44 protein-coding genes, 1 riboswitch and 1 other annotated feature (2 of these 46 cut by a window edge) are annotated in these 57,671 nt (G+C 49.9%); of the genes, 35 read left to right on the forward strand and 9 right to left on the reverse strand.

Translation table 11 applies throughout. The features are described 5' to 3' along the window. Positions 1-572, reverse strand: the 5' portion of a protein-coding gene (locus ICC18_RS05200; RefSeq protein ID WP_188173327.1) for a helix-turn-helix transcriptional regulator. Its footprint begins 313 nt before the window's first position; 572 of the gene's 885 nt are visible here — the first part of the coding sequence; the start codon lies at positions 570-572; the stop codon falls past the left edge of the window. Positions 573-736: 164 nt separating this feature from the next. Between ICC18_RS05200 and ICC18_RS05205 the strand changes: the two genes are divergently transcribed. After that, on the forward strand, positions 737-2,125 hold the full coding sequence (locus tag ICC18_RS05205) for an MATE family efflux transporter (RefSeq protein ID WP_188173328.1): 1,389 nt from the start codon (positions 737-739) through the stop codon (positions 2,123-2,125). A gap of 63 nt (positions 2,126-2,188) precedes the next feature. Here ICC18_RS05205 and ICC18_RS05210 read toward each other — a convergent pair whose 3' ends face one another. The 4 genes from ICC18_RS05210 to ICC18_RS05225 all read right to left on the reverse strand — a co-directional run bounded on the left by ICC18_RS05210 (position 2,189) and on the right by ICC18_RS05225 (position 5,518). Further along, positions 2,189-2,638: a DUF2269 family protein gene (locus tag ICC18_RS05210; protein ID WP_188173329.1), complete on the reverse strand. Its 450-nt coding sequence runs from the start codon at positions 2,636-2,638 to the stop codon at positions 2,189-2,191. A 12-nt stretch (positions 2,639-2,650) separates the two neighbouring features. Beyond that, complete coding sequence (locus ICC18_RS34455) at positions 2,651-3,703, reverse strand: helix-turn-helix domain-containing protein (RefSeq protein ID WP_282559197.1); 1,053 nt, start codon at positions 3,701-3,703, stop codon at positions 2,651-2,653. A gap of 35 nt (positions 3,704-3,738) precedes the next feature. Beyond that, positions 3,739-4,704: an AAA family ATPase gene (locus ICC18_RS05220; protein ID WP_188173330.1), complete on the reverse strand. Its 966-nt coding sequence runs from the start codon at positions 4,702-4,704 to the stop codon at positions 3,739-3,741. Positions 4,705-4,768: 64 nt separating this feature from the next. Further along, entirely contained in the window at positions 4,769-5,518 is a 750-nt protein-coding gene (locus tag ICC18_RS05225) for an SDR family oxidoreductase (RefSeq protein WP_188173331.1), read from the reverse strand. Positions 5,519-5,842: 324 nt separating this feature from the next. Between ICC18_RS05225 and ICC18_RS05230 the strand changes: the two genes are divergently transcribed. From ICC18_RS05230 to ileS, 12 genes are all read left to right on the forward strand, one after another. Continuing rightward, positions 5,843-7,414 carry a glycoside hydrolase family 43 protein gene (locus tag ICC18_RS05230; protein ID WP_188173332.1) on the forward strand — a complete coding sequence of 524 codons (1,572 nt, stop codon included), beginning with the start codon at positions 5,843-5,845 and terminating at the stop codon, positions 7,412-7,414. A gap of 69 nt (positions 7,415-7,483) precedes the next feature. Further along, entirely contained in the window at positions 7,484-9,772 is a 2,289-nt protein-coding gene (locus ICC18_RS05235) for an AraC family transcriptional regulator (RefSeq protein ID WP_188173333.1), read from the forward strand. A gap of 485 nt (positions 9,773-10,257) precedes the next feature. Beyond that, positions 10,258-11,190, forward strand: coding sequence for an ABC transporter permease (locus ICC18_RS05240; protein ID WP_223192402.1), 933 nt, complete (start codon positions 10,258-10,260; stop codon positions 11,188-11,190). 29 nt (positions 11,191-11,219) lie between these two features. Beyond that, the gene (locus ICC18_RS05245) at positions 11,220-12,092 is read left to right on the forward strand and encodes a carbohydrate ABC transporter permease (protein WP_188173335.1); all 873 of its coding nucleotides are present in this window, start codon (positions 11,220-11,222) and stop codon (positions 12,090-12,092) included. 10 nt (positions 12,093-12,102) lie between these two features. Further along, positions 12,103-13,674, forward strand: a complete 1,572-nt coding sequence (locus ICC18_RS05250) for a glycoside hydrolase family 43 protein (protein WP_188173336.1) — start codon at positions 12,103-12,105, stop codon at positions 13,672-13,674. Positions 13,675-13,751: 77 nt separating this feature from the next. After that, a complete protein-coding gene (locus tag ICC18_RS05255) occupies positions 13,752-15,278 on the forward strand; it encodes an extracellular solute-binding protein (RefSeq protein ID WP_188173337.1) in 1,527 nt (508 codons plus the stop codon). 363 nt (positions 15,279-15,641) lie between these two features. Then, positions 15,642-18,935 carry an ATP-binding protein gene (locus tag ICC18_RS05260; protein ID WP_188173338.1) on the forward strand — a complete coding sequence of 1,098 codons (3,294 nt, stop codon included), beginning with the start codon at positions 15,642-15,644 and terminating at the stop codon, positions 18,933-18,935. Positions 18,936-19,083: 148 nt separating this feature from the next. Then, on the forward strand, positions 19,084-19,785 hold the full coding sequence (locus tag ICC18_RS33575; RefSeq protein ID WP_223192350.1) for a hypothetical protein: 702 nt from the start codon (positions 19,084-19,086) through the stop codon (positions 19,783-19,785). Positions 19,786-19,809: 24 nt separating this feature from the next. Then, on the forward strand, positions 19,810-20,304 hold the full coding sequence (locus ICC18_RS05270; RefSeq protein WP_188173339.1) for a quercetin 2,3-dioxygenase: 495 nt from the start codon (positions 19,810-19,812) through the stop codon (positions 20,302-20,304). Positions 20,305-20,530: 226 nt separating this feature from the next. Next, positions 20,531-21,421, forward strand: coding sequence for a hypothetical protein (locus ICC18_RS05275; RefSeq protein ID WP_188173340.1), 891 nt, complete (start codon positions 20,531-20,533; stop codon positions 21,419-21,421). Between the two features lie 149 nt (positions 21,422-21,570). Continuing rightward, on the forward strand, positions 21,571-22,836 hold the full coding sequence (locus ICC18_RS05280; RefSeq protein WP_188173341.1) for a phytoene desaturase family protein: 1,266 nt from the start codon (positions 21,571-21,573) through the stop codon (positions 22,834-22,836). Positions 22,837-22,882: 46 nt separating this feature from the next. Further along, positions 22,883-23,138, forward strand: a binding site (T-box leader). Between the two features lie 50 nt (positions 23,139-23,188). Beyond that, positions 23,189-26,269: an isoleucine--tRNA ligase gene (gene ileS / locus ICC18_RS05285; protein WP_188173342.1), complete on the forward strand. Its 3,081-nt coding sequence runs from the start codon at positions 23,189-23,191 to the stop codon at positions 26,267-26,269. Between the two features lie 306 nt (positions 26,270-26,575). Here the strand turns inward: ileS and ICC18_RS05290 are convergent, their stop codons facing one another. Then, positions 26,576-27,058 carry a hypothetical protein gene (locus ICC18_RS05290; protein WP_188173343.1) on the reverse strand — a complete coding sequence of 161 codons (483 nt, stop codon included), beginning with the start codon at positions 27,056-27,058 and terminating at the stop codon, positions 26,576-26,578. A 162-nt stretch (positions 27,059-27,220) separates the two neighbouring features. Here ICC18_RS05290 and ICC18_RS05295 point away from each other — a divergent pair, with 162 nt between their 5' ends. Further along, positions 27,221-28,801 carry a glycoside hydrolase family 28 protein gene (locus tag ICC18_RS05295; protein WP_188173344.1) on the forward strand — a complete coding sequence of 527 codons (1,581 nt, stop codon included), beginning with the start codon at positions 27,221-27,223 and terminating at the stop codon, positions 28,799-28,801. A gap of 10 nt (positions 28,802-28,811) precedes the next feature. On the opposite strand, the gene ICC18_RS05300 is transcribed toward ICC18_RS05295, so the two are convergent. Next, entirely contained in the window at positions 28,812-29,660 is an 849-nt protein-coding gene (locus ICC18_RS05300; protein WP_188173345.1) for an AraC family transcriptional regulator, read from the reverse strand. A 78-nt stretch (positions 29,661-29,738) separates the two neighbouring features. Here ICC18_RS05300 and ICC18_RS05305 point away from each other — a divergent pair, with 78 nt between their 5' ends. From ICC18_RS05305 to ICC18_RS05320, 4 genes are read left to right on the forward strand one after another with little or no spacing between them, the layout of a single operon-like run. Then, positions 29,739-30,386, forward strand: a complete 648-nt coding sequence (locus tag ICC18_RS05305) for a rhamnogalacturonan acetylesterase (protein WP_223192403.1) — start codon at positions 29,739-29,741, stop codon at positions 30,384-30,386. Between the two features lie 8 nt (positions 30,387-30,394). Next, positions 30,395-30,967, forward strand: coding sequence for a DJ-1/PfpI family protein (locus ICC18_RS05310; protein ID WP_188173347.1), 573 nt, complete (start codon positions 30,395-30,397; stop codon positions 30,965-30,967). A gap of 15 nt (positions 30,968-30,982) precedes the next feature. Further along, positions 30,983-32,101, forward strand: coding sequence for a glycoside hydrolase family 88/105 protein (locus ICC18_RS05315; protein WP_188173348.1), 1,119 nt, complete (start codon positions 30,983-30,985; stop codon positions 32,099-32,101). Positions 32,102-32,135: 34 nt separating this feature from the next. Beyond that, positions 32,136-33,044: a pectinesterase family protein gene (locus ICC18_RS05320; RefSeq protein WP_188173349.1), complete on the forward strand. Its 909-nt coding sequence runs from the start codon at positions 32,136-32,138 to the stop codon at positions 33,042-33,044. Between the two features lie 164 nt (positions 33,045-33,208). Here the strand turns inward: ICC18_RS05320 and ICC18_RS05325 are convergent, their stop codons facing one another. Then, positions 33,209-34,114 (reverse strand): ArsR/SmtB family transcription factor, encoded by a 906-nt coding sequence (locus tag ICC18_RS05325; protein ID WP_188173350.1) that lies wholly within the window; start codon positions 34,112-34,114, stop codon positions 33,209-33,211. 170 nt (positions 34,115-34,284) lie between these two features. Here ICC18_RS05325 and arfA point away from each other — a divergent pair, with 170 nt between their 5' ends. Further along, entirely contained in the window at positions 34,285-35,799 is a 1,515-nt protein-coding gene (arfA, locus tag ICC18_RS05330) for an arabinosylfuranosidase ArfA (RefSeq protein ID WP_188173351.1), read from the forward strand. Positions 35,800-36,161: 362 nt separating this feature from the next. Here arfA and ICC18_RS05335 read toward each other — a convergent pair whose 3' ends face one another. Then, positions 36,162-38,441 (reverse strand): pectate lyase family protein, encoded by a 2,280-nt coding sequence (locus ICC18_RS05335; RefSeq protein ID WP_376745608.1) that lies wholly within the window; start codon positions 38,439-38,441, stop codon positions 36,162-36,164. A 195-nt stretch (positions 38,442-38,636) separates the two neighbouring features. Further along, positions 38,637-38,726, reverse strand: a riboswitch (cyclic di-GMP riboswitch). Between the two features lie 198 nt (positions 38,727-38,924). On the opposite strand from ICC18_RS05335, the gene ICC18_RS33580 reads away from it, so the two are divergent. From ICC18_RS33580 to ICC18_RS05415, 16 genes are all read left to right on the forward strand, one after another. Next, entirely contained in the window at positions 38,925-39,245 is a 321-nt protein-coding gene (locus ICC18_RS33580) for a c-type cytochrome (RefSeq protein WP_188173352.1), read from the forward strand. A 207-nt stretch (positions 39,246-39,452) separates the two neighbouring features. Next, complete coding sequence (locus tag ICC18_RS05345) at positions 39,453-41,453, forward strand: LTA synthase family protein (RefSeq protein WP_188173353.1); 2,001 nt, start codon at positions 39,453-39,455, stop codon at positions 41,451-41,453. Positions 41,454-41,964: 511 nt separating this feature from the next. Then, the gene (locus tag ICC18_RS05350) at positions 41,965-42,741 is read left to right on the forward strand and encodes an ABC transporter permease (protein ID WP_188173354.1); all 777 of its coding nucleotides are present in this window, start codon (positions 41,965-41,967) and stop codon (positions 42,739-42,741) included. Continuing rightward, positions 42,738-43,529 carry an ABC transporter permease gene (locus tag ICC18_RS05355; protein ID WP_188173355.1) on the forward strand — a complete coding sequence of 264 codons (792 nt, stop codon included), beginning with the start codon at positions 42,738-42,740 and terminating at the stop codon, positions 43,527-43,529. The genes ICC18_RS05350 and ICC18_RS05355 overlap by 4 nt, the downstream gene beginning before the upstream one ends. Positions 43,530-43,569: 40 nt before the next feature. Beyond that, on the forward strand, positions 43,570-44,541 hold the full coding sequence (locus ICC18_RS05360; protein ID WP_188173356.1) for an ABC transporter ATP-binding protein: 972 nt from the start codon (positions 43,570-43,572) through the stop codon (positions 44,539-44,541). 40 nt (positions 44,542-44,581) lie between these two features. Further along, a complete protein-coding gene (helD, locus tag ICC18_RS05365; protein ID WP_188173357.1) occupies positions 44,582-46,894 on the forward strand; it encodes an RNA polymerase recycling motor HelD in 2,313 nt (770 codons plus the stop codon). Positions 46,895-47,227: 333 nt separating this feature from the next. Continuing rightward, on the forward strand, positions 47,228-48,319 hold the full coding sequence (locus tag ICC18_RS05370; protein WP_188173358.1) for an endospore germination permease: 1,092 nt from the start codon (positions 47,228-47,230) through the stop codon (positions 48,317-48,319). Beyond that, a complete protein-coding gene (locus tag ICC18_RS05375) occupies positions 48,320-49,777 on the forward strand; it encodes a spore germination protein (RefSeq protein WP_188173359.1) in 1,458 nt (485 codons plus the stop codon). It begins immediately after the preceding gene. Continuing rightward, on the forward strand, positions 49,774-50,934 hold the full coding sequence (locus tag ICC18_RS05380) for a Ger(x)C family spore germination protein (protein ID WP_188173360.1): 1,161 nt from the start codon (positions 49,774-49,776) through the stop codon (positions 50,932-50,934). Before ICC18_RS05375 ends, ICC18_RS05380 begins: the two co-directional genes overlap by 4 nt. A 324-nt stretch (positions 50,935-51,258) precedes the next feature. After that, positions 51,259-52,191, forward strand: a complete 933-nt coding sequence (locus ICC18_RS05385) for a hypothetical protein (protein ID WP_188173361.1) — start codon at positions 51,259-51,261, stop codon at positions 52,189-52,191. Between the two features lie 199 nt (positions 52,192-52,390). Continuing rightward, positions 52,391-53,128, forward strand: a complete 738-nt coding sequence (locus ICC18_RS05390; protein ID WP_188173362.1) for an ABC transporter ATP-binding protein — start codon at positions 52,391-52,393, stop codon at positions 53,126-53,128. Continuing rightward, positions 53,121-53,870 (forward strand): DUF2705 family protein, encoded by a 750-nt coding sequence (locus ICC18_RS05395; RefSeq protein ID WP_188173363.1) that lies wholly within the window; start codon positions 53,121-53,123, stop codon positions 53,868-53,870. Before ICC18_RS05390 ends, ICC18_RS05395 begins: the two co-directional genes overlap by 8 nt. Positions 53,871-53,875: 5 nt before the next feature. Continuing rightward, complete coding sequence (locus ICC18_RS05400) at positions 53,876-55,375, forward strand: sensor histidine kinase (protein ID WP_188173364.1); 1,500 nt, start codon at positions 53,876-53,878, stop codon at positions 55,373-55,375. Further along, positions 55,353-56,042, forward strand: a complete 690-nt coding sequence (locus tag ICC18_RS05405; protein WP_188173365.1) for a response regulator transcription factor — start codon at positions 55,353-55,355, stop codon at positions 56,040-56,042. The genes ICC18_RS05400 and ICC18_RS05405 overlap by 23 nt, the downstream gene beginning before the upstream one ends. Positions 56,043-56,620: 578 nt before the next feature. Continuing rightward, complete coding sequence (locus ICC18_RS05410; protein ID WP_188173366.1) at positions 56,621-57,094, forward strand: MarR family winged helix-turn-helix transcriptional regulator; 474 nt, start codon at positions 56,621-56,623, stop codon at positions 57,092-57,094. Positions 57,095-57,142: 48 nt separating this feature from the next. Next, positions 57,143-57,671: the 5' end (the start) of an ArsA family ATPase gene (locus ICC18_RS05415; protein ID WP_188173367.1), read on the forward strand. The gene runs 641 nt beyond the window's last position; the window shows 529 of its 1,170 coding nt (coding positions 1-529); it begins with the start codon at positions 57,143-57,145; its stop codon lies beyond the right edge, outside the window.

The raw sequence follows: 57,671 nt of genomic DNA on the forward strand, positions 1-57,671 counted from the left end.
GCGCAAGCAGCCCACGGCGACGGGCTTTCAGCTTCGAAAGAGGCCGAAAGGTGGCGCAGCAGCTCTTGAAATAACTGCTGCTGGGTCCAACGGATGCCGTTCACATGCGCCCGCGGATGCAGCTGATGGAGCTGATTCAGCAGGTCATACGTTTTTTCCGGCTGAAGGAGCCTCGTGAATTGGGGGATACGGATCGTGAAAGGCTCAACGGCAAAAAGCTCAATCGGTTTAGGCGTCAAGACTGTTTCCTCATCCCTATGGGTTAATGTGGTTTCGTCGACCATCGTCCAAGGGCCTCCCGCATGGAAATGCAGCCAATGTGTTTCGGTATCTTCAGAGCATGCTCGTGTGGCGAAATGATAGCGGTCCGGCAGCAAAATAACCGCGTGTCCCGCCGATACTTCAAAACGGGAGTCTTCTTCGCCGATGTAGAAGCAGCCGCTTGTCGATATGACCAGATCGAATACTTGAATATTGCGACGGCTCAAATGCTTGCCGCCTTTGGGTATCGTATGAAAGCCGCTGATCATGTAATGAGGAAGTGGGGGGACTGTAATTTCGATAACCGCCATCGTACAGCTCATCCTTACTTGATCCAATATTTGGAAGTTGGAATTTTGAAAGTTTTCGTTGCTTTCATGTTACATGAGATCAAGTATAGCATCTATAATTTGAGCAGACTACTAAGTTTCATTTATACAAAACGAGACGGATGCTTGGATGGTGAAGAGAGTATATGAAGACAGAAAAAAACAAATTTTCGCTCTGGTTGCTGGCGTGGCCGATTTTCATTGAATTGCTGTTGCAGCTGATGCTCGGAGCTGTAGATACGCTGATGGTGAGCCGAGTGTCTGACGATGCTGTGGCAGTGGTCGGTCTGGCCAATCAGCTGTTTCAAGCTGTAACAACCTTGTTCATGACGGTCGCCAGCGGTGCAGGGATATTGATTGCACAGAAGTTAGGGGCCAAACAGAACGAGGCTGCTCGTACGGTAGCTATCATGGCGGTGACCATAAGCACGCTTATCGGCCTCCTTCTCAGTACAATTCTTTATTTTCAAGCACGGCCGTTGGCTCAGCTGTTTCATTTGGAAGACCGATTGCTGCCGCTTGCGGAAACCTACATTTCCATTGTCGGCGGGGGAATGGTATTAACTGCGCTATCGGCTGCGCTTAGCACGGTCATTCGAAATACGGGCAATACGAAGGGACCGATGATTACAGCGATCGGCATGAATGTGATCCATATTGTTTTTAACTATGGCTTCATTTATGGGGAGTTGGGTTTCCCGCAGTTAGGTCTTACAGGGGTTGCCATCTCGACGCTGGTCAGCCGGTTGCTGGCAGTCATGCTGCTGCTTTTCATGTTTCTTACGGCCTTTGAGCGGAGGATGGAATGGCGGGATCTTTTAATTTTTAACCGGAAGTTGTTTGGGGAAGTATTGAAAATCGGTTGGCCGCTCGGCGTAAATATGTCATCCTGGGTATTCACGCAGCTGACGATTTACACGTTTCTGGCCATGATGGGGGCTAAGGAATTGGCCGCGAGGACGTATATGAATACGCTCGAGTCGATCTGCTTTATGCTGGGCTATTCCATCGCCTTGGCCGTGCAAATTCAAATCGCTCACCTTTACGGGGCAGGGAAGCTCCAGGAAGCTTATCGGAGCGGTTATCGGGGAACCTGGTTAGGGCTGGCGCTTGTGGGTTTTAATTGCGCCATTCTTGTGCTGATCGGCCGAGTCTTCCTCGGGCTCTTTACCTCAGATCCGGAGATTATCCAGCTCGGCCTATCCTGCATTGCGCTAACGGTCATCCTGCAGCCGGGGCGCATGGTGAATATGGGAATGGGCAACTCGCTGAATGCGATCGGGGACACCCGATTTAATATGATCATCTCGCTCGTTTCCATGTGGGCCGTTGCCGCCGGACTTTCGTATGTGCTGGGGATCCACATGGGTTGGGGATTGGCGGGCATCTATGTCGCAAGCATATGCGACGAATATCTGCGAGGCTTGCTCGTCGTCATCAGATGGCGCCGGCAAAAGTATTTGCGGCGGGCGGAGCGGCAGAGGCAGATTGAGGTCGTTCCAGCCGGCGGTAGCGAAGCGGGCATTCATGCTTAGGCTGATAATTAGCGAGAAAAAGCGCCTAATGGGCGCTTTTTTTAACGAATACTTGGTTATGAATTAAGGTTTGATAATCATTAAAATAAATAAAATGACTCCCAATGCAGAAGCGGTATAGTACAATCCGTTGGCCTTCGCCAATAAAAGGATCGATTCCCGGGGAATCTCCTGTTCGGTGCTCAATTTTGGGCTGTTCAGCTCCTTTTGGAGTTTGGCTGTAATCGGCCCGAGCAACCCTACCGCTACAACCTGGATTGCAATGTAAAGTATCAGGGAAGCAATAATCCAAAATGTTACAAACGACCATCCGCCCAGCCAGACTAGCAGGAGACCTGACAGGACGGCTATTGTGCCTCCGATTTTTGGGAAAAAGTTAAGAATTTGAAAAAGTTCCAACGATCTGCGCAGCTCGCCAACCTGCTGCCTTTTACGAAACAGAATATGTCCGAAATAAGTAGGGCCGATGCCTATAATTGACGACATGATATGAATTAACACTAGCCACTTCACGCTTAAATCCTCCTATTTGGTAATTTTAATGTACTTATTGATCAACTGGGTTCTGTTCTTAACATCCAACTTACGGAAAATATTGCTTAGATGCTTCTTTACGGTTATTTCGCTAATATAAAGGCTTCCTGCTATTTCTAAGTTGGTATACCCTTTTACAAGCAGTTCTACGACTTCTTTCTCCCGATCCGACAAAGCAATCAGTCCCTCATCTTCATGCTTATCTTCTTCCAGAAGGCCGAAGGAGGCGATCATTTTATTTAGAAAATGTTTCAGCTTGTTTCCTCTCGTATCAATCACATACAGCGGCGTTGGGGTTGTGCCGTCGTAATCAAAGTGGATGCCTTCCTTGGCAGTTTCACAGCCGAGCCGGAGGTGAATGTCTTCGAACATAGGGTTTGCCGGAGGCGCCGCGATACAAAACCCGGGGGACAGCATATGGTTGATAAAGGTGATACCCGCCGCTTCCCGCATGGTAAGATTACTGAAATCGGGTACATCAATCGTTTTTACGAAATATCCGGCTTTCGTATCTTTAGGCACTCTGAATTCTTTGAGCCTTACTTCAGGGAGTTTGGAAAAAAATGCAGATGATAAGGGCTTAGACTTCAAATAATCAAGCGTGTGGGCATTGATCGGAATAATGACCGATAATCCGGACAACGTTCCTTGCGAGTCGCGGATCAGCTTCACGATACTGGGATCCAAGTCATAGAGCTCACGCAGTTCGATATGCTTTAACGTATAAAGACTTTCTTCGGCAGTTATCAAATAGTTGTAACATTCATTCGACTCGGGATCACTATAAGTGATTCGAGTATCTTTCGCGTGCAAACGCCGGTTTTCGATATACTTCTCCGCTTCTGCCCAGTTGTCAGCATTTAACGGTTCCCAGTAGTATGAAGCGGATTTTTGGTAAAAAAACCCGCAAATCCACTGATCCCCTACATAGTAAACCCACTCTTCGCATTCCCAATCTACCGATTTTTTCTTCGCCGAATCTTTTATTTTGTGATAGTAATGCATAATGCATCGTTTACGAAGCTTCTCATAGTGATCGGGCATACGGTGGCGAAGCTCAAAACAAATGGCGTCCCGCATTAAATCGTGCAGCAGCCAGCCGCGATCAACGCGGCGAATAAAGGAGAACCGACCAACTTCAAAAATTGTTCCGTCGGCACCGCCTTTTCTAATACATACGCCAGTAATTCCTGATTAAAATGCCGCAGCACAGCAGCCGTTTCTACCAATTCCCGTAAATGCTCGTTGGGTACTTCTTTCAGCCACGTATGGACCACATGGGCAAATACTTCGTTGCTGTCCGAGGCGGAAACTTTTTGAAAATCGTGCGCCAGCGTCGTGGAGACGAGAAGCGATAAAGTTAACGGATGCCCCTTGGTTTTGTTCCAAATGAGATGCATGGTTTCTTCTTGCGTAATTCCCATTCTCTCTAGGTAAGCCCTGACAGAAAAATAATCCAGATCAGCGATCGGCAAACGGAAAATAAGCTGGCGCCAAGCAGGGGAGGACGCCCATGTTCCTTGCAGGGGGTATCTGCCGGAGATAATAATTAACGTATCTTTGGGGAGATTGGGGAGAAATTCCTCTCGAAGCCAGTATTCCATTTCTCCCAATTCTTCAAAGGTATCGAATGCAAGTACGATTCTTCCATGGCTCGCACGTTCTCTTATTGTGTCCAAGCAGAGGTCGATAATTTGGCTTGGTTCAGCGGGGATATCTGATTTCTGCAGCGTATAGCGAAGTATTCGCAGCACATGCAGGCAAAAATCTTGAGGATTTCGGACAAAATCGCGGCTGTCAAGCAATAAAAACTTGGCCTGATAGTTAGCGGAAAGCCTGCGGAATTCGTCCAAAAGGTAGCTTTTGCCGACGCCGCCCGTACCGTATAGATTGAGGATGCTTCCCTTCTGGGAAGAAGCGGTTAGCCGATCAAGGAAAAATCGAACTTCCTTTTCCCGGCCTACCAAATATTGTCGTTCCACCAGATCAATCTCGTTTCCTATTCTTTCTTGGTTGTCTATGCTAGGAAAATATTCTTCAGTCATGGTAGAGTAAGCACCTTTCATCCATATTAGACAATCTATTTCTTCCGGGCAGCCATTTCGGCCGTTAGTTCATCAGAAAACCGCCGTTGACATTCGTGCAAGTTCCTGTCAAGAAACGGCTTTCTTCACTTGCCAGGAAGGCGATCGCCCCGGAAATATCATCGGGAACAGCCACCCTCTGGAGCGGTGTTGCCGAGGCAATTTGTTGTTTAATGACTTCAGGTGTATATCTTGAGGCATCTGTTTGCACGAGTCCTGGCGATACAATATTTGCAGTAATACCATAGGGACCCAATTCCTGTGCAATATATTTTACAAAGGAATTAAGCGCCGCCTTGGCTGACCCGTGAGCTGCAAAATAAGGTGTGGGAAGATCCGAAGCGGAGCTGGAAATATAGATCATTCTTCCATATTTGCGATCTATCATAGCAGGTGAGACAGCTTGCGTCAAAGTAAAAGCGGCTTTCATTTCATCGTTCAGCTTCTGGGAGAACTCTCCCCATTCCATCTGAAGAAAAGGCTTCATCACGAAGGCCATATTGGCATTGTTCACCATAATGTCCACCACACCGAATGCACCTTCCGTTTGGGCAATCATCCGATTCACCTGCTCCGGATCGCGGACATCCGCCCGGATGGCAATGGCTTGACCGCCATCGCCTTGAATTTGACGGACTACAGCTTGTGCAGCCTCTTCCTGCTCCGCATAGTTGACAACGACTTTCGCCCCCCGTTTCGCCAATAATAACGCCGCTGCCGCCCCGATTCCCCTTGCTCCTCCTGAAACCAGAGCTACATTACCTAGTAAGTTCATGTTTTACACTCCATTCTTAGAATCATCATATCGTTCTTGATTAAAAGCATAACACCGGCAATAACCATTAATCTATTACACGAAAGTAGTAAACAAACGGGTTAAAGTATAACTTTTGCTGCAATATGCAGTAGATAACCAATGTGCCGCAGATAACTTGTTTAACTTGAGAAATCGTTCTCAAAACGCCGGAGTCCTTGTGCGGCAAGCATTTGAAACATCGACCGGAAATTGGTTGTCTGAAATGTATAGCAGTCAATGTAAACATCATTAATAATTAGTAATGATAATATGCTGGCCGCAGGCACAGAGAGGAGTCCTGAAATGATGAACCTGAATCAAAACAAAACCCAACCGGTATGGTATGCTGACCTAGGCAACGGACAATACCGTAATCCAATTCTTTATGCGGATTACTCGGACCCGGACGTTGCTCGTGTCGGAGAAGATTTCTATATGACGGCTTCCAGCTTCAATAGTTCCCCCGGACTTCCCATTCTTCATTCGAAGGATTTGGTGAATTGGAGCCTGATCGCTTATGCCGTGGATCGGCTTCCTGGCGGGTATGATGACCGCGTACGGCATGGGGAAGGGGTATGGGCCCCCAGCATTCGTTATCATGACGGAAAGTTCTGGATCTTCTTCAGCGCTCCGGATGAGGGGATCTATATGACGACGAGTGTGAATCCGGCGGGTCCTTGGTCGCCTTTGCATTTGGTTAAGGAGGTTAAAGGATGGATCGATCCTTGTCCGCTATGGGATGAAGACGGGAACGCTTATCTGGTGCATGCCTTTGCCAAAAGCCGCACAGGCATTAAGAGCAAATTGAAAATATGCCCGATGCAGCCCGACGGCAAGGCACTATTAAACGACGGGGAAATCGTGTTCGACGGTACTGAACACCATCCGACGCTTGAAGGTCCGAAGCTGTACAAAAGAAACGGGTATTATTACATATTCGCGCCTGCAGGAGGCGTTCCGACGGGGTGGCAAACGGTTCTCCGCTCCAGACACATCATGGGTCCTTATGAGGACAAGATTGTGATGCATCAAGGTGATACCGATGTGAACGGCCCCCATCAAGGCGGTTATGTCGAGCTGGATTCCGGAGAAGCGTGGTTTCTTCATTTTCAGGACCGCGAAGCCTATGGAAGGATCGTGCATTTGCAGCCTATGGGCTGGGACAACGATTGGCCAGTTATGGGGATCGACTCGAATGGAGACGGCATCGGCGAGCCTGTAAGCGTGCATCGGAAACCCGATGTAGGCAGGGAATTCCCAATCGCCGTGCCTTGTACGAGCGACGAGTTCGACAAGCCGGACTTAGGGCTGCAGTGGCAGTGGCAGGCGAACTATCGGCCGGAGTGGTATTCGCTAAGCGCGAATCCAGGCCATTTGCGGCTTTACGCGCACAAGCTTCCCATAGGAGCGACAACCCTGTATGAAGCGCCGAATGTGCTTTGTCAGAAGCTGCCGGCGCCAACGTTCACAGCAACAGCTAAGCTCGCAATCGTCCCCAATCAACTTGGCGCTTTGACAGGCTTGACGGTGTTCGGACATGCGTATCGTTATGTTGCGCTGCAATCCGCAGAAGCAGGATATCGGCTTGTCTTTGTTGAAGGTAGGGGAGATAAGGAAGCTTCAAGCGAAGAGATTACGGCGAGTGTTTCCATACCGGACACATACGGTTCGATTTATTTGCGCGTCAGTATAGAGCCGGAAGCATCCTGTATATTCTCTTATAGTTTCGATCATACCGCCTATCACCCGATCGGCGATGTTTTCGAAGCCGTGCCTGGTGGGTGGGTCGGCGCTAAGCTGGGCTTGTTTTGTTTGCAGCATAATGAAGCCCTCAGCCATGCTTATGCGGATATTGAATGGTTTCACATCGAATAAGTTGACCGGTTGAGGCATCGGGGGTACCGCTTCCCGGTCTTCATTAACTAGCAGAAGGGGAATCGTGACATGCATAAATATTTGCTTCGATTACTCGGTTTCACCCTGATCCTCGGTGCGCTTCCAACCTTTTTGGTCGGTATTGCCTCTTATTACATTGCCACGCAGGACATTGAAGAAAAAGTCAATGAGGGCAACATGCAGCTTTTGCAGCAAACGCAAATGCGAGTTGAACAGACATTAAGATCACTTGAAATGTCTTCCCTTCAGTTCGTTAATTCTTCACTCGTGAAAGGGGTCATGAATGAATCGTTGACCGGTGAAGATTTCGTTCAGGTCCGTGAGCTGACGACAGAGTTAACGAACTTGCAGTCCAAAGCAGTAGTGAACCAGGCCTATCTGATCAATCTTGATAAAGATTGGGCCGTTTCGCTGACCGGGCTGAAGCAAGTGGGCAGTATGGACGCTAAAGATCAGTTTCTTGCCTATGCCAAGAAGCCGGAAAGTATTTTTTGGAATACGAATTCTACCGAAGATGCGGCAATAGATCTCGTTTCTGAGCCTACGGAAACCATCAGTTTGATATACAAAATTCCGCTCGTTCCCAAAACAACAGCGCCCAAAGGGATTTTGGTCGTTCAAATATCCACCTCCGAAATTCGGGGAGGGCTGACAACGAACAACAAGCTGGGGGACAATTATGTGCTGGATAAGACGGGTGCTGCGTTTTTATCCTCTGCGCAAGATAAGGAAACATATAGTGAAATTAACCGGATGATCATGGAGCGGGTGAGCAATCCGTCGCAGAAGCAGGGTTTTTTTAAAGCCAAGATCGGGGATAGCAAGTTGGGAGTTACTTACCGGTCATCCGGATACAACGGCTGGACCTTCGTCTCGGTCGTCTCGATTGCGGAGATTACGAAGGGAAGCAAGAAGATCGGGTTGTTCACGGCGGGAGTTTGCGCGCTCATTCTGCTTTTGGTGCTGATCTTTGCTTTCTACGGAAGCCGGCGCATGTATTCCCCGATCCGAAGCCTGCTCGAATTTACAAGAAAAATGGGTGCCTCTCAAGAACGCGTCGGTACCGACGAATGGACGTACCTCCAAGATAGCTTGCAATCCTTGTTCGTTTCACGGAGCCGGCTTGAGAAGCAGATGCAAGGTCAGGCGACTCATCTGAAAGAGTTTTTTATATTGAAGCTGTTTACGGGCCAAATCTCCGAAAGCGATTTTCTGTATCGTTCAAGAATGTACGGTTTTCCGATGGAATGGAAGCGCCTAGGGGTTCTGACCCTACAGATCGATAACCTGCAGGAAACCCGTTATCAAGAGCAGGATCGGGATTTGCTGCTGTTCGCGATCAATAACATTGTCGGAGAGCTGCTCCCTCTGCAAGTCCGTTTCAGCCCTATATTATTGAATGAATCACAGGTAACGCTGCTTGCCGTGGATCTCGAGCAGCCGCAAGAGCTGAAAGCTTATTTCTACCACACCGCCGAACGGATTAAATCAAGCATAGAGCAATATCTTCAGCTCCAAGTGAGCATTGGCATCAGCAGGCCGTTCGATAAACTTTCATATACGGTAACGGCTTATGGAGAAAGCTTAGCCGCGCTCAAATCCCGAATCAGCCTCGGCCCCGACATTATCGTCCATTATGAGGACATCGAACAAAACGGGAACTCGGAAACAGCCGTGTACGCCCATTTGAAAGTCGTCGAGGATCAACTCATTCAAGCTCTCAAGGACATGCAGATGACGAAGGCTGTGGACATTTTCCACCAATACTTATCGTCGGTGCTGCATAAGGACGGCTATCTTCACGAGCATCACATATTATTCATGCAGCTAATGTCCCGAATTCTGCTCATCGTGCAGGATCAGGGCGTCTCAGTGACCAAGGTGTTGGACGGCGAGAACGCGATCGAGCGCTTCCTCAAGCTGCAGACCCGGGAAGAAATCTCGATATGGTTCCAATCCCGGCTGTTCGCGCCGATTGTGCGTATCCTCACGGAAAAAGCGGACACACAGTTCTTGAATATTGCGGATCGGCTCGTGCGCATGATTCATGATCAATATGACCAGGATTTGACGCTGGAATCTTGTGCGACTGCGCTTAATTTTCATCCCGTTTACTTAAGTCGTGTGTTTAAGAAAGAAATGGGCGTGCCGTTCAGCGACTATTTATCCGAATATCGGATGAATATGGCGAAGGAGATGCTGGAGACGACGAATCTCAAAATATCGGAAATCGGCGAAAAGCTGCAATATAAGAACATCAGCGCGTTTATCCGGACTTTCCGCAAAACGTTCGGCATGACGCCGGGCAACTACAGGGAGCTTTTGGAAAACAAATAAGTTCAAAAATAGTGGATTATACAAGAGCCCGAGGCGCAGCCTCGGGTTCTTCTTTTAGGTAGAAATTGTTTGTTTTAAAAGGAACAGCATGCAGCGGTAACATGAAGATATCGAAATATTCATTTGAAATAAGGAAATATAAGGGGACAAGCCCCTCGGTTCGTTAAGTCATCAGAAGCAAACAGCCGTGGACTCGGCAGATGGCACGGGACTGATTATTTTACGGAGGTCAAGAGGATCCTCTGCTAGGTTTTTCTCATTTAACCGGCCTGTTCATGCCTTGGCCGGAGTTGCCTGAGGCGTATGCCAAGTTATGTATGAGCTATTATTTGCGAACGCTCGGCAACCAGACAAGCGGACGCAGCAACAAGTTGCATGCGAGGTATTTTCTTACATACGGGGGGAGCGCATAATCGGGTCATATCGGAACGATAGCAGGAGGGAAGGATGACATGAAGCTGGACACGGCCTTGGAAACGGCTCCGATGAATCAAACGGAAGCCAAGCGTCGCAAGCATACGTGGTTGAAAGATTTGATCCGGGACAAATGGCTGTACTACATGCTGCTGCCGGGAATCGCCTATTTCGTAATTTTCAAATACATTCCGATGTACGGCATTCTGATGGCCTTTCAAGACTATAAGCCGCATTTGGGGTATTCGGGAAGCCCCTGGGTAGGCTTCAAGCATTTTGAACGATTTTTTAGCGAGCCTCTATTTTGGGGGTTGTTCCGCAACACAGTGCTATTGGCGCTTTATAACATCGTCTTTTTCTTCCCGATGCCCATTATACTCGCCCTGATGATGAACGAGGTTCGCAGGGAGAAGTTCAAGCGCTTCGTACAAACCTTGGTCTATATTCCGCACTTCGTCTCGTGGGTGGTCGTCGTCGGGATCTTCTATATTTTACTCACCACGGAGAATGGTGTTCTCAATGAACTATTATTCAGGCTGACGGGCGAAAAGATCGCCTTCCTCATGGAGCCGGAATGGTTCCGGACGATGATCGTCACCCAATCCATCTGGAAGGAAGTCGGCTGGGGAACGATCATTTTCCTTGCAGCGCTGGCCGGCGTCGATTTGCAACTGTATGAGGCGGCAAGAATGGACGGAGCCGGCAGGTGGCGGCAGCTCTGGCACATTACGCTTCCGGCCATCAGCAGCACAATCGTCATCTTGTTTATACTTCGTCTCGGCAACTTCCTCGATGCCGGCTTCGAGCATATTTTTCTCATGCTGGCGCCAACCAACCGCGAGGTGGGGGAAGTGTTCGATACGTACGTGTACATGAAAGGTCTGGAGCAAGGCCAGTACAGCTACAGCGCAGCTGTCGGACTGTTTAAATCCACGGTAGGTCTCCTGCTCGTCCTTGGCTCCAATTGGCTAGCTAAAAGGTTCGGTCAAGAAGGCGTTTACTGATACCTGGATGTGAAAGGAGGAAAGAGAGTATGAATTATGATAAAACATTCGGAAACCGCATGTTTGATGCCGTTAACTATACGCTATTGCTGATTATCGCGGTCGTCTGCGTTCTGCCTTTTGTCTACGTGCTGGCGATTTCATTTACAAGTCCTTCGGAGGTGGCCAAGGGCGGCCTCATCTTATTTCCAAAAGAGTGGTCGCTGTCCGCTTACAAATACATTTTTTCCACAGACACCTTAATGAGAAGTATGCTGGTATCCATTTATATTACCGTCGTCGGAACGTTCATCAACCTGCTGTTTACGGCGCTCATGGCCTATCCGCTTGCCAAAAAGCAGCTGAGAGGGCGTCAAACGATTCTGCTCGCGGTGCTGTTCACGATGCTGTTCAGCGGGGGCATGATTCCGACCTATTTTGTCGTCAAAGGCTTGCATCTGACGAATACGTTATGGTCGCTAATGATTCCAAGCGCAATCAGCGCATTCAATCTGATCGTGCTAAAAAACTTTTTTCAGGAAATCCCTGACGGACTGGAAGACTCGGCCAAAATCGACGGTTGCACGGACCTCGGCGTGCTGTTCCGTATCGTGCTGCCGCTTTCGCTGCCGGCGATGGCGACCTTCGGCCTCTTCTATGCCGTAGCGCATTGGAATCAATTCTTTAACGCCATTATTTATATTAACGATAATGCCAAATGGCCCATTCAGGTGCTGCTGCGGGAAATCATTATGCTGGCGCAGAGCCGGATCGGCGATACCGGTTTTGATGAAGCGGAGATTCAACCGCTGACGATCCGCATGGCTGTCATTGTATTTGCGACTTTGCCGATCTTGATCGTGTATCCGTTCCTGCAAAAGCATTTTACCAAAGGAGTTCTGCTGGGCTCCGTTAAGGGTTAGGAGAAAACGCATGAAAACGACGTTTCGCAATCCCATTTTACCCGGATTTTATCCCGATCCCTCGATCTGCAGGGTGGGGGAAGACTATTACATGGTGACGTCCACGTTCGAGTATTATCCGGGCGTCCCGTTGTTTCACAGCAAGGATTTGGTTCATTGGCGGCAGCTTGGCCATGTGCTGGACCGGCCGTCACAATTGAATTTGGACGGAACGCCATGTTCCCGTGGCATTTACGCGCCGACGATCCGTTATTCGAACGGTACGTTTTACATGATCACAACGTTCGTGGAGAGCGCGACGGGTGAGCGCCGCAATTTTTTTGTTACGGCGAACGATCCAGCCGGTTCGTGGTCGGATCCGTACTGGCTGAAGGGCGCTCCCGGTATTGATCCTTCCTTGTTCTTTGATGACGACGGGAAGGCGTATTACGCGGGGAACAGGGTGCCGCCGGCCGGACAGCAGTATCCGAAGCATATGGAAATCTGGCTGCAGGAGCTCGATCTGGGGAGCAAGCAGCTTGTCGGTCCAACCTTCAGCCTATGGGATGGGGCGCTGAAGCAGATTCATGCTCAAGAAGGCCCGCACCTGTACAAAATCAACGGCTATTACTACTTGCTCATCGCAGAAGGAGGAACGGGCCACACGCATTCCGTGACGATAGCTCGAAGCGAGACACTGACGGGATCCTATGAGGTGTGCAAAACGAATCCGATCCTGACGCATCGTCATCTTGGCAGAGACTATGGCATCGTCAACGTTGGGCATGCCGACATCGTGGAAACGCAAAATGGCGAGTGGTGGATGGTTTGTTTGGCCTCCAGACCGTATGGAGGCTACTACCGTAACATGGGGCGGGAAACGTTCCTGGTTCCGCTCGTCTGGGAGGATGGCTGGCCGGTCGTCAATCCCGGCAAAGGCATCATTGAATGGGAGACGCGCTGTCCGGATTTGCCGCAGCACCGCTGGCCTTCCAAACCGGCCTGCGATCATTTCGACGCGCCTGTGCTGGATGACCGGTGGAACTTCATCCGCACGCCGCGAGGGGATTTCTGGAGCCTGGCGGAGCGGCCCGGCCATCTGAGGCTGCGGTTGAAGCCGGATTCGATCACGAAGCCGGAGAATCCGAGCTTCATCGGCAGGCGCCAGCAGCATCCGTCTTTTGCGGTAAGATTGGCGGTGGAGTTCACGCCGGAGAGTCCGAATGAAACAGCAGGCATGGCGCTGCTGCAGAATAGCGACTACCAGTTCAGGCTGGAGATCGGCATGAATGACAGAGCAGAGACGATCCTTCGACTCGTAAGAAGGGAGTCCGGCATCGAGACCGATCTTGCTTCCCGTGTGATTGGCGCCGGCAAACGATATCTGAAAGTCGAAGCCATCGGCCAATGTCTGCGTTTTGACTACGCGAAGGTTGCGGAAAGGTGGGAGCTGCTCATCGATAACGTTGACGCAACCCTACTCAGCAGCGATAAAGCGGGCGGATTTGTGGGCGCTTACATCGGATTGTTTGCGGAAAGCGGCGGAGTATCGAGCGCGAATCATGCGGATTTTGACTTTTTTGAGTATACGGAATTAGTTTGATTGCTATCTGATCTTAAGCCGTCAGGTAACGGCTGAGATTCATATAGGGTATAATCATAATTGGAGGGGTTAACACAATGAAAAGAAAACAGGTTGCGCTTCTGATAGGTACTGCTTTGTTGGCAACTACAGTGTTATCGGCATGCGGCAATAATACGGATACAGGAGGGCAGGGGGCCGCTTCGGAGACGAAGGAACCGGACAACACCCCTTATCCGATCACGCTGGTCGTGAATCAGGTCGGTGAAGTGCCGGCTAAAGACAATGACCTGGAGAAAGCGATTAAAGCCTACACCAAAACGGATCTTCAGATTCAATGGATTCCTCTGGCCGCCTACGATGAGAAGGTTAATGTGATGATCGCTTCCAGCGAGCTGCCGAAGCTGATCAAACTGAATTATAACAACCCGAGCATCATTAGCTCCGTCAAGTCGGATTTGTTCTGGGAAATCGGACCGTATCTCAAGGACTATAAAAATTTGTCCGCGCAAAACCAGCAGTTCTATGACAACATTGCGGTTAGCGGTAAAATTTACGGCGTTCCCCTATTCCGCGATTTAGGACGTTCCGTCGTCCATTATCGCAAGGACTGGATGGATGCATTGGGGCTTAAATCTCCGAAGACGCTGGATGATTGGTATGCCGTTATCAAAGGTATGACACAAGGGGATCCCGATAAGAACGGCAAGCAAGATACGTATGGACTCATTTTATCGAAAAAATATAATCAGGAAGCGGACTCCATGCTGACACGCTTCTCCGTTTCCCAAGGCGGGCCGAACAAATGGAAGGTGGATAACGGCAACTTTATCCCCGAGTTCATGACGGAGCCGTTCTTTGAGACGATGAAGCTGTTCAAACGGCTCTATGAGGAAAAACTGATCAATCAGGATTTTGCCGTCGTCGATGTAACGGAAGTCAATAAATTGTACGAATCGGGCCGTGGCGGCATTAATATTAGCGGAGGCAACGCCCAGTCCTGGCAGGATAAAGTGGTCAAAGTCGTACCTTCGGCTGTGATCGACGCTGCGCCTCTGGAAGGTCCGAACGGCATTAAATTACCAAGCGAAAGCGGGAACAACGGCTTCTTGGCCATCCCGAAATCATCCGTCAAAACGGAAGCCGAGATGAAGAAAGTGCTATCGTTCGTAGATAAACTGATGGATCCGCCTATGGCGACATTGTTGGTCAAAGGCATTGAGGGCAAACATTGGGCGGATAAAGGTGAATTTACGGAGCCTCTCGATCGGGATGCGGACGTGAAAGAAGTGAAGCCGTACCGTGATACCTTGCCGCAGCGAGGAGAGAATTACAATGTCGCTAAGCCGATGAAACAACCGGACCTGTTCAATAAAAACAAGAAGATCGGCAAGGAAAACGAGAAATATGTCGTTCCGAACCCGGCTCTGAACCTGGATTCCGCAACGTTCTCCGATCGCGGCAAGGAGCTGGATCAAATGATTACCGATGCCGAAACCAAGTTCATCATGGGCAAAATTGACGAGGCGGGCTGGAAGGCCGAAGTCCAGAAGTGGAAAGCAGCCGGCGGCGACAAAATCGCGCAGGAATATAAAGAGTCCTACGAAAAAGCGAAGAAGAAATAACGGTCCCATGCTTCGGCAGGGGGACGACGAACCGCGCAGAAGCGCGGTTTTTTCTTTTAGATGCCAGCTCTTGCCCGATATGACGGGAACAAAAAGGAGCGACGAGGCTTTGTATAAAAGGAATAAGGCCCCTAATTCGTTAACAACGACACTTCGGGCGCTTAATCGTGCCGGAAAAGCGCAATGGAGGGCATAGGTTGGAATTCCATATCCCACATCCACTACAAGCTTAAACATATGGGTTTAACCGGAAGGTTAGCCTTTGTAAATTTCTTACCATTCGTTCGCCTGTTCATGTAAAATGGAATCAATTGGATTATGATGGGAACGGGGTGATCGTATCTGGAAGGCTATTCGATTCACATGCTGGGGACATTTAATTGTATATACGCAGAACGGCCTCTAGCCAAATTGCCGACCGGCAAGCTTCAGCTTTTATTTGCTTACTTGCTTCTGCACGCTGATATCCCGGTAAACAGGAAGCATCTTGCCTTCCTGTTCTGGCCGGATTCCTCCGAGGCACAGGCAATGACCAACCTTCGAAAGCTGCTTTACGATTTGAAGAAGCTTTTGCCTGCTTCGGATCTTCACCTTGAGCTTAGGGACGGGCAAGTTGTGTGGCACTCAAGAGACTTATGTACGGTGGATGTCATCGCCTTTGAAAAACAGCAAGCAGACAGCGCGCCGATTGCGGAGTTAGCTAAAGCGATAGCTTTGTACCAAGGCGAGCTGCTGCCGGGCGTGTATGACGAATGGGTTGTAAATCGGCGCGAATCGCTCGCCGGACACTATGCATCTCTATTGGACCGAATGATAGGATTGTTTGAGCAAAGAAGAGAATTCGATGCGGCCATTACGTACGCGACAAGATTGGTGCAGCTGGACCGGTTCTCGGAGGCCGCCCATTTGAAGCTGATCCGCCTATCTGCATTAAGCGGAGATTTGGCGGCATCGCAAAAGCGTGCTGAAGATATGGCAGCTTTGTTCGAAGCTGAACTCGGCGTATCCCCGTCCGAAGAGACGAAGAGAATCATCCGGAGGCTGTTGGATGCAGCAAATACGGCTCGGCAGCAGCCCGTTTACAATAACCCCAAGCCACCTCTCATCGGGCGCAGGCTGGAGTGGGAACAGCTTCTTCATGCATGGGGTAAGGCTGTTCAAGAGCATTCGCTGCTTGTCGAACTGGAAGGAGAAGCCGGCATAGGGAAAACCCGTTTGACGGAAGAGTTTGCTTTTTGGGCGCAAAGCCAGGGCATCCGCGTTCTTACGTCGCGTTGTTTTGCATCCGGCGGATCGTCCGCCTACGAACCGGTCACGACATGGCTGCAGAAGGTCACCTTCGATCATCTGGACTCATCCGTGCTGATTGAACTATCCAGGATGCTCCCCGAGATTAAGGATCGTTACCCTGAGCTTCCAAGCCCGGGACCTTTGCATGAAGCCTGGCAGCTGCGGAGCTGGTATCATGCCAATCAGCAAGCTCTGTATCAAGATCAGCCAACGATCCTGATTCTTGATGATCTTCAGTGGTCGGATAAAGAAACGCTGCAGATGATCGAGTACTTTTTGCGCACGGACCATCCTCATCCTTTGCTTGTAGTGTGTACGATTCGAACGGAAGCGGGCACAGGGGATGTCTATTTCACGGAATTCCTCCAATCTTTGCGGACTCGGCGCCAATCCCTGCACATTGCCATGGCTCCGTTAACGGAAGCTGAAACCGGGCAATTGATTCTCTCGTTTGCGGCAGAGGGCAATCATTCGTTTCCTGTGAAACAAATCCATGAAGTAAGCGGGGGCAATCCTTTATTTATCCACGAAATCGTCCGCAGAGGCAATGAGGCCATGCAGGACGGATATGGCTCAAGCATCTTGACCATGATGGTCCAAAGGCTGGCGGATCTGCCTTCCCTCTGCCAAAAAGTCATCGGCATTATGACGGTAATAGGAAAGCCTATATCCCTTCCATTCATATTGGAACTTGCCGATCAGGGCGAGAAGGCGCTTTCGCAAGTGGAGCTTCTGCAACAGCTACGAATCATGAAGCGTACCGAAGACGGCGGGTTGGACTTTTACCATGAACGTATGAGAGAAGCGGCCCGAATCCGCATGAGCGAGTCCAAAAAGCAGCTGCTGCACGGACTGGTGGCAAAAGCTATGGAAAACAGCGGCAACATGCGGCTATTTTCGAATGCGGAAATCGCTTTTCATTATGAGAGTGCCGCGTGTCCGGCGGAAGCGGCTGTTTATTACGAGAAAGCCGCTTTAGAAGCAAGGCAAGTGTTCGCCCACGAGATGACGATCCGCTATAGTTTGAAGTTGCTGCCGACGGCAGATCAGAAGAAGAAACTGGAGTTGCTGTCCTGGCTGGCGGAGGCGTACCGCATATCCGGGAACTGGGCCGGCGCCGAGAAAACCTATAGAACCTGGCTTCAGTCGTGTGAGCTCGATGTGCCTTTAGAGCAAAAAGCTCTTCATCAAGCGGCTTTGGGCAATTGCTTGCGTCTGCTCGGAAGGTATGCGGAGTCTTTGCAGGAATTGCAGCAGGCTTCCCAATTGTTCGATATGCTGGAGCATCGCGAAGGGCTGGCTGAGGTTTACGGTTACTTGGGGATCGTATATCAGTATATGGGCAAGTATGGAGAAGCCGAAATCTACTTGAGAAAACGCATGGACCTTAGCCCGGAGGGAGAAGAAGACGGCAAATTTACAGGGATACTCGGCAATGTCTATTGGGAACAAGAGCAGTATGCGGAAGCGGCGAATTGCTACAAGAAGCAAATCCGGATTGCGAACGGCAAAGGCGACAGGCATTCCTTGGGCCAAGCCTTCGGTGGGATGACGCTGACAAATCTAGAATTGGAGCAAATGGATTGGGCGTTTCATGCCGTAGGAGAGAAACTGAGCATCAGCAGGTCGCTCGGCGACCGGATGGGAGTGGCGAATTCCATAGGGCTGATGGGGAAAGTATACTTGAGAAGCGGTTACTATGAGGAAGCACGGATATGTCTTCTTTATTGTTTGCAGGAAGCGCTTCAGATTGGCGATGTCCGAGTCATAGCCCTGGTCCTCAGCCTGCTTGGGCATACCTGGGATGAACAAGGGGAGGATCAAGCCGCATGGCTGGCCCTTGAGCAATCGGAACGCTTGGCCGGTTCGCTGGGAATCCCTTATATTCACTGCGATACCTTATACTTTATGGGGCTATATTCGGTAAAACGCGCCAGGTGGGACAAAGCGCAAAATTACGTGCGGCAAGCAATGCCTCTTGCCGAGCAGCAAAGACGTTTTAGGTTATGTGGCATGTTGGAAACTCTGGTACTGCGGATTGGGGCTGGGATTGGTGAGGTTTCCCGGGCGGAAGTGACAGAGCGTTTGCAGATGCATCTGGACCGGATTTCGGGAACCAGGGAGCAGTTCATGATCCATCTGGCATCGTGGGAGCTGTGCAGATCCGAAGAGAGCCGCGTTCAAGCATCCGCTATGCTGGAGGACTTATATCAGAAAGCCACTGTACCGTTTTACAAGAAGTGGGAGCAAGTTCTCTCCGTTGAACTTACTGGACCCTTAAGAAGTGCTCCATCAATACCCCGTGAAGCGCTGGCGAGCCATATCCGGTTTGAAGATATAGCCGAAGCGGTTAGAAATATTGGCTAGTTTTTGTATCATACACCTTCTTGCAAGGTGTATTTTTTTTGTTCAGAAACGCTGGCTTCCGGATTCGGAAACGATTTTGAAACGCCGGCTGCGGTATGCTTCTCTTGTGATCACAAAACAAATAAAAGGAATGTTTAGGAGGAACAGAATGAAGAAATGGATAATGGCCGTGAGCCTGCTCATGGCGGCAGCAGTACCGACTACAGCGATGGGACATCCGGGGCATGGGAGCGGGGGGACGTCACCTCATGTATCCGCAGCCGTGAACGGCGTCGGATTGCCGGCAATAAAAAGTGGAATCGCAGAAGAAAAAACCTACGTTTCCGTTCAGGCGTTCGCCGGTTTGTTCGGTGAGGACGTACAAGTGGATCTACAGAGAAAAACGGCGGCGCTGCGGGGACGCACCCTGACGCAACTGGTAACGGTGAATGGGGAAGCTTACGCATGGGTTCGCGATTTGGCGGATGCAGTTGAAGCGACGAAGGTCACATGGGATGCAGAGAAGCACGAGGTTTACGTACTCGCATTGCCCAAAGGAACCGTTCAGCTCGAGCCTGTGGTCATCCCTGCAATGGGCGAGCATTGGGCTAATCCAACAGATCTGCCTTCGGGACCGATTTACGGGGTCTATAACGACAAGCTTGTATTTATTGAATACATGATTTCACAGCAAGACTTCCAGGACGGCAAATCATTTGAAAATCTGCAGGGCATGAAGGGGTTGCCTTCTCCGCCAATCGTCCAATCGGACATCGGCTTTATGCCGAAAGGCCATCCGGGTTTTGAAATTCCGCACTTTGACCTGCACTACTACTTTATTTCCGACGAAGAGCAGCAGTTAATCAAATAATTCTAATATATGGAGGAATGAACCATGAATACAGCAGTTAAACCGCAAATCCTCTCCCGCGAGGAAGGACGGCATATGTGGTATTTAGGCAATCTGTCTACCCTGAAAGTGAACGCGGAGCATACCGGCGGGCAATTCAGTTTGGTGGAGGATGTCATGGCACCGGGCTATGAAACCCCTTATCATATTCATCGCAAAGAAGATGAGACGTTTTATCTGATAGAAGGCGAAGCGGAGTTTGTTCTCGACGGCCGCTTATATCGCGCGAAGGCGGGTTCCTTTGCATTCCTGCCCAAAAATATTCCTCACGGGTTCCGTATCGTTGGCGATAAGCCTGCCCGTCTATTAGTCATGGTGAATCCGTCCGGTTTTGACCAATTCTTTGCCGAGCTTAGCGAGCCGGCACAGCGTCTGGAACTCCCGCCGCCAACCAAACCCGATATTCCAAAGCTCGTGGAAACGGCGAAACGATTTGAAGTCGAAATTTTGGGGCCGCTGCATTTGTTTATTACGGAATAATACTTTGCATCGTAACATTCCCCGCTGTACTCCCCGCGTTTTCCCCGAAGCCGCCTCCAAAACCACCATAAAGTGGACTTGGAGGCTTGTTTTTTAAGCCCCGGGAGAGGAGTCTATTAAGACTTTAGTCGAGTATGAAACCATTCTTGAGTCTAACCGGTTTTCATTCCCGCGCCTGTTATCGCGTAACATATTCTTCCTGTAAAGTGAGGGTAATAAATCATTTATGGAAGGGTGTTCGGAGTTGAGAAATCAAGCAATTGGGGGAACGAAACCGGAAGTGAAGTTTTTTGAGGGCGAGAAATGGCTGGTGATTACCGGATTGCTCGGTTTTCTGCTGGCTGGAATTTGCGCGGTATGGGTCATGTTGAATGGGGCTGAGGTATCTCCGAATGGCGATGTCTCAAAAGCAATCTCCTTTAATGCCGCACTCGGCATATTTATACTGTCGACGGCAGCGATCAGTCCGTTATCTGGATTGGGAATGAAAAGCAGAGCTATCTTTCGTTGGTCTTACATCGTGCTTGCGCTTTATTCTTACTTTGCGGAAACGGTGCAAAATCTTCGCGGCGTCAATCCTAGATTCGTGAAGGACGGCACGGCCTTCGATGAAGGGGTTGGTTTCATCTTTGCCTTTGTAGCGCTGCTGTTGGTGCTTTTCTATCTGTTCCTGGCGGTTCAATATTTCCGGAAAAAAGCTTACAGGCTCCGTCCGGGGCTCGTGCTCGGTATCCGTTATGCGATGATCGCCGTCATGTTCTCGTTTGCGGCCGGAATCTGGATATCCGTCAATCAGGGCCGAATCGTCGGCTTGCATGGAAATATCATTTGGCTGCATGGCCTTGGTTTTCACGCCCTTCAAGCATTGCCGTTTGTTGCATGGTTGACGGAGCGCTCATCGCTAACCACCTCGGTTCGCAGCAGATGGATCCATATAACGGGCTGCGCTTATTTACTCGGATTAGCAGCGATCGGCTGGCAGACGATTCTCGGCAACTCCATCATGGAATGGTCTGTGCTTCCTCTTCTCGCCATTTGTAGTTTCTTGATTTCGATAGCGCCGGTAGTACTTCTATTGCGTCAAACGGCCGCCATCAATAAAAGTTATCGAGCTTAAGCATGATGAAAAAAGGCTATGTGCGTATTATTATCGCCATAGTCTTATTTTTATCTTGACACGTTACCAATCGGTAACGTATTATTAAAATGTTACTAAATAGTCACATTTAAATGCATAGTCGATGATATAGTAGGAGGGCGATATAAATGAGGTTGGAACAGAACGTGTACGATGCCGCAGTCATCGGAGGAGGCTTGGCTGGACTGACGGCAGCCGTTTATTTGGCAAGAGCCGGTAAGTCTGTCATTGTCCTTGAAAAAGCAGGGAAGCCGGGAGGTCTCGCTCAAACGACCAATAAAAACGGTGCGCTATTCAACCTCGGTCCCCATGCCATGTATGAGGGAGGAGCGGCGCTTCGCATTCTGTATGAGCTCGGCTGCCTACCTAAGGGAGGGTACGCTGCCAAGGGGGGCATCATCGGTATTATGCAGGGTAGGATGATACTCAATCCGACTGACTTGTCCCCGGATGAGACGGCGGAGTGGGGCGGGCTCATGGGCGGTTTGGGACAAATCGACACGGTACCGCTTGGCGCGATCAGCCTTAAAGAATGGGCGGAAACCAATATTCATCACGAAAGGGTTCGTCTCTTTTTTTACGCGATGTGCAGACAGTGGTCGTTTTGCGACAATCCGAGCGTGCTAAGCAGCGGCTTTGTCATCAGGCAAGGGCAGCTTGCGGCACAAGGGGTCAAGTACATCGAGGGAGGCTGGCAGACCGTTGTGGACAGCCTGCATGATCAGGCGGTCAAAGCTGGAGTGACAATCGTAACCGGCTGTAAAACGCAGCAAATCCTTCTTAGCGAAGGAAGCGTTCGGGCCGTATTGCTGGCTGACGGAACATCAATCGAAGTGTCTGCCGTTATCGCTGCAGCGGGACCGGATACCGTCTGCAGGCTTATCCCGGGGGCGCAGCAAATGTCACTCGGCAAATGGCAGGCGGAATGCCGCCCTCTATATGCCGCATGCTTGGATGTGGCGCTGCAACGTTTGCCAAATCCGGAGCGCGCTTTTGCCCTCGGGCTGGATGAACCATTCTACTATTCCAATCAATCGGCGAGTGTGAAACTAAGTGACAACGGCACACATGTGCTTCATGTTATGAAGTATAACGACAACAATAGCGATAATGATTCAAAGGCCGACGAGAAGCAGCTGATCCAGCTGCTTGATCTTCTGCAGCCCGGCTGGGAGCAGGAAGTTGTCGCGAAAAGATATTTGCCCAAAATGCTCGTAGCTCATGATTCGAGAACGATTCGCCACAATGGAGCTGGACCGGCTCCAAGTCCAGTCGTTCCGGAAGTTCGCGGTTTGTTCGTCGCCGGCGACTGGGTCGGTAATGAAGGGCGGCTTGCCGATGCGGCGATGGCCAGTGCGAAGCTTGCCGCACAGGAAGTAGTAGCGCAGGGTTGACATTTATTTGAAATTGGCATAATAATGTATTAACTGAATGTTCTTACTAAATTCATTGACGAGAACGAGTACGCTAATCCCTTGTTTCCCAGAGAGTTGGCCTAGCGCTGAAAGCCAACATTCAAGACTTAGCCGAAAATCCTCTCCGAGAAGGAAGGCTGAAGCAATTCAGTAAGCTGCCCCGGGATCCCGCCGTTACAAGGGACGCGTATGATAGTACGTAGAATGAGGAGCTGTAATCGACATTTGTTGATGTCGTTACTGAACTAGGGTGGTATCGCGAGATGAATCTCGTCCCTTATGGGACGGGATTTTTTTGTTTTCAATTTGATACGCAGAAAGGATAAATCGCATGAGAAAAGTGGATGTGAAAGAGAAAGCGAGAACCCGCGAACTGCGCGTTCTTGAGCAGTGGAGACGAAACGATACATTTCGCCAGTCTATTGGAAACCGAAAAGGCGGGCCGAGCTTCGTCTTTTACGAAGGCCCGCCAACGGCCAACGGGACGCCCCATATCGGCCATGCGCTTGGCCGCGTCGTGAAAGACTTCATCTGCCGTTATAAAACAATGACCGGCCATCATGTTGTCCGCAAAGCGGGTTGGGATACGCACGGGCTGCCTGTCGAACTCGGCGTTCAGAAGCAGCTGGGCATCTCCGGCAAGCAGGAGATTGAACATTACGGCGTAGCCGCATTCGTCGAGAAATGCAAAAGCAGCGTATTTGAATATGAAAAACAGTGGCGTGAACTGACGGAAGCCATCGCGTACTGGACGGATATGGACCATCCCTACGTTACGCTCGATAACGATTATATCGAGAGCGTATGGCATATATTGGCCGAAATCCATAGCAAAGGGCTGCTGTACAAAGGCCATCGCGTCAGCCCGTATTGTCCGGACTGCCAGACGACGCTCAGTTCCCACGAAGTCGCGCAGGGCTATGAAGATGTTAAAGATTTAAGCGCCACCGTGAAATTCTTGAGCACAAGCGGAACTGAAAGCTTTCTCGCCTGGACGACGACCCCGTGGACACTGCCTGCAAACATAGCGTTGGCGGTGAATCCGGACATCGACTATGCCAAAGTGCTGCATAAAGGCGAAGTATTCGTCATTGCCGACAATCTTGTGGAAAAAGTTTTCAAGCAAGATTACGAAATCTTGTCTGTGCACAAAGGAGCGGAGTTCGTCGGAGTTTCATACAAACCTCCTTTCAACTATTTGACCCCGAGCAGAGGACATATCGTCGTAGCAGCCGACTATGTCACCGATGCGAGCGGTACCGGAATCGTTCATATTGCCCCGGCTCACGGAGAAGACGACTATCGAACAGCCCGCCGGCACGAGCTGGATTTTGTAAACATAGTGAACTTGTCCGGTCGATATACGGATGAGATCACGGATTATGCGGGACGCTTTGTCAAAGACTGTGATGTGGATATCGTGAAAAATTTGGCGGAACGCAATCTGCTGTTTGCTAAAGAACGCTATGAGCACAGTTACCCGTTCTGTTGGCGCTGCAAATCTCCGCTGCTCTATTACGCGATGGAGAGCTGGTTTATCCGAACAACCGCGATTAAAGACCAATTGATCGAGAACAACAGTCAGATTGCCTGGTACCCGACTCATCTCCGCGAAGGACGCTTCGGCAAGTTCCTCGAAGATCTCGTCGACTGGAATATCAGCCGCAATCGTTACTGGGGGACCCCGCTTAACGTTTGGTTGTGCGACGGTTGCGGAGCGGAGTATGCGCCGGGTAGCCACAAGGATATGAGGGGAAAATCGGTACACCCGGTTGACGAAAGCCTGGAGCTGCATAAGCCCTACGTTGATGATGTAAAGCTTCGCTGCTCTTGCGGAGGCATCATGCAAAGAACGCCTGAAGTGATTGACGTATGGTTCGACAGCGGGTCTATGCCGTTTGCGCAGTATCACCATCCTTTCGGAGACGAGACAACATTCCAAGAGCAATACCCCGCAGACATGATCTGCGAAGGGATCGATCAAACCAGAGGCTGGTTCTTCAGTCTTTTGGCGGTCTCCACGCTGTATAACGGCAAATTGCCTTACAAAGCCGTGCTTTCTACCGGACATGTATTGGACGAATACGGGCAGAAAATGTCCAAAAGCAAAGGCAACGGCATCGATCCTTGGGAAATTATCGAGGAGTTCGGGGCGGATGCGTTTCGATGGGCACTGCTGTCGGACAGCGCACCGTGGAACAGTAAACGTTTCTCCTGGGGAATCGTAGCCGAAGCGAAATCCAAAGTGATCGATACGATCCATAACACCCATGCCTTCTATGTGTTATACGCGACGATCGACCGATTCAATCCGGAGGATTATCCGCCGTCAAAGTACGTGAACGAATTGGATCGCTGGATCATATCGAGATTGAACAGTACTTTGCAGCTCGTAAGGAAGGGGTTGGAAACGAACGATTTCCTGAACCCGGCGAAGCAAATCGAACAGTTTGTAGGTGAGCTGAGCAACTGGTATATCCGCCGCTCCCGCGACCGCTTTTGGGCAAGTGGAATGACAGAGGATAAAATATCAGCGTACCAAACCCTGCGTGAGGTGCTTCTAACGCTCTCGCGGATGATTGCGCCGTACACGCCGCTTATTGCTGAAGATCTATTCGGAAATCTCGGCGGCGAAGGAAGCGTACATCTGACGGATTATCCCGCGGTCGTAGTCTCTGCGATCGATTCTATGCTGGAGAATGATATGGAAACCGTCCGGCAAATCGTTGAATTGGCGAGAAATATTCGCAACGAGACGGGAATCAAGACACGTCAGCCGCTCTCGGAATTGATTGTTTCTCTACAGAGCCCTATCGACCTGCGCCGATTCGAGGACATCATCAAGGATGAAATCAATATCAAAGATATTCGCGTAGTGCATAGCGACGGCAGCTTTGTTGACTTCAAACTGAAGCTGAATCTCAAGGCAGCCGGCAAAAAATACGGCAAATTCGTCGGACCCGTGCAAAGCCGCCTGATGCAATTGTCGACTTCAGAATCCAAACAAGCAGTCGATGACGGCTTCTTGGAGATAACGGTCGACGAAGAGGAGCTCCGTATCACACTGGATGAGCTGCTCGTGGAAAAACAAGCCAAAACAGGGTTTGCTTCAGCCTCGAACAACCAGATTACAGTTGCCATTAATACCGTTATAACGGAAGAGCTGGAACAGGAAGGTCTTGTACGGGAAATCATACGTGCAATCCAGGATTACCGTAAAAGACTCGAACTGCCGATAGATAAACGAATCAATCTTGTTCTTGATGTGGATTTACCGATGAAAGCGGCATTGGAACGATTTCATCATGTTCTGCAGGACAACGTGCTGCTTTCCGGCGTCAGATACGCCAAAGAACCGGATATGGAGTTAGTTCCGATTGGAGATTCAGCGATATCTATGTGGATCGAGTGAGTTTGGAAACCCAACTTATGTGGCTGGAATGATGGCGGGTAAATCGCCCATAATCATGCATAAAGTGCCTGTTTGTCTAGCTGTAAGCGTCCGGCTGGTGATAAACTTGCTAAAAGTGCCGTTAAAATAGCCCAAACGCCTGTGCACGGCCAATTGTGATGAATTTACATGCACTAAATGCATGTAAGTGGCCCTGTTTGACGAGAATTCGCAAAATGACGGCACTTTTTGCAGTTAGTTGTGGCAACGGTGGTTGAAACAAGGCACTTACACCCAAGGAAAGCGCATCTACCGGGATGCGCTTTTTTACATATATTGATCCACTTTCGCCTTCATCGAGGCGACAACCGTCTTTTTATACCGGAACGCGAGGGCCAGCACACGAATTTGTTGTCTTCGTGTCAACTGCTTCATGCGAGTTTCCTCGTTCAGGAAGCGGCGAACGATCGACCATGTGGCTGGAGTCGTCCGCTCTCGGTTGATATGCGGGAAATTGTTTAATAGCGTGTCACTGCGAAGCCTGGTTAACCACGATTTTACTTGCGAACGAGGTTTGCTTTCATCTACCAAGCAAGGTGCTGCCCATTTTTTAGTATGCGAACGAAGATACTCGTATCGGTCATTTCCTAATAGGATGCTGTAGCTTCCGTCTTTGCGATTTTTTCTAACCACTAATAGATGCATGCAGTCCCACATTAAGCAGCGAAGTTTACGGAGATGCGAAGTCATTTTAGCTGGAACATCGGGTTTGATCTTGTCCAGAGGCACGTATTGAACCGAGAATCGCATATGCATTCTCCTCCTTTTAGCAAGTATATGGAGAGGACGATTTGTCTTAGAAGCGCAAAAATGTTCAATTTTCAGCAATTTCGACAACAAAAAAGCAAGAAAACGAGCGAGCCTATGATTTATAATAAAGGCATTCATAAGAGAATCAGAGAGGGGTTCATCATGCAGAATGCGTATGCAGGGGTACAAGCAAGATTAGCCATGCCGGAGGTGCTGCTTCCGGACATTCCGGAGCGTGAGTTTTACGTCGTTGACTTTGGTGCAGTCGGAGACGGGATGACCGATAATTCAGAGGCGTTTCGTCAGGCGATTGAAGCTTGTGCAGCAGCGGGTGGGGGGAAGGTTGTGATTCCGGCCGGCATATGGCTGATAGGACCGCTGGCGCTTAGAAGCAAGCTGGAAATCCATGCGGAAGCCGGTGCGCTAGTGTTGTTCAGCAAGCGGTTCGATGATTATCCGCTGATCATGTCCAGCTACGAAGGCAGACCCGGCATCCGCTGTCAGTCCCCGCTCGATGGAGAAGGCCTTACGGATGTGGCGATTACCGGAGAGGGCGTGTTCGACGGGGGCGGTGAAGCATGGCGTCCGGTCAAGAAGTGGAAAATGTCCGAACCCCAGTGGAAACAGCTCATCGAATCAGGCGGCATTCTGGATGATACCGGACAATGGTGGCCTACGGCTGCTGCCATGCGAGGCAGGGCTGTGGCAGAGCGTCTGCAACAGGAAGGCATTGTAGATGCTGCAGCATATCAAGTAATCAGAGACTACTTAAGGCCGAATCTGCTGAGTTTGCGCAATTGTAAGCGCATTCTGCTCGATGGCCCCACCTTTCAAAATTCGGCTGCCTGGTGTCTTCACCCTTGGGCGTCCGAGCATGTTGTGATCCGTAACGTCATGGTCCGGAATCCCTGGTTTGCCCAAAACGGAGACGGCCTCGATCTGGATTCCTGCCGCTATGGGATCGTGGAGAATTGTTCGTTTGACGTCGGCGACGACGCGATCTGCATGAAATCAGGCAAGGATGAAGCCGGACGGGAGTTAGGTATTCCGTGCGAGTACATCACGATTCGGGGATGCAGGGTTTATCACGGACATGGAGGGTTCGTCATTGGAAGCGAGATGTCCGGGGGCGTACGCCACGTTCATGTCTCCGATTGCACTTTTATCGGCACCGATATCGGTCTCCGGTTCAAAAGCGCACGCGGCCGGGGAGGAACCGTCGAGCATATTGCGATCGAGCGAATTTATATGCGGGATATCCAGGGGGAGGCGATTTCCTTCCATATGTTTTATGCAGGGAAAGAAGGTTCCGGAGCTGCCGAAGAGGAGAGCATGCCTGTTTCGGTGGAAACGCCCGTGTTCCGTCATATCGACATACGGAATATTACATGCGCCGGCGCACAGACAGCTTTACTCGTAAACGGGCTTCCCGAGATGCCGCTTGAGGGGCTTTCAGTAAACAATATGATCGTTTCGTCTGAACGCGGAATTGTTTGCAATAACGTGACTAATCTGTCGCTGCGGAATTTGAAACTTCGTAAGGTTCAAGGTCCTTTGCTGCAAGTTCACCAATGTCAGGATGTGATATTGGATCAGGTTTCAGATGAGGGCGCGGAGGATGAGCTTGTCGTATCCGGCAAGAAGACCAAAAACATCGAGTGGAACAACACGGATGCATCGGAGAATCGCCGCAAGGTAACGATAGCTCCCGAGGTTGTGCATCAAGATACCATTCACTGGTAGACGCTGCCCGCTATCCTTTCATTCGTTCACGGTAACGGAGCGGCGACAAGCCGGTAATCGCTTTAAATGTTTTATTAAAATGCGAGATATGCTCAAAGCCGACCTGTTCGGCAATCGCCTGCACTTTAGCCCGGGTTGTATGAAGCAGCTTCTGCGCTTCCCGGATGCGAACATATCGAATATATTCGCTGCAATGAAAGCCGGTCAGCTTGAGAAATATCCGGCTTAAATACGACGGACTTATATAAAATTGCTTCGCCAGCATTTCTAAAGTGATGGGCTCATTGAAATGCATATTGATAAAAGTGGCGATCTCGGATATTTTCTGGTGCATCGGATGTTCGCTGCTAAGTGCCTGGTTGCTTGTTCCGCCGGCGCGATGAATCCGGATCAAAAGCTCGGTTAACAGCTGCCGTACGCAGCTCACGTATAGTTCTGGCTGATCTCTGCATTCATTCAGCATTTGTTGAAGCAGATACTCAATGACCGGCTGTTCCTTCATCGAAAAACGAATGAGGGCAGACTCCTGAAAAGGCGGCAGCTCAAGAACCGGAGGGTCCGTTTGACGGACAAAGTCATGCGTGAACTCAATAAGCACCCGCTCGAACTTCTCGATATCGGAGCTGGCAGTGGAATGAAGCTCGTTCGGAACGACGACGACCATGTCTCCTTTTTTGGCGGTATACACCTTGCCGTTCATAAAATAAACCCGCTCTCCGTCCAGCAAGTAGTACAGCTCATAGAACGGATGAAGATGAGGACGCAGCATGGCGGAGTATCCTTTATGTTGAAGCTGCTGAATGGAAAAGGATTCCTCAATATGATATTTCGGCTCTTTCGGCTCGGCCCTGTTGTTCATGCAATTCCCTCTCTTTGCAGGAAGCGTATGTGCAAATTGTAGCATATTTTGATGGATGGAGGTTATGAATTGGCAATCATGAACATATTTTTGGCCGGAGATTCAACGATGTCCGAGTACGATGCTGCTACGGCACCCCGGGCAGGTTGGGGTCAGATGCTGGGAAGCCTCCTGAATGGAAAAGCGGAGGTGCGGAACGCTGCGGCTTCCGGCCGAAGTTCCAAGAGCTTCATTGATGAAGGCAGGCTGGCGCCGATCGAAGAAGCGATTGGGGCAGGCGATTTTCTGCTGATCCAGTTCGGACACAACGATGAGAAGGATGACGAGGTCAGACACACAGAGCCATTCGGTACGTACCAATTCTATTTGAATCAATATATTGAGACGGCAAAAAGCAAGCAGGCTTATCCGATTCTGATCACTCCTGTACAGCGCAGAAAATTCGGCGAGAATGGCAAGCTGCAAGATACACACGGACAGTACCCGGAGGCGATGAAGCAGCTGGCTGCCGAGCGCGGAGTGCCATTAATCGATTTGGCGGCTCTGAGCAAAGAATTGTTGGAGCAACTAGGGCCTGAGGCCTCCAAAAAGCTTTTCTTGTGGCTTGATCCGGGTGAGCATCCGAACTACCCGGACGGCGTCCAGGATGACACCCATTTTTCCGAACATGGCGCAAGGGAAATCGCTAAGCTTATCGTCGATAAGCTCCATGAAATGGGGTGGTGAAGAAGACAGTGGGGAAGATCATTTGTTTTATTTCTGAAGAATTTGCTGATTTTGAGGTTACTTTGGCTTTCCATAAAATTAAGATTGTCGGGAAAAGAGAAATACTGTCAATGGGATATTGTTATGAATCTGTAGTTAGTGAATCGGGACTGCACTATAAACCTAATTTGACGGTTAAAGAAGCAATGGAACTGGATGATATTGAAGGACTCATTATACCTGGCGGACCGATACGAAACCAACATAAAGAATTAACCGAGCTCATCATTAAGCTTGATCAAGAAGAGAAGATGATAGCTGCAGTATGTAATGGTCCACAATATTTAGGACGAGCCGGCATTTTAAATAAAAGGAAATTCACCACTTCATGCACGTCAGAAAGAATCAGTAAATTAGGAGTAAAAGATCCTTTCCCTCGCGAGAATTATTTAGATCAGCGTGTAGTTAGAGATGGACATGTAATTACCGCCCGTGGTCGTGCATTTGTTGATTTTTCTTTTGAAATTTTTGATTATTTAAATATTTATCAAGGTAAGTATCAAGAAAGAGACTTATTATTTCAAGAAATTATGGATAGATAAGGAGTGGACAGCAGAATGAAACAAGCAGAATTATGGTCGGTTAAAATGGCGCAGACCATCATGAAGAAAGAGGGGGTTGACGGTTACCATCCTGAGCTCAATGAGCGCTGGGCTTATGTGCCCGGTATGACGTTAAAGGCTTTTCAATGGTTGGGCGAATGGACGGGCGACAGGACGTATACGGACTTCGCAAAGCGTCATATGGACCTGTTCATCGGGGAAGATGGTTCGATCCGCACGTATACAGTGGAAGAGTACAATCTCGACCAGATTAATCAGGGGAAACTGCTGTTCGCTTTGTGGAAGGAAACGGGCGATACCAAGTATGCGAAGTCGGCTGACCTGCTGATTACGCAAGTGAAAGGGCAGCCCCGTACGAGCGAGGGCGGCTTCTGGCATAAGAAGATTTATCCGTTCCAGATGTGGCTGGATGGTTTATATATGGCAACGCCTTTTGTTGCTGAATACGCCAAGACATTTCAGGTGCCTGCGTTGTTTGATGAAGCGGCAAGACAGCTTCTTTTGGTAGAGAGGCATACCCGCGACAAAGCGACCGGGCTGCTGCACCATGGTTGGGATGAGAGCGGCGAGCAGCTTTGGTGCGATGCTGTGACAGGGAAGTCCAGGCACTTCTGGAGCAGGGGCATGGGCTGGTATGCGATGGCGATTGTGGACGCTTTGGAGCATTTTCCGGTTGATCATCCGCAGCGGGGGACGATTGCAGGCATCTTCGAGAGAATGTGCCATGCGCTGGAGCGGGTGCAGGATGCAGAAAAGGGAGTCTGGCATCAGCTGCTCAACATGGCGGGTCGTGTTGGCAACTATCCGGAAGCATCCGGATCGTGCATGTTTGTGTACGCATTAGCCAAAGGGGTGCGGCTAGGCTATCTTTCAGAACGGTTTAAGGCTGTTGCGGTTAGAGGCTATGAAGGCATCCTGCGGCATCTGATCGAAGAAGACCGGGATGGCGTTCACCTGAAAGGCATTTGCCATGGAGCCGGACTTGGGGGTACTCCGTATCGGGATGGTTCCTACGAATATTATATTGGCGAAGCCGTTCAAGAGGATATTTTAATGGGGATGGCGCCGTTCCTGCTCGCAAGCATGGAAATCGAGAAACTGACCACGGCATAAGGACGGGCTACCTTCGAGAGGAGATAAGGTATCCATGAGACGTATAACCGTTTCACAAGATGGCAGCGGAGATTTTACGAGCGTTCAGGATGCCATTGACGCCGTTCGAGTACTTCCGCTGGAGCCTGTCACGATTTATATTAAAAATGGTACCTACCGAGAGAAAATAATCGTTCCCGACAATAAACCGGATATTTCCCTAATCGGAGAGAGCCGCGAAGGGACAGTTCTTGCCTTCAGTGACTATGCCGAAATGGTCGGGTCTGACGGAAAGAAGCTTGGAACATTCGGAACGGCTGTTTTGAAAGTGGAGGCAGATGATTTTCGCATGGAAAATCTGACGGTGCAGAACACAGCCGGTTTCGGTCCGGCGATCGGGCAGGCTGTTGCGCTATATACGTCAGGGGACCGTCATGTGTACCGGAACGTCAGGCTTCTCGGCAATCAGGATACGCTTTATACGAGCAGGGGACGGCAGTACTTTGCGGATTGTTACATAGAGGGTCATGTTGACTATATTTTCGGATCGGCAACGGTGTTGTTCGAATCGTGCGAGATTCACAGCCTGCGGCAAGGTTATATCACAGCCGCTTCGACGCCGAAAGATACTGCGATCGGGTATGTTTTCCTGAACTGCCGGTTGACCGGCGCACAGACGGAAGAGTCCGTCTATCTGGGCAGGCCTTGGAGAGCATGGGCGCATACCGTCTTTATCAACACCTGGATGGGTCCGCATATCCATTCGGCCGGTTGGGACAATTGGGGAAATCCGGATAACGAAAGTACTTCGCGCTACGCGGAATACGGCAGTACGGGTCCCGGAGCGCGAGCTGAAGCCCGCGTGCAATGGGCTAGGGTTTTGTCTGAAAAGGAAGCACCGGTGCCGGATGTGAAGCGTGTTCTCGCCGGGCCTGATGACTGGAATCCGCAGGTTCGGAGCTGACGAAAATAAACCGACTTTCCATGGAATTGGAAGGTCGGTTTTGTTTTCGTTAGAGGCTTTCTCGCTCTGCATTGGATTGGCGGTCTGCTCCTAATATCCCCATTTATCGACGTCGCCATTTCCGCAAGAAACGGTCGATATCGATCGACGTTTCACTTATGTTTCTAGCGCTTATAGGTGCGGAAAATGATGTCACGGTTGTAATTGCCGAAGCCTTCGCCATACAGAGTCAAACCGCCGACATGTGCCGCGTGCTCCGGCACTTCCAAGCGCAGGATCCACTCGTTGCGGGAGACGCGGATGTCCTTGATCGTGACCGCCGAGAGCCGCTGCCCGTCAAGGAAGGTGCCCTCCTCGGTAATGCGGATGACTTTCAGCCATCCGTATTGATTGGTGGAGTCCGGCCACCAGGCCGGCGTGAGCAGCCCGCGTCCCTGCCCAGAGTCGCCAGGGCTGGTCCAATAGCCGAGCAATGTATCATTCACATAGAAGTGAATGTCCGAAGGCCAGTTCTCCTGAACGCCCGGCGCCTCCGAGCCGATCTCGAGCGAGATCTCGATCTCCTCGAGCATCTGCCCGGCTAGCACATAGTTCGGGATGCTGTATTCTACGAATCCGCGCCCGAACCAAAGGATGCGCGCATGCATCCGCTCAGGCTCGAAAAAATAGCGCGGATCGTCAAACTGGCCGATCATGTGCTCAGCCGTCGCCAGACCGCAGGTCGGATGCACCTCGAACCGCGTATAATGGCCGACGGGGATGGATACCTCGTCGAAGATCCGCTGCTGCTCGACCTGCTGAGGGAGGAGCATCTCGATGCGGGCAACCGCAAGCGAGCATATTTTATGCGTGCCGCCTTGCTTCCGAACTAACTCGGTCACGATTAGTCCGCCTTTCTCCAGCTTTTTCACATGCATCGTCACAATGGCGCTGCTCAGTCCAAGCATGGCCGCCAAATCTTTCACATTCCTCGGCTGCTCCGCGAGCAGCTCCAGTATCGTAAGCCGCACATCGCTTGCCAACGCTTCGTAAAGCGGCAGCCATTTGCGGTCGGTTGTCGTTTGAATCATTTCTCATAGCTCCTTATTGGTACATCGACTAGTTAACACAAATATTAATTCAAAAAAGAAGAAATGAAAAGCTTGAAATTCAAGCTTTAATGTTGTTTAATGGGGTTGAGTAGATAGTTAAATTGTTAATTGATTCATAATTTTATTAATTATACTACGAGGTGATGGTAATGTCTATGAAAGCGAACATGATTGTGGACAAAGATTTTCAAATCGGAGAAGTGGATCCGCGTATATACGGCTCATTTATCGAGCATTTGGGTCGAGCTGTATATGGCGGTATTTATGAGCCTGGCCATTCGCAGGCCGATGAGCAGGGTTTTCGCACCGATGTTCTGGAGCTGGTTAAAGGTTTGGATGTTCCGATCGTTCGTTACCCGGGAGGGAACTTCGTTTCCGGATACAATTGGGAGGACGGCGTAGGACCGCTGGAGCAGCGCAAAAAACGCCTTGAGCTGGCTTGGCGCACGATCGAGCCGAATCTTTTTGGACTCAACGAATTCATGGACTGGTGCCGCAAAGCGAATACGCAGGCGATGATGGCGGTGAATCTGGGAACGCGCGGACCGGACCAAGCCCGCGAGCTTGTTGAGTACTCGAATCATCCTTCGGGCAGCTACTGGAGCGATCTGCGGATTTCGCACGGTTACAAGGAAGCGCACAATATAAAAACGTGGTGTCTTGGCAATGAAATGGACGGACCTTGGCAAATCGGCAGTAAAACTGCAGTTGAGTACGGCCGTATTGCCTGTGAGACGGCAAAAGTGATGAAATGGGTTGATCCGACCATCGAACTTGTCGCTTGCGGCAGCTCCGCGCTGAGTATGCCGACGTTCCCCGAGTGGGAATCGACCATTCTTGAGCATACTTACGATCATGTGGATTATATATCGCTGCATCAATATTATGGCAACCGCGATAATGATTCTGCCAACTTCCTGGCGCAATCCCTTGGCATGGACAAATTCATCAATACGGTGATTGCGACCGCCGATTATGTGCAAGCCAAGAAGCGCGGCAAAAAGAAGATCAACCTTTCCTTCGACGAGTGGAATGTATGGTATCATTCTAACGCTGCAGACCGCAAAATCGAGCCATGGACTGTCGCGCCGCCACAGTTGGAAGACATCTACAATCATGAAGACGCTCTGCTGGTCGGTTGTATGCTGATTTCCATGCTCAAACGCGCGGATCGGGTGAAAATGGCCTGCATGGCCCAGCTCGTCAACGTGATTGCGCCTATCATGACGGCGAATGGCGGCGCTGCGTGGAAGCAAACGATCTACTATCCTTACATGCATGCAAGTGTGTTCGGAAGAGGAACCGTCCTCGTGCCGCTGATTAAATCGCCAAAATATGACGCCAAAGATTATACTGACGTGCCGTACTTGGAAGCCGTAGCGGTTCATAACGAGCAGAACTCGGAAGTGACGATCTTCGCGGTCAACCGCCATCTGCAGGAAGCTCTGCCGCTTGAGCTGGATCTTCGCAGCTTCGGCACCAGCCGCGTCATCGAGCATATCGTGCTGGAGAATGACGATTTGAAAGCAGCGAACACGTTGGATGCGCAGGATCAGGTGAAACCTCATACAGGCGGCAACGCCGCCGTATCCGGCAGCGGACAGGTGCAAGCAGTTTTAGCGAAGGCATCCTGGAACGTAATCCGTTTGAAGCTGGCAGATTGAGTTAAGCAGAGGAAATACAAAAAAGAGTTGTACCTTCAAGCAGCGCAAACTGCACAGGTACAACTCTTTTTACTTTAGGCTTTGTTATTCTTCATTATTGATTGCTAACCATAAGAAAAACCACTCAAGCAATTAGCGATTAATTCGAAACTATCGTTCCCCAATCTATGTACTCGAAAAATCATACAGATTTATCCTTCAAACGATAATTTCCATAGTTATATACGAAAAATCATATACAAAAGCTCTAATTGAAGCGAAGCGCCCAATTTTATATGAAATATCATATAGAATCGTTGTTTCTGTGATGAATGAACCTTCGCAGGTTCCCTCTTTTTTAAGCCGCCTTACTTTAAACTCCATTAATAACTCGTCAGCAGCCAGTTTTCCTTGGACATGTTAAGTTTTCCGGCTCCCGATCCGTTAGATGCTATAAGTCTTGTTTTCAAGGTCGATGGATCATCAGCAGTGTAGCTGTATGGCAAAGAGGTGAATCCGTTCCATGAGAAAGTTTTTACCGGAGCAGGTACTGGGGCCAGAGGACTGCCTTCGGTATCACTGCTTCCTCTAAACGTGCTGCCGTCCAAGGAATAGATCGTATCCACTGCTTGGATTTTACCTGTATATCTTGCATCTGACGGATCAGCTTGATTGTTGCGCACTGGAGAGATAACATCAATAATTTGCGACTTCTCGAGCAATACGGCGCCATCTTCGGTGGATATTGCTCCATTGCTCGTTACTCCGAAATGGTAGCCCTTTGAAGACAATGCTTTTTCCATTGCCGATGTCAGCTTTTTCTTGGCAGCCCGTGTTCCGGAATTATCCATCACAATGTTGTAGGCGTGCACATTGCCTGCTCGGAGACGAGGCATACGGTCTTGAATATTCTCGTAGTAGTTGTGATGAAGAGTAACTTGAAGATTCGCATTGTCGGAAGCGAATTCTGTTGCGCCGACAAGATGCCCTTTCTTTTGCCCGGCTGCGATTGCGATAATATCATCCTTGCTCAAACCGACGGCGCTGCTTCTCAAATATGCGTACATCGGATAAGCGGACTGATTGGCTTCCATGGCATCGATTTGCCGGGTTACCCAACTGTTCGCGCTTTGATCATCTCCCTTAAAAGTAGACCAAGAAACCGTGACGCCATTGCTTCCCTTTTTCACATCGAGTAAGCCATCATAAGCTTTGTTAAAGGTACAGTGATCGATCCATACTTTTTGGCTGGCACCTTCAACCGTGATATAATCCCAATCGTTCTTGTCATAATTGCCTTTTGTCGCTTCATCCCATTCCCATAGTTCATCGAATTCGAGATTTCGGATGATTACGTTCGAGCTGTATTTCACGCTTAAGGCCGCATGTTTGATCTTTGCGCCGTTCGTCGAAAATATCGTTAGACCATTGAAGCTGTCGATGCTAATTTTACTGACTCCCGTTGTTTTAAGAACAGGATGGGTAAGGGCGCTATTGTGTGAAGCAAAAGGGGATACCTGCGCTGTCGCCGGAATTTCATTCCAACCCAGATTGAGATCGTTCATAATCTCGATTACTTTGATGCCGGAGCCTTTCTTTAAAGCGGCTGCAAGGTCAGTCGCATTGAAAACCTTCTTGTAACGCGCATCCGTCTCCTCTATACTGCCGCCTCCCGTATTCCCTGCTGAAAATCCCGTTAAGCTATACTCGCTCAAAGTGCCGGGAGCGGCCGGTTGGGTTGGTTCCGCTGTTGGCGTAGGAGCCGGTGTTTCAGCAGGTGCTGCCGTCGGCGCCGGCGTTGCAGTCGGCTCTGCAGATGGCGTTGCAGTCGGCTCTGCGGTCGGTGTCGCGGTCGGCTCTGCAGATGGCGTTGCAGTCGGCTCTGCGGTCGGTGTCGCGGTCGGCTCTGCAGATGGCGTTGCAGTCGACTCTGCAGTTGGTGTTGCAGTTGGCTCAGCAGAAGGCGTTGCAGCCGGTTCTGCAGAAGGCGTTGCAGTCGGCTCAGCAGTTGGTGTCGGGCTTGATGTGGATGACGAGCTGTCGGATACGATGATGTCATCGAAATTGGCGATGGTTTTGTATGCAATCAGTCCGACTGCTCCTGAAGTTAAACTGCTATCTGTAGCGGAAAGCTGCAAAGTGTCGTTTACGTACATCTTGATGGAGGAACCGCTCATTTCGAGTTTGATCGTGTACCAGGTTCCGGCTTCAAGGCCAAAATTCGTTTTGCTGGCCAGGGTCGTTGTAGAACCGCTCACTTTTTTGCGGATTTCCAAAGTTCCCCCGCTGCTGTTATACAAAGACGCCGCATAGAAGTTATTCCCGTCTTTGTACCTTCCAGCTACATAAGTGCGGTTTGAGCCATTGAAGTTATCAACCTTTACTTTAGCCTCGACACTGTAGTCGGTCCATGATTGATTGCCTGCGGATGTACGGCCCTCACTAGTACCGGATTGATAATACACATAATTGCCTGCATCCTGCACGACAGACCAAGTACCGCTAGTTGATGTCCAGCCGGTTGATTGACCGTCTTCAAAATTGCTGCTCAGCAGTGTCGCTGCATTAGCGGGGTACATCAAAAATAACGAAACAATGAGTGTAAGACCCAAAATTAACGCTGTGTAGACTTCGTTCCTTCTTCCCGATTTGATTGTTTGCATGAGTGATCTCCTTCGATTCATTTTGTAATTGTCGATCGCGCCACTGTCGGTACCGCATGTTCTTCTACTGCTATAGGCAGTTCTCGATCACCACCTTTATTACGTGAAAATCTTGTCGGCTAACGTGTCAACATGTCAGCTAACAAAAAGAACCTTCCTGTGCAGACAGGTAAGGTTCTCATGGTGTCCCCGTCTTTCGGTAACTGGCTGGCATATACGGCTTTCGCCACAGAAGCCCCTCTAGCTTTGCGTCACTGGCTTTCGCCAGGTTTGCCTTTGTCGAGATTTGTTAATGATAATTGATTTATGGCGAAAAATGTAACAATATCATTATACAAGTCTAATAGAGTATTTGTTGATAGTACTTATTGCATATTTTCCATAAATGTCCGATCGAGACTTTCGCTTTGATGAAGGCTGGAATGGGCAGGCTATGCTCTGGTATGATGAAGGAAATACTTGCTAAAAAGGGGTTTACAGCGTATGAAATACAAGCTGCTTGGTGTGGTTATGCTGGCTCTTAGCTTGTCCGCCTGCGGAAGCAACGACAAAGGCAATCAAGCTGAGCCGGCAGCCGTGAAGGCGGACGGCCCGACAGTCTATAAAAATTTTTGCATCTCCTGTCATGGCGGCAATTTGCAAGGCGGGGAGGGGCCAAACCTCCAAAAAGTCGGGGAACGCCTCTCCGAAGAGGAGATCATGAAGCGTATCCAAAAAGGCGGAGGCGGTATGCCGCCCTTCCAAGTATCGTTAAAGGAAGAAGAGTTAAAGGCCTTATCAGCCTGGTTGGCTGGACTGAAATAATGAAAACTCATCTCACCACATCAGAAAGATAATTCACTAAAGCGCTAAAGCGCGGTGAATACTTTCTGATTGGCGAATAAACCTACCGCTGAACGCGGTCGCTCATCTTCGAAAGGCTTCGATAAAGGTTTATCTCATTTTCAGGTTGCCTACACAATTTCTTCACAATTGATCTTTATAATGAGGGGCCAGAGGAGAGTGATGAACATGCACTTGAACTTGAAGCCCCGGAGCCGTCTGCACGCCAAGACGAGATCGAACCGTCCGGGAGCGATGCTCGTCTGTTTGTTTTTCCTAGTTTGCTTACCGATTTTGTCGGTAATTGGAGTGGAATTTCTCGAACGAGGATCCTTGCAAGATACTTTACATTGGAGTTTATCCTATAAACCGCTATTCATTTTAAACGTTGGGTTATCGTTTTGTTTACTAGTTTTCATATACGCGATCGTGGGATCTCCAGCCATAGCAGGAGCCATATCGACCTTAGTGCTTGGCGTTATGGCGCTGATCAGTTATTTGAAGGTGAAAATGATCGGGGAGCCCTTCTTTCCGTGGGACATATTGCTGAATAAAGAAAGCATGGATATTGCTTCGCTGGTTACCGGTAAAGCTGCGTTGGTCCGAATTGGATCAATCGCCGCGGCTGTCATTCTGGTGCTGATGTTGAGATGGGTGATGCCGCGCATGAAAATGCCGGTTGTTTGGCGCGCCGTTATGGGGCTTTGCGCTCTATACGCATTGTACGCATTTGGCGTTAAAACGCCGCTGGCCGGTAAAATTCTAGACCGCGCCGGAGTGAGCGAGATCGTCTGGAATCAACAGGAGAACTACACGAATAATGGAATAGCGCTGGCGTTTACGTTGAATGTCAAAAATTCCATCGTTCAAAAGCCGGCCACCTATAGCAATGAATCGATCGCGGCGGTAGCTGCTGATATAAAAGAAGAAGGGCTTAAACAGGCTAAGGGCTCAGACCCCCTGAACGGGAAAAAGCCGAACGTCATTTTCATTATGAGTGAGGCGTTTTGGGATCCGACCTTGCTGCCGAATGTGTCATTTAGCGAGGATCCGCTTCCGACCGTTCATCGTTTGCAAAAGGAGTCAACGTCCGGCTACCTGCTGTCGCCCCAATTCGGCGGCGGTACGAGCAATGTGGAATTCGAGGTGTTGACCGGCAATTCCATGAGTTTCCTGCCCGGCGGTTCGATTCCGTACCAGCAATATGTAAGCAAGCCCGTTCCGAGTTTGGCGAGTTATTTTGCCGATCTGGGTTATAAAAGCATGGGCATCCACTCTTATGAGGGATGGTTCTGGGACCGTGATAATGTGTATAAACAGCTCGGTTTTGAGAGCTTCAAGAGCAGTGAAAATTTCGAAAATCCAGAGGTCAAAGGCTTTTTTATCTCGGATGCGGAAGTATCCAAAGACATCATTCGAGAAGTGGATAACACGGCGAATCCAATGTTCATTTATACCGTGACGATGCAAAATCACGGACCGTACGATACACCGCGCTACGGTCAAAACTCGATACAAGTGCAAGGCAACTTGACGCCGGAAGCGAAGTCGATGCTGGAGACTTATACGCAAGGTGCGCGTGATGCGGATCAAAGCTTGCAGATGCTGATCGATCACTACGAGAAGTCTGACGAGCCGACGATGATCGTGTTCTATGGCGATCATCTGCCGATCCTCGGTCTTGATTACCAGGTATATGCCGAGTCCGGCTTCGTTCATACCGGCAAAGCGAACGAGTGGACGCTCGAAGAGGTGAAAAAAATGCACAGCATCCCGCTCGTCATGTGGTCGAACTTCGACATGCCCAAGCAGCAAATTCCGCTGCTCAGCGACTCTTTTCTCGGCGCGCATGTGCTGGATATGCTGCATTTGGAGAAGCCGGCTAATTTCGCGCTGAACGCAAAGTTAGCCTCTGAAGTGCCCGGCCTCCTGAATAACCTGGTCGTGGACAGCGACCAAGGACTTCATGCCGAGGCGCCGGATTCGGTTAAAGCGCTCATTGAGGACTACCGCAATGTACAGTATGACCTGCTCTTCGGCAAGCAGTACATGGCCTCGCATCTCGACCACGACTACTTGACGAAGACGGCGCAGACCGGCTACAATGCCGAGTTCGGAGCGCAGGTCGGCGCGCGGTCGGCGATGGAGAGCGGCAGCACGCCTGACGCGAAACCGGCGAGTGCTCATTAGCCGTACCCTCATAGAAAAAACCTTCAGCTCCACAATAATGTGGAATTGAAGGTTTTTCTGCTGTTAGAATAACGTACGACAGATAATTTGCTGAAATCGGGTATTTTATCCTGTACAATTTACAGTTCATACAAGCCGAACTCACATCATAGACGAAAAAAGATGCAGTAGTTGCAGTTCACTATCGCAGTCCGATTTCGCCCAATTGCAAAAACGTGGTGAATGGAGTTAGCGGCTGGAGTACGATTTTGCCAGCTTACAATGCGCTCATCGAACATTCTCTTACACAAACCATTCTGCAATTTTGTAAAATCGGACTCCAAACTGTATTGGTAGATGTATCTTATATGCAATTATGTTTTTCCAGACTCTAGTAGCGATATAATCGTGCAAAAAAACCATTGCCAACCGCAGGGGAATTTTGGTAATATAAATTTCTCTCTCTACGCAGCGGCTGGGAAGATCATCTATGTTCTAGTGAAACATGTTCTGAAAAAACAGGAGGTGTTACATGCTTTTTGCAGTTTTGGCGCGCAAGGCGTACGCCAGGAACTTGCAGTATCGTGGTGCGCATTTGCTGCACAATGCGGTAAGCGCGGCGTTTGGCTTTATTTATGCGAGCATCTGGACCGGTCTGGGCGGCGAGGCTTCGCTCGGCGATTATGGCCAGAAGGGGATTGTGAGCTACATCGCCTTTAACCAGGCCATTCTTTGGATCACGTTATTCACGACGAACGGGCTCGGACTTGAGCAGTCGGTTCGTACCGGACAGATTGCGGTCGATCTGATGCGGCCGGTGCACTTGTTCTACCAGGCGATGAGCCGGGAGTGGGGGCAAGTGATCTACAATTTTATCTACAAGTTTCTGCCGATTTATATCCTCTATTTCTTCATCTTCTCCTTACAGCTCCCGCATCAAGCATCCGTTTATGGCTGGACAGCGGCAGCGCTCGTACTTGCTGCCTACATTTCTATTTGCACGAACTATTTAATTGGCGTCGCCGCCTTATGGACAACTGAATCCCGATGGTTCTACTGGGTGAATTATGCGTTGAGCATGCTGTTATCCGGTTTTTTTATCCCTTTGGAGTGGTTGCCCGACTGGCTGCGGACGATTAGTTTTTGGTCGCCTTACCCGTATTTGCTCTATTATCCCACTCGGATCTACATGCAGCTTGAACATGGAACGGTTGTGCTCGGCGCCCTTATTTGGTGCATCGGGTTTACTTGTGTCTGCCTGGCAGTGACGCATGGGGTACGTAAAAAGCTGGAGGTGCAGGGAGGATGACCATGCTGAAGCTGTATATGCTGCTCATCAAGGCCAGTTTGCGAAGCCGGATGCAATATAAATTCAACTTTCTATTCTCGACTGTGATGGCGGCGATGGTACATGTTTCGGAGTTTTTGATGGTGGCGCTCGTGCTCATGCGGTTCGGCAACATCAAAGGCTGGAGCCTGTACGAAGTATGTTACCTGTATGGCGTTATGATGATGTCCAGAGCGATTTATCGCTCTTTTGCCTCGGATGTGCATCACCTGGAAAAATATCTCGTATCCGGCGACCTCGATCCGCTTTTGACGCGGCCGATACCGGTGCTGCTTGCGCTGATGACGCAAAACAACCGCATTTTAATTGCCGAAATGGCGCAGGGCATCCTTCTGCTGGTCTTTTCAATGAGAGCCTTGATGGCAGATGGGAGGCTCGATTGGTCTGCCGTTCCGTTTACACTGCTGATTATTGCGACGGGAACCGTCATCTTATTCGCCATCGGCCTGGCGACTGCCGCTGCGGGCTTCTGGCTGACCCGAATCGAATCGCTGCAAAACATGACCGAAGACGCCTCGCAAACGGCGGCACGATATCCGCTGTCCCTTTATCCCAGGTGGCTGCAGGGTGCGCTGCTCGTACTCATTCCCGTTGGTTTTGTAAACTACGTACCCACCTTATATCTGCTTCGTGATCAGGGGGGCATCGGGATGCTTCTCGGGACGATAGCCGTTGCCGCAGTCTCTTTACTGCTCGCCATGCGCTTCTGGAAGCTAGGCTTGTCCCGCTATCAAAGTACAGGAAGCTGATCGGATATAGCTAAGAATAGGAAGGAGTGCTCACTACGATATGATAACCGTCAATCATTTACGCAAAACGTTTCAAACCCCGCTTGTCCAAGAAGGGAAATTTGCCGGTATCCGCACCTTGCTATCCAGAGCCTACAAAGAGAAAGAAGCGGTGCACGATGTCAGCTTCACGATTGAACCGGGCGAATTTGTCGGGTATATTGGACCTAATGGCGCAGGCAAATCGACAACGATCAAAATGCTGACCGGAATCCTGCATCCGACTTCAGGCGAAGTGCTCATACACGGGCTCAGCCCGCAAAAACACCGAAGGCGTGTCGTTCAGCACCTAGGTGTCGTATTCGGCCAGCGGAGCCAGCTCTGGTGGGATTTGCCGGTCAAAGATTCCTATGAAATTCTGGCCGCGATGTATCGCGTCGATGAAGTTTCGGCACGCCGCAGGCTTGGCGAATTAACAGAGCTGCTGGACCTCGGCGAGTTCCTGGATACCCCTGTTCGCAAGCTGTCACTTGGGCAGCGTATGCGGGCTGATTTGGCTGCGGCTATGCTGCATGATCCGGATATATTGTTTCTCGATGAACCGACGATTGGGCTCGATGTGGTCGCCAAGCGGAACATTCGCGGCTTTTTGAAGGCGTTAAATCAGGATTTCGGCAAAACGATTCTGCTTACCACGCACGATATGGACGATATCGAGCAGCTGTGCGAGCGCGTCATCGTAATCAACCACGGACAAATCGGCTACGACGGCTCGATTGCCGAGCTGCGCGGGAAGATCGGACTGCCGACGATGATGAAGGTGACCTTTCGAGGCCCTTATCAAGTGCCGGCAAGCTGGGATTTACCGTTTCGCGTCGTGGAACAACAGGCGGATATGCTTACCTTAGCCTGCAACCGCCAGGAACTGAAGGCAATGGATGTACTGCGCGTCGTCAGCAGTTGGGGCGACATGGACGATGTACATATGGAAGAACCGGAGTTTGAAGAGGTCATCCACGGGGTATATAAATAGATAACAAAACCATGAGCGGATCGGGAGGAGAGACACCTATATGGCTATTCAAAAAGAAGAACGCGAGCAAGAAGCGCAGCGCGTTGCCGCCGTGCGGGCCAGCATCAAGAAGCGAATCGGCGAACTGGGCGAGATTGCCGATGAACGGCAATCCGAATTGACGGCGATCGGCCGCGCCTTCTGGGACGACATCTCAGTCAACGCGGACAATGCCGATGACATTATCGAGACTGCGGCCAGCATGGCGCAGCAGGAACATGTCCTGATCGGACAAAAGCGCAGTCTAAGCGTCGCACAGGATGCCCTGCGCAAGCTGCAACGCGTTGTCGATTCGCCGTATTTTGCCCGGATCGACTTCATCGAGCAGGGGGAGAAGCAGCCCGAGAAAATCTATATCGGGCTCACTTCCTTCATCGATCCGAAGACCGATGAGATTCTCATCTACGACTGGCGTGCGCCGATTGCCAGCGTCTTCTATGATTATCCGCCGGGTCCCGCCACTTACCGGACACCGGAGATGGACGTCAGCGGCGAGCTGCTGCTGAAACGGCAGTACATCATTAAGGCCGGGGCGCTGCAGGATGTGTTCGATACCGGTATCAGCATCGGCGACGAGATGCTGCAGCAGATGCTCAGCCGCAGTGCCGATGAGCGAATGCAAAGCATCGTCACGACGATTCAGCGCGAGCAGAATCAGATCATCCGCGATGATCAGCATAAGGTGCTCGTCGTGCAGGGTGCAGCCGGCAGCGGCAAAACCTCGGTCGCGCTTCAGCGCATCGCGTATTTGCTCTACAAATATCGGACGAGGCTGTCCGCCGAAAATATGATTCTCTTTTCACCGAACTCCCTGTTCAGCGATTACGTCTCGAACGTGCTGCCGGAATTGGGCGAAGCCAATATGCAGCAAACGACGTTCCAGGATTATCTGGCGCACAAGCTGAGCGGAACGGGGTTGGCTATTGAAGATCCTTACGATCAGCTTGAGTTCATTCTGGCGGGAACGGAGCAGGGGCAAGATCACGCTGCCTATGAGGCTCGCATGCAAGGTATAAGGTACAAGGCATCGGCAGCATTCTTACAAGTTATCGAGGCTTACGGCGAAAAGCTAAAGACCCGAGGTATCCGCTTCAGCGATTTTGCAGTCGGCAAAAAGGTACTGATCACGGCCGAACAGCTTAGCGAGCGTTTCTACAGCAAAGCGTCGACGCAGCCGATCGGCGACCGCATGGAGCATCTGAGTGATTGGATTTTGGAACAACTGGAAGAAATCCAAGCCGATGTGGAGAAAAGGTTCTACCGGAAAATGGTCCGTGAGCCGAAGTATATCGGCACGGAACCGGAAATGAAGCGGATGAGCAAGAGCAAAGCGCACAAAGCGATTGAGCCGCTCAAGGAACGTGCCCGCAGCATCGCTTATGTCGATGCGCTAGGGATGTACCGCGATCTATTCTCGGATACCTCGCTTCATCATGAACTGGCGCAGAGCGCAGGGGAGGAGCTTCCGGCTGTCTGGGAGACGATCCGCGCCTTCACGGTAGAAGTGCTGGACCAAGGCACGATTCTTTACGAGGACGCGACGCCTCTTGTTTATTTGAAGGGCCTGGTTGAGGGACAGCTACGGATCGGCACGATCCGCTATTGCGTCGTCGACGAAGCGCAAGACTATTCGCCGTTTCACTACGCGTACTTGAAAAAGCTGTTTCCGCGCGCCCGCTTTACGCTGCTCGGCGACTGGAATCAGGGCATTTTTACGCACGCAAACGCGAGTGCCGGCACCTCCGGCGGCGCAGGACAGCCCGGCGAGTACGCCTCGATCAGCGAGCTGATGAAAGAGGACGAGACGAAGACCATCCGTCTCGTCAAGAGTTACCGCTCGACACGCGAAATTACCGAATTCGCGTGTCAGGTGCTGCCGCACGGCGAGCCGATCGAGCCGTTCAGCCGCAGCGGCGAGCCGCCGCGCCTGACGCGCGCGGCGGACGAGACCGAACTCAGCCGCCTTATCGCGGCGGCTGTGCAGAAGCGTCGCGACGGCGGAGCCAGCTCCGTCGCGATCTTGTGCAAGACCGAGCGCGAGACGGAGCGCGCGCACGCTCTTCTCGGGCCGCTGCTGCCGGGCCTGCAGCGCATCCACAAGCAGACGCAGCACTACGAAGCTGGCGTCATGATCATGCCGGCGTACCTCGCCAAGGGGCTCGAGTTCGACGCGGTGATCCTCTACGACGCAGGGGCTGCCGTCTACGCGGAGTCCAGGGAACGCAAGCTGTTTTACACGGCTTGCACCCGTGCCCAGCATCACCTGGATCTGTTCTATCTAGGTGAACTTACACCTTTTCTCATGAGGAAATAGACGGAAGTCCATACCCATCTGCCCTGATCGTCATAGGATGTATCAAGCAACGACAAAGAGCAGTTTGCGAAGGGCAGAAGGGAGGAATAACCATGTCTCATGTTGGATACACTAGCACAGCTGTTATTCTGGTACTGTACATTCTGTTAGTTATCATTTTGGCAACATTCTAGTTCCATTCTTCTTGCAACCCAGGGACCGCAATCCACGATAAAGTGGGGCGGTCTCTTTGTTTTTCTGTGGTTAAACGTGGACTTTTTGCATGGATTATTCCAGTTCAGGGTATCTTAACTAAAAGAGTTTCTGTTCAATATCAGTGCGGGAGAATGAAGCATGCATGCAATCAAGAAGATCTCTGCTCTGCAATTATATTTTGTGTTTACGCTCTCGATCGGCATTACGAATCATGTATTGTTAATTCCTGTTCTTCTTCATTTTGGCAGAAGAGATTCCTGGCTTGGCGCTGCGGCCTCCATCATTCCATTGGTTGTCTGGGTCATCCTGCTGTACGTTATTATCAAAAAATCAGCTCAACGGAAGATGATCGATTGGCTAAAACAACGATTTGGGAACTTCATCGCATTTCCGGTCTTGATCCTTGTTCTAGCTCTTAGCGTCTTGCATGCCACGATCACTTTGAAAGATATTGTCATTTGGACGCATGTTTCCTATTTGCCTCGTACACCGCAAACGGTGATTACAATCATCTTCCTCACTTTTTGTTTTTTTGCCGCTCTGGCCGGTCTTCGGGCTATTGCCATTGTGTCGGGTTTGCTGCTTCCGGCAGTCGTTCTTCTGGGTTTTTTTGTTATGACAAGTAATTTCCAGTACAAAGACTACAGCTTGCTCATGCCTCTATTTACACATGGTTACGAACCTGCAATCAAATCAGCCCTCCTGACGAATGGCGCATCCTTTGAGTTGATGGCTATCCTGTTTCTTCAACATCATGTTTCTTCGAAAATTCGGTTGTCTTCCCTGTTCATTTTGTCGATCTGCATTGTTGGACTTACTATAGGACCTTTGACGGGAGCTATTGCCATATTCGGCCCTTTTGAAGCAGCCGATCTGAGATACCCTGCATTTGAACAATGGCGGATGGTGACGATCAGCAAATATATTTCCCATCTTGATTTCTTATCCATCTATCAATGGATTTCCGGGGCGTGTGTCCGGATGTCCTTGCTTTTATTTCTCATGCTTGACGTAATGGGCGTTAGCAAGCCTCGCGTGCGAACCTGTCTGCTGATAGGATTGAGTATCTTCTTCTTAGTCATAGGCATGTATCCGATAGAAGACGATTGGATCAGGAAGCAAATCGTAACTTGGTATTACCCGCTCATATTTGTGGTTGGTTTGCTTTTGCCGCTCGTCCTGCTAGTCCTGGCGTATTTGCCGTTGAAGCGAAAGGAGCAGAAGACATAAATGAATGAACAGCATTTTCGCGAATGGTTTGCTAAATCTGCGGATGTCATCATAAAATCGTATCGATTTAGGGACACAAATCCTACCCCTAATGTTTTACTGCTGTATTGTGATGGGATGTGCAAAATAGAGCATCTCGAGCATGTGATTCTTCCTCAGCTTCATGCCATGCTCACGGACGAGCTTAATCTCCAGGCATCAAGACTGAATGTCAGTACGATGCTCCAGCTTGATGAGATTACAGGTCCTAACCTCATGGAATCGCTGACGGTAAGCCTTTACCAGGGGCAGGTCATTCTCTTTTTTGAAGAGACTCAACTCGTATTTGCATTAAATATCGCCTCTCCGCCTAATCGTTCACCCGAAGAATCCAGTACGGAAACATCGATCAAAGGTCCACGTGACGCATTTACAGAGAATATCACCACCAATATTGCACTCGTTCGTAAGCGTCTGCTGACGCGTTCGCTTTGCTGTGAGAAAATGGATATTGGAAAAAGGAGTCATACCTCTGTGGCTCTCCTTTACATGGACGATATCATTGATTTGGATATGATTATGGAAGTCAAGCAGCGCTTGCTCTCTCTCGACGTTGACGGTTTAATCAGCAGCGCCCAATTGGAGGAAAGGGTATCGGGCACGAAATATCCGTTCTTTCCGCTTATGGATTATGCGGGGAGACCTGATTATATCGCTGATTCCTTGTTGCGGGGGCGATTCGCCATCCTAATCGATGGATCGCCGATGGCATTGATCGCTCCTGCAAGTCTAATGTTTATTTTGAAATCTCCGGAGGACGTTCACTTTCCGTTTTACTATGTCGCGTTCGAACGCATCCTGAGGGTTGGAGGTTTGATCGTATCCACGCTCCTCCCGGGCTTCTGGATCGCGGTTTCTGCCTTTAATATTGAGCAGCTTCCATTCCCGCTGGTCGCTACCATTTCTTCATCCAGATTGGGGCTTCCGATCTCGGGTCCGATGGATTTTATCATCATGCTCGTGTTGTTCGAGTTGTTCCGTGAAGCGGGCATGCGGCTGCCAAAAGTGGTCGGTCAAACGGTCACCGTCGTAGGCGGACTCATTGTCGGGGACGCGGCCATACGAGCGGGCATCACGAGTCCCACAACGCTGGTTGTCACGTCGATATCGACCATTTCGATGTATACGCTCGTGAATCAATCTTTGTCCGGAACCGTAACCGTGCTGCGTACGCTGATTTTAATAATCTCTGCGACGTTCGGCATATTCGGTTTCATGCTGGCGCTTATGGGCGTAATCCTATATTTGGCCACGCTGGAGTCATTCGGAGTCCCGTACTTGTCTCCTGTATCGCCGCCGCAATTCAAAGAAATGACCGCTTCTCTGTTAGCCAAGCCTTGGAGTAAGTTGAAGCGAAGACCTGGCACTTTGAATCCTAATGACGCTACGCGTCAAGGTCCAGGAGAAGAGCCCTCATGAAACGCAGATTCTGCTCAATTGGCATTTGCTTTATTTTGTTGATCAGCCAGACGGCATGCTGGGATATGAAGACGATTCAGGATATGAACTATATTACAGCCATAGGCTTTGATTATCAGAACGGTCGTTTCCAAGTATATAGCCAAATGCTGGACTTTTCGAGTGTGGCTAAGCAGGAGGGCGGTAAATCAAGCGGACCTGCATCGGTATGGGTGGGACAAGTAGAGGGGGAGACCGTTAGCGAGGCTTTTAATAAATTGTACAAGACTTCTCAGCAGCAAGTATTTTGGGGACATGTTTCCGCGTTTGTATTTAAGGATGAGGCATTGCGTCATGGCGTAGGGAGATTTGTAGATGGCATTACAAGGTACAATGAAACAAGGTTTACTCAGTGGGTTTACAGCACAAAGGAGCCCATTGATCGCTTATTTACTGTAACGCCTTTTTTCAATTTGTCCCCATTGGCCTCTATACTTTCTCACCCCGAGGAGAATTACCGGCAATTCTCTTTTATCAAGCCCGTTCGATTATATAAAGTGATTGCGAATTTGAGGGAACCCGGAAACAGGCTGATGCTGCCCTCCTTAGCAATATCAAATGAAATATGGAAGAAGAATAATAAACCGGATCCTAAACTGGAAGTCAGCGGCGTACATGCATTGAATGATGAGGATGAGCTGGAATGGTTCCCGGATGATCAATTGAAGGGCTTGCGGTGGCTGCAGGAAAAGACGAGCCGTACGCCGCTCGTAGTGTTCGTTAACGGCAAGCGAGCAGGGTCCGTATCTATCCACAAGCCAGAGGTAAACGTAATCCCGCTTGTCCGGGACGATAAAGTTGGCTTCGATATTCGTATGAAATGTAAAGTGACCGTTACTGAATTTTTAATTGAAATGGACGACGAAACGCTAAAAAAGCAGGTTGAAAAAGAAATCGCCGAACAAATCAAGCAAACGTTTGAGATCGGGATGGAGCATGACGTTGATCTATACCAGTTGGAACATATCGTATACAGGAAATCTTTTGCCGATTGGTCCAGGCTTACCGGCAATGGGGCCAAGCCTTTGAAGGCAGTTCAGATTAACAATGTGAAGATCGATGTCGATATTGAGCATTCCGGCATGTTTGAGATGCACAAGAAGCATAAGGAGTATTGAACTTTGGCGGTTGAACCTTGGCGTCTAAATGATCCATAGTACCTTTTGGCGCTAACCTGGGCGGGGTTATTTTCTTTTCAGATATGTTAGAAGCGCGAGAACGAACATCCCGAACATTATATCATACAAGCACTCTCAATCGAGGGTGTTTTGTTTTATTTAACCGCTTTTTTCATTCATCCATTTTATAAATATTTAAGAATTGTTTTAGGCGCGGTTTAGAACTGTTTTAGAGGCAGTTAAGGCTGGGGGGATATGATGTATACATGGAAGCGAGGGACGCTTTCAAATTAGATAAAGCGAAAAGCTTACGGAGGAAGAGATATGAACAAGAAGTTAGCGATGTTGGGATTAGGCGTAGCGGTAGGCAGTATGATGCTGGTGACTTCCGTGTATGCAGGCGTGGGCGACGCTCCAGGGTATGAGACTTTCAAGTCAGCCTTCAAGCAGACAGCCGCGGTGGACAATGCGACTCGTCAGGTGAACGTATCTTTACAGGATAACGGAACCTCACTGCTGAATGTAAAGACTACCATTAAGAGTAACAGCGATCGTGCGGGAAGTGCGGAAGTGACCGTGAAGAGCGGAACGGAAGAACAAACGATTCATTTTTACAGCCAAGACGGCAAACATATCGTGAAAACAGATGATTCGGATGTGTACAAAGTATGGGATGAAGCACAAATGAGCGGCAAGTTCAAGGAGCTCGAAGGCAAGGAGCATACCCCGGATCCAGCGATGGTTCAAGAGGTTGAGAATGTAGTCGACGCTCTGGTCGGCAACTTGAAGAATTATGTGACGATGGATCAAGCTGCCGGCAATGTCAAAGAGATTCATTTTAAGATGTCTGGCAGCCAGATCTCCCCTGTGGTAAACACAATCGGATCGCTGGTGATCAAGCACCACGGCACTTCCGAGAACAACCAGCATCCGCTTCCGGCTAAAGCAGATACGCTTGGTTTCGATGCAAGCCTACTAAAAAACAGCTTTCCGCAGCTGACAACTGACATCAAAATGGATGAAGTAGAGGTAAATGCAACTGTAGACGCAGATAACCACATCACGAACCAAACGGCGCAGATCCACATTTCCGGTAAAGATGCCGGGGGCGCGGCGCATGACGTTGTATTAAACGTAGATATGACGCTGTCCAGCCTGAACAGCACAACGCCTGATACTGTAGATTTGACCGGCAAACAAGTGGAAACCGTGAAATTCGATGAGCAATCCCGCAAACACTGGGGTGCAGAGCGTTAATCGAGAAACTTAAGCGGAGGCGGAATGGCGACCATTTCACCTCCTAAGAGTTTTCCTTTAGGAAAACTGGCTTCGTAAGCATCGACTGAGTTTTGCTTTAGCAAAACTGGCTTCGTAAGCATCGACTGAGTTTTCCTTTAGGAAAACTAGCTTCGTAAGCATCAGCTTTTTATTTTTCCAGTAGAAAGGTGGCCGGGTCATGAATCCCGTAGCGGAAATAAAGCAGTTAACGAAAATATATGGCAACTTGCGAGGCATCCATGATGTGAATATGACCGTTCAGCAAGGCGATATCTATGGCTTTTTTGGCCCTAATGGCGCAGGGAAAACAACAGTCATGAAGATCATGGTCGGGTTAAGTAAAGCACAGCAAGGCGAAGTGAAGCTGTTTGGTTACAACGTTGCAACCCATTATGAGCAAGCAATGGCGAAAGTCGGCGTACTGATCGAAACGGCGGAGGCCTATACGTACATGAGCGGCAGGCGCAATCTGGAGTTGGCGGCGCGCTTTTATCCCGGGGTCGGAAAGCAGCGTGTCGATGAAGTGCTGGAGACCGTAGATCTAACCCCTTTTCAACATGAAAAGGTGGCTGGTTACTCGCTTGGCATGAAGCAGCGGCTCGGTCTCGCGGCGGCGATGCTGTCGAAGCCGGAACTGCTTATCCTCGATGAGCCTACGAATGGTCTGGATATCGAGGGCATGGTGCACATCCGCGAGATCATCATGCGGCTTGCGCGCGAAGAGCGCATCACGTTCCTCATCTCCAGCCATCTCATTCACGAGATGGAGCTGATGTGCAGCAGGATGGGCATCATCCATCAAGGACGACTTGTCCGCGAGGGACTCGTCTCCGAATTAGTGAATGGCAGCGCAACGCTGGAAGAAGCATATTTGCGTGAAATTAAAGAAGTCAGGGGGCTGGCCGCTCATGCATAGTCTAACAGCCAACATGTGGAACGAAACGATCAAAATCGCGTCCAAGAAGAAGACGCTCTTTTTCCTTGCGGTAACTTTGCTGATGCCGGTGCTCGCGGGATTCCTGCTGGCGCGCTTCCAAAGCGGCATCGGCATCGGCGCGATCGCCTCGCAGGATTTTCCCATCATTATGCTTGGTTTATTCACCGGCATTTTTCTGCCGCTGTTCGTATTCATGGGAGCCGCAGATGCATTCTCCGGCGAAATGGGCGACCGTACGATGAAAATCACGGTGACCCGTCCAATCACACGATTCAAGGTGTTTGCTTCCAAGCAATTGGCGCTAGCGGTTTATATTGCGCTCTACCTTATCGCAGCCTTGCTGGCTTCGACCGTATCGGCGCTGTTCTTCCAGCATTTTGGAGGCTTCGGCACGTTGGTCGACTGGGTGTTGGCCTATGGTTCGGCTTTCGTTCCTCTGCTCGTGCTTAGCGTCGCAGCCGTATGCTTGGCACAATTTTTCTCCGGCAGCAGTTCGGCTTTGACCGTGAGTATCCTATTGTACCTGGCCTTCAAAGTGGCGGCGTTCTTCATCCCGCAAATCGCTACCTATTCGCCGACGGCTTACATGGATTGGCATATGCTCTGGATCGGCGGTTCTATGGCCGGTGGTAAAATTGTCAGTATCTTTATGTTTTTGATGGCGTGTAGTATATTATTTTTTACAGCGGGATTCTATTTGTTTGACAAAAAGGAGATTTGATCCGGATGTCGATTCGTTTACGGCTGGTGCTTTCTTATATAGCCATGCTTCTTGTGCCGCTTGTGCTTTTAGGGCTAGCCGTGATCTTGATCAGCATCGCGACGCTAGGCAACTTAACCTCGGTTTTCCAGGTCGATCTCTCCCAGGGCAATCCGATCAAACGCGTCGTCGACGAGGAAGCGGAAATCGTCGCTTACATGAAGGCGAAGTCCGAGCTGGAACCGGATATATTTCTCGACGAAACGTTCGTTAAAGATCTGGAAGCACGTCTCCATAAAATCAATATGGGCATAATCGTTCGAAAAGATAAAGAAATTACGTACGCATCTCCTTATTTGAAACAGGCCGAGGCGGAAGATACATCCAAACTGCCTTCTTTTGGGACCTCATCTGGTCATTTTCAGAGAAATCGGGGTTCAATGTGGATAACTCGCCAGCACGACTTTCTTTTTTCGGATAAGAGCAAAGGATCCGTATTCGTTTTTCTGGACGGCAGCACGTTTCAAAAATATTTGCATCAATTTCACAAATCGGTTATTTTTGCATTTGTTACGATTCTAGTCGTGACGAACGGGGTTCTCACTTATTTTGTATCAAGAAGTATCATTCGTCCTTTGAAAGCACTCAAAAGGGCAGCCGAGGAAATAAAAGAAGGTAACCTTGATTTCGAGGTTGTTCCTAAATCCGATGACGAGATCGGCGAGCTTAGCATTGCATTCGAAGAAATGCGGCGCAAATTGAAGCAATCCGTCGTGATGCAGCTTCAATACGAGGAAAACCGCAAAGAGCTCATATCGAACATCTCACACGATCTGAAAACACCGGTAACAGCGATCAAAGGCTACGTAGAAGGCATCATGGACGGTGTCACCAATTCGCCCGAAAAGTTGGATCGGTATGTACGAACGATCTATAACAAAGCGGCTGACATGGACCGGCTCATCGATGAGCTATTCCTCTTCTCCAAGCTGGATCTGGGCAAAGTGCCGTTTCAATTCGAAACCGTCGACATCGGCGGGTACGTACAGGATTGCGCGCAGGAATTGCAATTCGATATGGAGAAAAAGGGAGTCCACTTCGAGCTGAAGGAGCTTCCGAAGCAACCTCTCATCGTCACTGCAGACCGTGAGAAACTCAAGCGCGTACTGCTGAATGTGATCGAAAATGCGATGAAATACAGTGATGAATCGAACTGTATCATCCGTTTGGAAGTGAAAGAAAAGGACGGCAACGCCGTCATTCAAATAGAAGATAACGGCCAAGGCATCTCCGAGGAAGCGCTGCCGCATATATTCGACCGGTTTTACAGGGCGGATCCGTCCCGGAATACCTCGACAGGCGGGAGCGGGCTCGGCCTTGCGATTGCCAAGCAAATTATGGAAGAGCACGGCGGGAGAATCGGGGCGACCAGCACCCTTGGCAAAGGAACGACCGTCTATATGGTATTACCGCTGAACAAGCAGGGAGTAGGGGGCATGCAGGATGAGCCGCATCTTAATCATTGAAGACGAACAGAGTATCGCCGAACTGGAACGGGACTATTTGGAGATCAACGGGCATGAGGTGGATATAGAGAACAGCGGGGACAAAGGGCTCCAAAGAGCGATCAGCACCGATTATGATTTGATCATTCTCGACCTGATGCTTCCCAAGGTGGACGGCTTCGAAATCTGCAGGAGAATTCGCAGCGAGAAGGATATCCCCATCCTGATGGTCTCCGCCAAAAAGGAAGATATCGATAAAATACGCGGCTTAGGCCTCGGCGCTGACGATTATATCATCAAGCCTTTCAGCCCGGGCGAGCTCGTCGCAAGAGTAAAAGCGCATCTGGCGCGTTATGAGCGGTTGATGGGCAAACGCGAAACAAAGAACGATGAAGTCCGCATCCGCGGCCTGATGATAGATAAGACCGCACGCCGCGTCTTCGTTAACGACAAGGAAGTCATTTTCACGACCAAGGAGTTCGATCTGCTCACCTTCCTGGCGATGAACCCGAACCGGGTCTTCAGCAAAGACCAGCTGTTCGACCATCTGTGGGGCATGGACTCCATGGGAGAGATCGCCACTGTAACGGTTCACATCCGCAAGCTGCGGGAGAAAATCGAGCAGGATCCGTCCAATCCGCAATATATTGAAACGATCTGGGGGGCGGGGTACCGGTTCCGGATTTAAATCCGGGAAGAGGCAGCATCACCACTGTCACCGTCACCCCAACCCTCACCCCAACCCTCACCCCAACCCTCACCCCAACCCTCACCCCAACCCTCACCCCAACCCTCACCCCAACCCTCACCCCAACCCTCACCCCAACCCTCACCCCAACGCCCAACAGCAAATCGGCCACCCACCCAACCCCAACCCCGACAGCCAACGCCGAATCAGCCCCCCACCCAACCTCCCCAGCTTCTTCAACAGCGTCAATTATTCGCAAATACTCTTAAGCCACTTACGACGCTAATGAAGTGAGGTTTACGCGCCAAAGGTAGAATAAAGAACAAGTTTCCAAAATTAAAGAATATGATTCTTTAAATAAAGACTTTTGTTCGCTCCAGCCCAAAATAGACCATTTCCACTCCAAATCTAAGTCAAACTATTCGCTATTAGCGACCATTGTTCCAAACAGGTAAATTCGAACCACCATACTGGAACATTTTTCAAATCAGGCTTGCAATTACTACGAATGTGTAGTAATTTATAGCTATAGAATTTAATACGACATCGTAGTTTATTTGCAAAAGAAAGGGATGCCCATGCAACAGCTGTTCGAGCTTATTTTTAAAAATGGTCTGCGTCCGCTTAGTATGTTTCCGGACACGTCGTACCTGGAATTGCAGCTCACGAGCTCAGATTTTTCAGCGCTATTGCTGCTGAAATTTCACGGGCAGCTGACGATGTCCCAAATGGCCGATTACTTGGGCGCGCCGCTCAGCACGGTGACGAGTATCGCCAAACGGCTTGTGCGCAAAGGCTACATCTATAGAGAGAAGTCGCAGCAGGACCAGCGCATTATCGTCAATCGGCTGACGGAAGACGGGGAGCTGATCGCCGAAGAGGCGCTCGGCACGATGAATACGATGTTCAGCCGAATTGAACGCGCACTGACAGCCGAGGAGCTTCAGCAATTTATCCATCTCTCGCTGAAAGTGGCCAAAGCTCTGCAGCATAACGCGGAACCTGAGGAGACTTCGAAATCGTCGAAATTGAGATCAATTGAAATCGAATAATTTTTTTTGCGGAAATACTACGAAATCGTACTAATGGAGGTGCTGGATATGCGTATTATTATTTATACGGGCAAAGGCGGCGTCGGCAAAACAAGTATCGCCGCGGCGACGGCTTACCGGCTGGCAGCCGAAGGAAAACGAACGATTGTCTTAAGCACGGATGCCGCCCACAGCTTGTCGGATTCCCTTGGCATTCCGCTTGGATCGGAGCCGACCTTGATTCACGAACGGTTGTGGGCGCAGGAAATCGATAGCCTGAAGGAAACGCAGCGGCATTGGGGAAGTGTGCGCAATTGGTTCTCGAACTTTATGCAATGGGCCAACCTGGATGATATCGGATCCGAAGAGCTCATGGTATTTCCGGGCTTCGAAGAATTGTTCAGTCTGCTTAGAATCAAAGAGCATGCGGAAAGCGGCCTGTATGATGCGATTATCGTGGACTGCGCACCGACCGGAGAGACGTTACGCCTGCTTAGCTATCCGCAGCTGCTCAGATGGTGGGTTCGCAATATCTTTCCTTACGAGCGTAAAATTCTGAAGCTTGCCCGTCCGGTTATGAAAGTGACCAAAGGACTGG

The sequence above is a fragment of the Paenibacillus sedimenti genome, assembly GCF_014534655.1.
Classification (GTDB): domain Bacteria; phylum Bacillota; class Bacilli; order Paenibacillales; family NBRC-103111; genus Paenibacillus_E; species Paenibacillus_E sedimenti.

Bases quoted from the DNA above. Each gene is read 5' to 3' on its own strand.
- ICC18_RS05275 (WP_188173340.1), top strand. From the start codon at position 20,531: ATGGAAGGGTGTTCGGAGTTGAGAAATCAAGCAATTGGGGGAACGAAA.
- ICC18_RS05230 (WP_188173332.1), top strand. From the start codon at position 5,843: ATGATGAACCTGAATCAAAACAAAACCCAACCGGTATGGTATGCTGAC.
- ICC18_RS05315 (WP_188173348.1), top strand. From the start codon at position 30,983: ATGAAACAAGCAGAATTATGGTCGGTTAAAATGGCGCAGACCATCATG.
- ICC18_RS05205 (WP_188173328.1), top strand. From the start codon at position 737: ATGAAGACAGAAAAAAACAAATTTTCGCTCTGGTTGCTGGCGTGGCCG.
- ICC18_RS05360 (WP_188173356.1), top strand. From the start codon at position 43,570: ATGATAACCGTCAATCATTTACGCAAAACGTTTCAAACCCCGCTTGTC.
- ICC18_RS05295 (WP_188173344.1), top strand. From the start codon at position 27,221: ATGCAGAATGCGTATGCAGGGGTACAAGCAAGATTAGCCATGCCGGAG.
- ICC18_RS05350 (WP_188173354.1), top strand. From the start codon at position 41,965: ATGCTTTTTGCAGTTTTGGCGCGCAAGGCGTACGCCAGGAACTTGCAG.
- ICC18_RS05225 (WP_188173331.1), bottom strand. From the start codon at position 5,518: ATGAACTTACTAGGTAATGTAGCTCTGGTTTCAGGAGGAGCAAGGGGA.
- helD (WP_188173357.1), top strand. From the start codon at position 44,582: ATGGCTATTCAAAAAGAAGAACGCGAGCAAGAAGCGCAGCGCGTTGCC.
- ICC18_RS05280 (WP_188173341.1), top strand. From the start codon at position 21,571: ATGAGGTTGGAACAGAACGTGTACGATGCCGCAGTCATCGGAGGAGGC.
- ICC18_RS05335 (WP_376745608.1), bottom strand. From the start codon at position 38,441: ATGCAAACAATCAAATCGGGAAGAAGGAACGAAGTCTACACAGCGTTA.
- ICC18_RS05405 (WP_188173365.1), top strand. From the start codon at position 55,353: ATGAGCCGCATCTTAATCATTGAAGACGAACAGAGTATCGCCGAACTG.
- ICC18_RS05395 (WP_188173363.1), top strand. From the start codon at position 53,121: ATGCATAGTCTAACAGCCAACATGTGGAACGAAACGATCAAAATCGCG.
- ICC18_RS34455 (WP_282559197.1), bottom strand. From the start codon at position 3,703: ATGCCCGATCACTATGAGAAGCTTCGTAAACGATGCATTATGCATTAC.
- ICC18_RS05380 (WP_188173360.1), top strand. From the start codon at position 49,774: ATGAAACGCAGATTCTGCTCAATTGGCATTTGCTTTATTTTGTTGATC.
- ICC18_RS05270 (WP_188173339.1), top strand. From the start codon at position 19,810: ATGAATACAGCAGTTAAACCGCAAATCCTCTCCCGCGAGGAAGGACGG.
- ICC18_RS05410 (WP_188173366.1), top strand. From the start codon at position 56,621: ATGCAACAGCTGTTCGAGCTTATTTTTAAAAATGGTCTGCGTCCGCTT.
- ICC18_RS05235 (WP_188173333.1), top strand. From the start codon at position 7,484: ATGCATAAATATTTGCTTCGATTACTCGGTTTCACCCTGATCCTCGGT.
- ICC18_RS05325 (WP_188173350.1), bottom strand. From the start codon at position 34,114: ATGATTCAAACGACAACCGACCGCAAATGGCTGCCGCTTTACGAAGCG.
- ICC18_RS05240 (WP_223192402.1), top strand. From the start codon at position 10,258: ATGAATCAAACGGAAGCCAAGCGTCGCAAGCATACGTGGTTGAAAGAT.
- ICC18_RS05320 (WP_188173349.1), top strand. From the start codon at position 32,136: ATGAGACGTATAACCGTTTCACAAGATGGCAGCGGAGATTTTACGAGC.
- ICC18_RS05305 (WP_223192403.1), top strand. From the start codon at position 29,739: ATGAACATATTTTTGGCCGGAGATTCAACGATGTCCGAGTACGATGCT.
- arfA (WP_188173351.1), top strand. From the start codon at position 34,285: ATGTCTATGAAAGCGAACATGATTGTGGACAAAGATTTTCAAATCGGA.
- ileS (WP_188173342.1), top strand. From the start codon at position 23,189: ATGAGAAAAGTGGATGTGAAAGAGAAAGCGAGAACCCGCGAACTGCGC.
- ICC18_RS05400 (WP_188173364.1), top strand. From the start codon at position 53,876: ATGTCGATTCGTTTACGGCTGGTGCTTTCTTATATAGCCATGCTTCTT.
- ICC18_RS05220 (WP_188173330.1), bottom strand. From the start codon at position 4,704: ATGACTGAAGAATATTTTCCTAGCATAGACAACCAAGAAAGAATAGGA.
- ICC18_RS05385 (WP_188173361.1), top strand. From the start codon at position 51,259: ATGAACAAGAAGTTAGCGATGTTGGGATTAGGCGTAGCGGTAGGCAGT.
- ICC18_RS05345 (WP_188173353.1), top strand. From the start codon at position 39,453: ATGCACTTGAACTTGAAGCCCCGGAGCCGTCTGCACGCCAAGACGAGA.
- ICC18_RS05300 (WP_188173345.1), bottom strand. From the start codon at position 29,660: ATGAACAACAGGGCCGAGCCGAAAGAGCCGAAATATCATATTGAGGAA.
- ICC18_RS05290 (WP_188173343.1), bottom strand. From the start codon at position 27,058: ATGCGATTCTCGGTTCAATACGTGCCTCTGGACAAGATCAAACCCGAT.
- ICC18_RS05245 (WP_188173335.1), top strand. From the start codon at position 11,220: ATGAATTATGATAAAACATTCGGAAACCGCATGTTTGATGCCGTTAAC.
- ICC18_RS33575 (WP_223192350.1), top strand. From the start codon at position 19,084: ATGAAGAAATGGATAATGGCCGTGAGCCTGCTCATGGCGGCAGCAGTA.
- ICC18_RS05390 (WP_188173362.1), top strand. From the start codon at position 52,391: ATGAATCCCGTAGCGGAAATAAAGCAGTTAACGAAAATATATGGCAAC.
- ICC18_RS05250 (WP_188173336.1), top strand. From the start codon at position 12,103: ATGAAAACGACGTTTCGCAATCCCATTTTACCCGGATTTTATCCCGAT.
- ICC18_RS05370 (WP_188173358.1), top strand. From the start codon at position 47,228: ATGCATGCAATCAAGAAGATCTCTGCTCTGCAATTATATTTTGTGTTT.
- ICC18_RS05260 (WP_188173338.1), top strand. From the start codon at position 15,642: ATGCTGGGGACATTTAATTGTATATACGCAGAACGGCCTCTAGCCAAA.
- ICC18_RS33580 (WP_188173352.1), top strand. From the start codon at position 38,925: ATGAAATACAAGCTGCTTGGTGTGGTTATGCTGGCTCTTAGCTTGTCC.
- ICC18_RS05375 (WP_188173359.1), top strand. From the start codon at position 48,320: ATGAATGAACAGCATTTTCGCGAATGGTTTGCTAAATCTGCGGATGTC.
- ICC18_RS05355 (WP_188173355.1), top strand. From the start codon at position 42,738: ATGACCATGCTGAAGCTGTATATGCTGCTCATCAAGGCCAGTTTGCGA.
- ICC18_RS05255 (WP_188173337.1), top strand. From the start codon at position 13,752: ATGAAAAGAAAACAGGTTGCGCTTCTGATAGGTACTGCTTTGTTGGCA.